Origin of the sequence: Tenacibaculum gallaicum (assembly GCF_003387615.1) — a bacterium.
GTDB classification, from domain to species: Bacteria; Bacteroidota; Bacteroidia; order Flavobacteriales; family Flavobacteriaceae; genus Polaribacter; species Polaribacter gallaicus.
Window position 1 is genome coordinate 864754 of sequence record NZ_QUNS01000001.1, and the last position, 57671, is coordinate 922424.

The 57671-nt window shown below is 31.3% G+C and carries 53 protein-coding genes (1 of these 53 running past the window's edge); 23 read left to right on the plus strand and 30 right to left on the minus strand.

The window, feature by feature from the left end:
* Window positions 1-710: 710 nt before the first annotated feature.
* The 8 genes from C7448_RS04015 (at window position 711) to C7448_RS04055 (ending at window position 9985) form a co-directional block, all read left to right on the plus strand.
* Window positions 711-1157, plus strand: a complete 447-nt coding sequence (locus C7448_RS04015; protein WP_170137000.1) for a protein-disulfide reductase DsbD domain-containing protein — start codon at window positions 711-713, stop codon at window positions 1155-1157.
* 18 nt (window positions 1158-1175) lie between these two features.
* The gene (locus C7448_RS04020) at window positions 1176-3176 is read left to right on the plus strand and encodes a protein-disulfide reductase DsbD family protein (RefSeq protein WP_115900137.1); all 2001 of its coding nucleotides are present in this window, start codon (window positions 1176-1178) and stop codon (window positions 3174-3176) included.
* 540 nt (window positions 3177-3716) lie between these two features.
* Window positions 3717-4154 (plus strand): GNAT family N-acetyltransferase, encoded by a 438-nt coding sequence (locus tag C7448_RS04025; RefSeq protein WP_115900044.1) that lies wholly within the window; start codon window positions 3717-3719, stop codon window positions 4152-4154.
* Between the two features lies 1 nt (window position 4155).
* Complete coding sequence (locus tag C7448_RS04030) at window positions 4156-5019, plus strand: sigma-70 family RNA polymerase sigma factor (protein WP_115900045.1); 864 nt, start codon at window positions 4156-4158, stop codon at window positions 5017-5019.
* A gap of 145 nt (window positions 5020-5164) precedes the next feature.
* On the plus strand, window positions 5165-6598 hold the full coding sequence (locus C7448_RS04040) for a sodium:solute symporter family protein (protein ID WP_245939426.1): 1434 nt from the start codon (window positions 5165-5167) through the stop codon (window positions 6596-6598).
* On the plus strand, window positions 6586-7719 hold the full coding sequence (locus C7448_RS04045) for an amidohydrolase (protein ID WP_115900046.1): 1134 nt from the start codon (window positions 6586-6588) through the stop codon (window positions 7717-7719). Before C7448_RS04040 ends, C7448_RS04045 begins: the two co-directional genes overlap by 13 nt.
* 2 nt (window positions 7720-7721) lie before the next feature.
* Window positions 7722-8876: an alanine racemase gene (alr, locus tag C7448_RS04050; RefSeq protein WP_115900047.1), complete on the plus strand. Its 1155-nt coding sequence runs from the start codon at window positions 7722-7724 to the stop codon at window positions 8874-8876.
* A 2-nt stretch (window positions 8877-8878) separates the two neighbouring features.
* Window positions 8879-9985: an alanine racemase gene (locus C7448_RS04055; RefSeq protein ID WP_115900048.1), complete on the plus strand. Its 1107-nt coding sequence runs from the start codon at window positions 8879-8881 to the stop codon at window positions 9983-9985.
* Window positions 9986-10055: 70 nt separating this feature from the next.
* Here C7448_RS04055 and C7448_RS04060 read toward each other — a convergent pair whose 3' ends face one another.
* The 4 genes from C7448_RS04060 to C7448_RS04080 form a co-directional block, all read right to left on the minus strand.
* Window positions 10056-11303, minus strand: coding sequence for an NAD(P)/FAD-dependent oxidoreductase (locus C7448_RS04060; protein ID WP_115900049.1), 1248 nt, complete (start codon window positions 11301-11303; stop codon window positions 10056-10058).
* Between the two features lie 51 nt (window positions 11304-11354).
* Window positions 11355-12362: a 4-hydroxyproline epimerase gene (locus C7448_RS04065; RefSeq protein WP_115900050.1), complete on the minus strand. Its 1008-nt coding sequence runs from the start codon at window positions 12360-12362 to the stop codon at window positions 11355-11357.
* Window positions 12363-12518: 156 nt separating this feature from the next.
* Window positions 12519-14105, minus strand: coding sequence for an aldehyde dehydrogenase (NADP(+)) (locus C7448_RS04075; protein WP_115900052.1), 1587 nt, complete (start codon window positions 14103-14105; stop codon window positions 12519-12521).
* A gap of 32 nt (window positions 14106-14137) precedes the next feature.
* Entirely contained in the window at window positions 14138-15058 is a 921-nt protein-coding gene (locus tag C7448_RS04080; RefSeq protein ID WP_115900053.1) for a dihydrodipicolinate synthase family protein, read from the minus strand.
* 156 nt (window positions 15059-15214) lie between these two features.
* Between C7448_RS04080 and C7448_RS04085 the strand changes: the two genes are divergently transcribed.
* Together C7448_RS04085 and C7448_RS04090 are read left to right on the plus strand one after the other, a co-directional pair.
* Window positions 15215-16066, plus strand: a complete 852-nt coding sequence (locus C7448_RS04085; protein WP_115900054.1) for an AraC family transcriptional regulator — start codon at window positions 15215-15217, stop codon at window positions 16064-16066.
* Between the two features lie 97 nt (window positions 16067-16163).
* Window positions 16164-17144 (plus strand): PorP/SprF family type IX secretion system membrane protein, encoded by a 981-nt coding sequence (locus C7448_RS04090; protein ID WP_115900055.1) that lies wholly within the window; start codon window positions 16164-16166, stop codon window positions 17142-17144.
* On the opposite strand, the gene murI is transcribed toward C7448_RS04090, so the two are convergent.
* From murI to C7448_RS04130, 8 genes are all read right to left on the minus strand, one after another.
* Window positions 17141-17938 (minus strand): glutamate racemase, encoded by a 798-nt coding sequence (gene murI / locus C7448_RS04095; protein WP_115900056.1) that lies wholly within the window; start codon window positions 17936-17938, stop codon window positions 17141-17143. The genes C7448_RS04090 and murI overlap by 4 nt on opposite strands.
* Window positions 17939-18006: 68 nt before the next feature.
* Window positions 18007-18516, minus strand: coding sequence for an OmpH family outer membrane protein (locus C7448_RS04100; protein WP_115900057.1), 510 nt, complete (start codon window positions 18514-18516; stop codon window positions 18007-18009).
* Window positions 18517-18552: 36 nt separating this feature from the next.
* The gene (locus C7448_RS04105) at window positions 18553-19356 is read right to left on the minus strand and encodes an OmpH family outer membrane protein (RefSeq protein ID WP_115900058.1); all 804 of its coding nucleotides are present in this window, start codon (window positions 19354-19356) and stop codon (window positions 18553-18555) included.
* Between the two features lie 61 nt (window positions 19357-19417).
* Window positions 19418-21961, minus strand: coding sequence for an outer membrane protein assembly factor BamA (gene bamA / locus C7448_RS04110; RefSeq protein ID WP_115900059.1), 2544 nt, complete (start codon window positions 21959-21961; stop codon window positions 19418-19420).
* Window positions 21954-22706 carry an isoprenyl transferase gene (locus C7448_RS04115; protein ID WP_115900060.1) on the minus strand — a complete coding sequence of 251 codons (753 nt, stop codon included), beginning with the start codon at window positions 22704-22706 and terminating at the stop codon, window positions 21954-21956. The genes bamA and C7448_RS04115 overlap by 8 nt, the downstream gene beginning before the upstream one ends.
* Window positions 22707-22709: 3 nt before the next feature.
* Window positions 22710-23390, minus strand: a complete 681-nt coding sequence (gene porG, locus C7448_RS04120) for a type IX secretion system protein PorG (RefSeq protein ID WP_115900061.1) — start codon at window positions 23388-23390, stop codon at window positions 22710-22712.
* A gap of 104 nt (window positions 23391-23494) precedes the next feature.
* Entirely contained in the window at window positions 23495-24391 is an 897-nt protein-coding gene (locus tag C7448_RS04125) for an NAD kinase (RefSeq protein ID WP_115900062.1), read from the minus strand.
* A gap of 31 nt (window positions 24392-24422) precedes the next feature.
* On the minus strand, window positions 24423-25082 hold the full coding sequence (locus C7448_RS04130; RefSeq protein WP_115900063.1) for a CBS domain-containing protein: 660 nt from the start codon (window positions 25080-25082) through the stop codon (window positions 24423-24425).
* Window positions 25083-25141: 59 nt separating this feature from the next.
* On the opposite strand from C7448_RS04130, the gene C7448_RS04135 reads away from it, so the two are divergent.
* Both C7448_RS04135 and C7448_RS04140 read left to right on the plus strand, forming a co-directional pair.
* Window positions 25142-25855, plus strand: coding sequence for a pyridoxine 5'-phosphate synthase (locus C7448_RS04135; RefSeq protein ID WP_115900064.1), 714 nt, complete (start codon window positions 25142-25144; stop codon window positions 25853-25855).
* A gap of 2 nt (window positions 25856-25857) precedes the next feature.
* Window positions 25858-26628 carry an alpha/beta fold hydrolase gene (locus C7448_RS04140; RefSeq protein ID WP_115900065.1) on the plus strand — a complete coding sequence of 257 codons (771 nt, stop codon included), beginning with the start codon at window positions 25858-25860 and terminating at the stop codon, window positions 26626-26628.
* Between the two features lie 83 nt (window positions 26629-26711).
* Here the strand turns inward: C7448_RS04140 and C7448_RS04145 are convergent, their stop codons facing one another.
* Window positions 26712-26969, minus strand: coding sequence for a hypothetical protein (locus C7448_RS04145; RefSeq protein ID WP_115900066.1), 258 nt, complete (start codon window positions 26967-26969; stop codon window positions 26712-26714).
* A 146-nt stretch (window positions 26970-27115) separates the two neighbouring features.
* Here C7448_RS04145 and C7448_RS04150 point away from each other — a divergent pair, with 146 nt between their 5' ends.
* Window positions 27116-27502 (plus strand): hypothetical protein, encoded by a 387-nt coding sequence (locus C7448_RS04150; RefSeq protein ID WP_115900067.1) that lies wholly within the window; start codon window positions 27116-27118, stop codon window positions 27500-27502.
* Window positions 27503-27526: 24 nt separating this feature from the next.
* Here the strand turns inward: C7448_RS04150 and C7448_RS04155 are convergent, their stop codons facing one another.
* The 4 genes from C7448_RS04155 to C7448_RS04170 form a co-directional block, all read right to left on the minus strand.
* Window positions 27527-27976 carry a TlpA family protein disulfide reductase gene (locus tag C7448_RS04155; protein ID WP_115900068.1) on the minus strand — a complete coding sequence of 150 codons (450 nt, stop codon included), beginning with the start codon at window positions 27974-27976 and terminating at the stop codon, window positions 27527-27529.
* A 101-nt stretch (window positions 27977-28077) separates the two neighbouring features.
* Window positions 28078-28656, minus strand: coding sequence for an NAD(P)H-dependent oxidoreductase (locus C7448_RS04160; protein ID WP_115900069.1), 579 nt, complete (start codon window positions 28654-28656; stop codon window positions 28078-28080).
* Window positions 28657-28718: 62 nt separating this feature from the next.
* Entirely contained in the window at window positions 28719-29285 is a 567-nt protein-coding gene (locus C7448_RS04165) for a Crp/Fnr family transcriptional regulator (protein WP_115900070.1), read from the minus strand.
* Window positions 29286-29834, minus strand: coding sequence for a hypothetical protein (locus tag C7448_RS04170; RefSeq protein WP_115900071.1), 549 nt, complete (start codon window positions 29832-29834; stop codon window positions 29286-29288). It abuts the gene before it with no gap.
* A 196-nt stretch (window positions 29835-30030) separates the two neighbouring features.
* Between C7448_RS04170 and C7448_RS04175 the strand changes: the two genes are divergently transcribed.
* The 4 genes from C7448_RS04175 to clpX all read left to right on the plus strand — a co-directional run bounded on the left by C7448_RS04175 (window position 30031) and on the right by clpX (window position 33903).
* On the plus strand, window positions 30031-30378 hold the full coding sequence (locus tag C7448_RS04175; RefSeq protein ID WP_115900072.1) for a phage holin family protein: 348 nt from the start codon (window positions 30031-30033) through the stop codon (window positions 30376-30378).
* A gap of 131 nt (window positions 30379-30509) precedes the next feature.
* Window positions 30510-31832, plus strand: coding sequence for a trigger factor (gene tig, locus C7448_RS04180; RefSeq protein ID WP_115900073.1), 1323 nt, complete (start codon window positions 30510-30512; stop codon window positions 31830-31832).
* 129 nt (window positions 31833-31961) lie between these two features.
* The gene (clpP, locus tag C7448_RS04185; RefSeq protein ID WP_115900074.1) at window positions 31962-32621 is read left to right on the plus strand and encodes an ATP-dependent Clp endopeptidase proteolytic subunit ClpP; all 660 of its coding nucleotides are present in this window, start codon (window positions 31962-31964) and stop codon (window positions 32619-32621) included.
* A gap of 43 nt (window positions 32622-32664) precedes the next feature.
* The gene (gene clpX / locus C7448_RS04190) at window positions 32665-33903 is read left to right on the plus strand and encodes an ATP-dependent Clp protease ATP-binding subunit ClpX (RefSeq protein WP_115900075.1); all 1239 of its coding nucleotides are present in this window, start codon (window positions 32665-32667) and stop codon (window positions 33901-33903) included.
* Between the two features lie 73 nt (window positions 33904-33976).
* Here clpX and C7448_RS04195 read toward each other — a convergent pair whose 3' ends face one another.
* Window positions 33977-34894: a leucine-rich repeat domain-containing protein gene (locus C7448_RS04195; RefSeq protein ID WP_147300494.1), complete on the minus strand. Its 918-nt coding sequence runs from the start codon at window positions 34892-34894 to the stop codon at window positions 33977-33979.
* A gap of 127 nt (window positions 34895-35021) precedes the next feature.
* Here C7448_RS04195 and dnaG point away from each other — a divergent pair, with 127 nt between their 5' ends.
* Entirely contained in the window at window positions 35022-37025 is a 2004-nt protein-coding gene (gene dnaG, locus C7448_RS04200) for a DNA primase (protein ID WP_115900077.1), read from the plus strand.
* A 215-nt stretch (window positions 37026-37240) separates the two neighbouring features.
* Here the strand turns inward: dnaG and nadE are convergent, their stop codons facing one another.
* Complete coding sequence (nadE, locus tag C7448_RS04205) at window positions 37241-38029, minus strand: NAD(+) synthase (RefSeq protein WP_115900078.1); 789 nt, start codon at window positions 38027-38029, stop codon at window positions 37241-37243.
* Between the two features lie 92 nt (window positions 38030-38121).
* Between nadE and gldB the strand changes: the two genes are divergently transcribed.
* On the plus strand, window positions 38122-39084 hold the full coding sequence (gene gldB / locus C7448_RS04210) for a gliding motility lipoprotein GldB (RefSeq protein WP_115900079.1): 963 nt from the start codon (window positions 38122-38124) through the stop codon (window positions 39082-39084).
* Window positions 39084-39422 (plus strand): gliding motility protein GldC, encoded by a 339-nt coding sequence (gldC, locus tag C7448_RS04215; protein WP_115900080.1) that lies wholly within the window; start codon window positions 39084-39086, stop codon window positions 39420-39422. The genes gldB and gldC overlap by 1 nt, the downstream gene beginning before the upstream one ends.
* A gap of 27 nt (window positions 39423-39449) precedes the next feature.
* Here the strand turns inward: gldC and folK are convergent, their stop codons facing one another.
* The 6 genes from folK to tamL form a co-directional block, all read right to left on the minus strand.
* Complete coding sequence (folK, locus tag C7448_RS04220) at window positions 39450-40580, minus strand: 2-amino-4-hydroxy-6-hydroxymethyldihydropteridine diphosphokinase (protein WP_115900081.1); 1131 nt, start codon at window positions 40578-40580, stop codon at window positions 39450-39452.
* 289 nt (window positions 40581-40869) lie between these two features.
* The gene (locus C7448_RS04225; RefSeq protein ID WP_115900139.1) at window positions 40870-43092 is read right to left on the minus strand and encodes a polyribonucleotide nucleotidyltransferase; all 2223 of its coding nucleotides are present in this window, start codon (window positions 43090-43092) and stop codon (window positions 40870-40872) included.
* 182 nt (window positions 43093-43274) lie between these two features.
* Window positions 43275-43544, minus strand: coding sequence for a 30S ribosomal protein S15 (gene rpsO, locus C7448_RS04230; protein ID WP_047788611.1), 270 nt, complete (start codon window positions 43542-43544; stop codon window positions 43275-43277).
* Window positions 43545-43674: 130 nt separating this feature from the next.
* A complete protein-coding gene (gene accD / locus C7448_RS04235) occupies window positions 43675-44532 on the minus strand; it encodes an acetyl-CoA carboxylase, carboxyltransferase subunit beta (RefSeq protein WP_115900082.1) in 858 nt (285 codons plus the stop codon).
* Window positions 44533-44581: 49 nt separating this feature from the next.
* A complete protein-coding gene (gene fbaA / locus C7448_RS04240) occupies window positions 44582-45640 on the minus strand; it encodes a class II fructose-bisphosphate aldolase (RefSeq protein ID WP_115900083.1) in 1059 nt (352 codons plus the stop codon).
* Between the two features lie 94 nt (window positions 45641-45734).
* Window positions 45735-48197 carry a translocation and assembly module lipoprotein TamL gene (gene tamL, locus C7448_RS04245; RefSeq protein WP_115900084.1) on the minus strand — a complete coding sequence of 821 codons (2463 nt, stop codon included), beginning with the start codon at window positions 48195-48197 and terminating at the stop codon, window positions 45735-45737.
* A gap of 71 nt (window positions 48198-48268) precedes the next feature.
* On the opposite strand from tamL, the gene C7448_RS04250 reads away from it, so the two are divergent.
* Complete coding sequence (locus tag C7448_RS04250; RefSeq protein WP_115900085.1) at window positions 48269-49003, plus strand: TrmH family RNA methyltransferase; 735 nt, start codon at window positions 48269-48271, stop codon at window positions 49001-49003.
* Between the two features lie 9 nt (window positions 49004-49012).
* Here C7448_RS04250 and C7448_RS04255 read toward each other — a convergent pair whose 3' ends face one another.
* The 5 genes from C7448_RS04255 to C7448_RS04275 all read right to left on the minus strand — a co-directional run bounded on the left by C7448_RS04255 (window position 49013) and on the right by C7448_RS04275 (window position 53948).
* The gene (locus C7448_RS04255) at window positions 49013-50248 is read right to left on the minus strand and encodes a radical SAM protein (protein WP_115900086.1); all 1236 of its coding nucleotides are present in this window, start codon (window positions 50246-50248) and stop codon (window positions 49013-49015) included.
* A 76-nt stretch (window positions 50249-50324) separates the two neighbouring features.
* On the minus strand, window positions 50325-50558 hold the full coding sequence (locus C7448_RS04260; RefSeq protein ID WP_115900087.1) for a hypothetical protein: 234 nt from the start codon (window positions 50556-50558) through the stop codon (window positions 50325-50327).
* A 418-nt stretch (window positions 50559-50976) separates the two neighbouring features.
* The gene (locus C7448_RS04265; protein ID WP_115900140.1) at window positions 50977-51591 is read right to left on the minus strand and encodes a deoxynucleoside kinase; all 615 of its coding nucleotides are present in this window, start codon (window positions 51589-51591) and stop codon (window positions 50977-50979) included.
* 91 nt (window positions 51592-51682) lie between these two features.
* Window positions 51683-52363, minus strand: a complete 681-nt coding sequence (locus tag C7448_RS04270; protein WP_115900088.1) for a response regulator transcription factor — start codon at window positions 52361-52363, stop codon at window positions 51683-51685.
* Window positions 52356-53948 carry a sensor histidine kinase gene (locus C7448_RS04275; RefSeq protein ID WP_115900089.1) on the minus strand — a complete coding sequence of 531 codons (1593 nt, stop codon included), beginning with the start codon at window positions 53946-53948 and terminating at the stop codon, window positions 52356-52358. Before C7448_RS04275 ends, C7448_RS04270 begins: the two co-directional genes overlap by 8 nt.
* A gap of 120 nt (window positions 53949-54068) precedes the next feature.
* On the opposite strand from C7448_RS04275, the gene C7448_RS04280 reads away from it, so the two are divergent.
* Complete coding sequence (locus C7448_RS04280) at window positions 54069-54902, plus strand: GLPGLI family protein (protein WP_115900141.1); 834 nt, start codon at window positions 54069-54071, stop codon at window positions 54900-54902.
* A gap of 88 nt (window positions 54903-54990) precedes the next feature.
* Window positions 54991-57671, plus strand: partial view of a carboxypeptidase-like regulatory domain-containing protein gene (locus C7448_RS04285; RefSeq protein ID WP_115900090.1) — the 5' portion only. 106 nt of this gene lie beyond the right edge of the window; only the first 2681 of its 2787 coding nucleotides appear in the window; it begins with the start codon at window positions 54991-54993; the stop codon falls past the right edge of the window.

Consider the following 57671-nt stretch of genomic DNA (forward strand, 5'->3'; position numbering starts at 1 on the left):
CTTTTTTAAAAGTAGAGGTTTGAGTTTTACATAGAAGAATGCTAAAATCTAACGTAAACCTTACGTTAAACTTTTGAGAATAAAAGTGTTTCATGCTGGGAGACTTGGGTTTAGTTTATACTTATAATACTGTTATTTCATCTATAATTTCATTTAATGAGACAATTTAAGGGGAGCTATTGCTAAAAAAATATTTTTAAAAATTCAGTATAAATATATAAAAAATATTTTAACATTTTTTTATGTTTTTTATTTTTTCTTATATGAGATTTGTTTACTAATAGAAAAAGGATAGGGTGTGAGGATAAAATGTTAATTATTCTTATATAAAGGTGAAACACGTTATTTTTATGAGCATAATAAAGATTTTCTAAGTGTTTATTATTTATAATCCTATTTCATGGCAGTTGGTAGTATTTCGTTTACTGAAGTCTATGGTCTAGTAAAAGGCAGACTAATATTTACTTTTGAGGGATGCTTTTACTATCATCACTGTAGAGATTATGTGAGCATATAACCTTATAGATAAAGAATAAAACGTAAGCTAAAGACGTTTTAAATAATCATGAAAAAGTAAGGAAGTTTATTACATATGATGTTAAAAATACATGTGCTCAATTGTTAATGTTAAACTTTTTTTAATCTTTTGTATTTTAGCTAATAAAGGCGTTACATTTACGGATTGAAGATAATGCAACTAAATAAAGACAATGAGAAAATTATTTTTAATCCTATTACTGGCTATTGGTAGTGTTACATTTGCTCAAGTTCATAAGCCAGTAAAATGGAGTACTTCAGTAAAAAAAATATCCGATAAAGAGGCTGAGTTAGTAGCAACAGCAACAATTCAAAAAGATTGGCATTTATATTCGCAAAATATTCCAAAAGGCGGGCCAATTCCAACGCTGTTCACTTTTGAAGGAGATACTCGATATCTAAAAAAAGGAAATACTAAAGAGGAAGAAGGACACGTTGTGGATGATCCAATTTTTGAAATGAAAATTAAATATTTTGACACTAAAGCAACCTTTACTCAAAAAATTCGTTTAAAAACTACAGAAAAACTTACTGTTAAAGGGACGGTAGAATACATGGTATGTACAGGAATGAACTGTTTACCACCAAAAGAAGTAGAGTTGACTTTCAACGTAAATTAATCTCCTTACCTCAACATGATGAAAAAAATATTAGCATTTTTGCTTTGTTTTACCATTGGATTTTCGGCAATGAGCCAAATTCATAATCCAATAGAGTGGAAAACGAGTGTAGAGAAAGTTTCAAAAACAACATATAATTTAGTAAGTACAGCAACGATTCAGGGAGATTGGCATTTGTATGCTCAAGAAGTCCCGAGTGGTGGTCCAATTCCAACAACTTTTACGTATGATGATGAAGGAGGGAAAATTAAAATTGTAGGAAACACTTTAGAACCAGAAGGAAAAATTAAATTTACAACACTTTTTGGTGAAGAAGGAATGAATATTAAATCCTTTGCTAACAAAGCGGTTTTTAAGCAAAAAATAGAATTGGTTGATGCTAGCATAACTCAACTAAATGCTTTTGTAGAGTTTATTGCTTGTACCGATGAAACGTGTTTACCTCCAAAAGAAGTAGACTTAGCATTTGGTTTATCTAAAGCTATAGCTGTTAAAAATTCTACAGAGGAAACAAAAGATACAAAGATAACAACAGAAGTAGCAGCTTCAAAAGATTCTAAAAAAGAAGAAAAGAAAGGCCTTTTAGGAATTTTCTTCATTGCTTTTTTATCAGGGTTTGCAGCACTATTAACTCCGTGTGTATTTCCAATGATACCGATGACGGTAAGTTTTTTTACGAAACAAAGTAAAAGTAAATCACAAGGAATAAGAAATGCGATTATCTATGGATTATGTATTGTTGTCATCTATGTGTTGTTAGGGTCAGTAGTAACTGCAGCCTTTGGAGCAGATGCTCTAAATGCACTATCAACGAACGTATGGTTTAATATAATCTTCTTTTTAATCTTGGTGATTTTCGCAGTATCTTTCTTAGGTGCTTTTGAAATTACGTTACCTAGTTCATGGGCAACTAAAGTAGATTCGCAAGCAGATAAAGGAGGTTTAGTGGGAATCTTTTTCATGGCTTTGGCCTTAGCAATTGTTTCTTTTTCATGTACTGGGCCTATTGTAGGAACTTTGTTAGTGGAAGCAGCTTCAAAAGGAGGAGTAGCACCAATTGTAGGAATGTTAGGATTCTCTTCTGCTATTGCTTTACCATTTGCGTTATTTGCAGCCTTCCCAGGGTGGTTAAATTCTTTACCAAAATCAGGAGGGTGGTTAAACACCGTAAAAGTGGTACTAGGATTTTTAGAACTAGCATTGGCATTTAAATTTTTATCAAATGCAGATTTAGTATTGCAATTACACTTGTTAGAAAGAGAAGTATTTATTGCTATTTGGATTGCTATTTTTGGAGCGTTAGCATTTTATTTATTCGGAAAAATACAATTACCACACGATAGCCCAATCAGTCATATATCTGTAGGAAGATTAAGTTTAGGACTAATAGTGTTATCATTTACTATTTATATGGTTCCAGGATTATGGGGCGCGCCATTAAACTTAATAAGTGCTTTTCCACCGCCACAACATTATAGTGAATCACCTTATGGAGTAGGATTTACCAAACAAGGAAAGGGAAGTTTAGGTAGTCAAGAAAATGGACATGAGAATTTACCAGAGGGAGCACATTTAATACCTCCTCATGATATTATGTCGTTTCATGATTATGATAAAGGATTGGCCTATGCTAAAAAAGTAGGAAAACCAGTAATGTTAGATTTTACAGGGCATGCTTGTGTAAACTGTAGAAAAATGGAACAAAATGTTTGGGTAAAACCAAAAGTTTTAGACGTGTTAAAAAGCAAAGTGATCTTAATTTCTTTATATGTGGATGATAAACGACCATTAGAAGAAGATGAAGTGGTTGAGTCTAAGTTAAACCCAGGAAAGAAATTAAAGTATATTGGTCAAAAATGGAGTGAAATGCAAACAATAAAGTACAAAGCAAACTCACAACCATTTTATGTGTTAATGAACCATGATGAATCAAATATAATTGATCCGATAGCTTATACGCCAGATGTAGATGAATACTATAATTGGCTTGAGAATGGGGTTGTTAATTTTAAAAAATAATTAAAAATTACCGTATAAATAAAAAGCACTTTAGATTAATCTAAAGTGCTTTTTTGTTGAAGTGAGTTTTTATTCAAATTATATAAGCTACTGTAAAAGGTTCTTTTACAGTAGCTGTTTTGAAACTATCTATAAAATTCGTACCTTTGTAAGATATGGTAGATACTACACACGAGAAAAAAAATCAACGAGTTTTTACATTCAACTACCTTGTGTTCCGTAATCAATCGGACAAATTTATCCCACCAGGGTTCTAAATTAAATTTATAATAGCTTCTCTTTTTTATGAGAAGACTCTCTAATATATAAAACACTTTGTAGAGCTATTTACCAATTAAAATAGATTTATAAAATGTTTTTTTTGACCTTACGAATATCGATTTTAGATAATCGTACACTTTTCGAAAAAGTATTCTGCATTAAAAAACAAACACCAAATAAAATAGGTTTTGTACTTACTGCTATTTAAGCTTCAATAAAAAAATAACTAAAGAAGCTTATAATTATTACATACCTATTCTTTTTTATAAAATAAAAATTATGACAATAAAAACTTACGATGCATTTAATCGTATAACCCCCTTAGAAATAGAAAGAGTAACCAACTTTTTATACAAACACCTTGAAAAATATGGAGACGAAAAAACAGCGATTCGCAAAGCAATCGACTATGCTGCTAAGGAGCGAACAGGACTAGGAGGATATGTTTTTACAATAGAGGATAAAGATGATATTGTGGGAGCAGTTATAATAAATAAAACAGGAATGGATGAATATATTCCAGAAAATATTTTAGTGTATATAGCAACTCACAATGAGTATAGAGGAAAAGGAATTGGAAGAAAAATAATGACACACGCTATTGAAAATTGTAAAGGGGATATTGCTTTACATGTTGAAAAAGATAATCCAGCTAAGTTTTTGTACGAAAAGCTAGGGTTTACTACTCCGTATTTAGAAATGAGACTAAAGAGATAATATGAGACAGTTAAAAATAATAAAACAAGTTACTAATAGAGAGTCAAAATCTATTGAGAAGTACTTACAAGAAATTGGTAAGATTGATTTGATTACTGCAGATGAAGAGGTTGAATTAGCTCAAAAAATCAAAACAGGAGACCAACGAGCATTGGAAACCTTGGTAAATGCTAACTTACGTTTTGTTGTATCTGTAGCAAAGCAATATCAAAATCAAGGGTTACGGCTTTCTGATTTAATTAATGAAGGGAATATAGGTTTGGTAAAAGCAGCAAAACGTTTTGATGAAACACGTGGATTTAAGTTTATATCGTACGCAGTTTGGTGGATACGTCAGTCTATTTTACAGGCTTTAGCAGAACAATCTCGTGTAGTTCGTTTGCCATTGAATAAAATAGGAAGTATTAGTAAAATTAACAAGGCAGTTTCTAAGTTAGAGCAAAGCAATGAACGCATGCCTACACCAGAAGAAATTGCAAAAGTTTTAGATATGACAGTTTCTGATGTAAAACAGTCTATGAAAAACTCAGGAAGGCACGTTTCTATGGACGCACCTTTAAAAGAAGGAGAAACATCAAATTTATATGATGTTATGAGAGCTTCAGAAGCTCCTAAGCCAGACAAAGACTTAATACAAGAGTCATTACGATTAGAAATTAGCAGAAGTTTAGAAACGCTTTCTCCAAGAGAATCGGACATTATAAAATTATTTTATGGTCTAGGAAACTACCGACCTATGAGCCTAACTGAAATAGGAGAAACATTTGATTTAACAAGAGAGCGAGTGCGTCAAATTAAAGAAAAAGGAATTAGAAGATTGAAACAAAGATCAAGAACTAAAGTATTACAAACTTATTTAGGTTAGCTTCAGTTTTATACAATTGACTCAAAATATGAGTTAAGTAGTAATTAAAAAAAAAGAATACACAAAACCATCTGTAAGCAGAAGGGAGCAATTAAAAAAGGCTCAATACAAAGAGCAATTTTTAGTAGAGAAGGAAAAATAAGATATGGACATACACATTATTGATCTATTAATTTTTATAGTATATTTAGTTTTTATGCTTGGAGTAGGAGTATATTTCATGAATAAAAACAAATCAAAAGACGATTACTATGTAGGAGGAAGGAACATGTCAGCAGGTCATATAGGATTATCTGTTGTTGCGACTGATGTAGGAGGAGGATTTTCTATAGGATTAGGAGGCCTGGGTTTTTTAATGGGACTCTCCGGTAGTTGGATGCTTTTTACAGGATTATTAGGTGCTTGGATTAGCGCCGTTTTTTTAATTCCAAAAGTATACCCTATAGCTAAAAAACATCATTTTTTAACATTTCCAGAATCTTTAGCCTTTCACTACAATGCTAAAGTAGCATTAATGGCGGGAATTATTTCGTTAATAGGTTACATTGGTTTTACCAGTTCACAAATTTTGGCAGGAGCAAAATTAGCATCTGCTACATTTCCATCAATATCCATAACAAAAGCAGTTTTAATTATGGGAGTAATAGCTGTTGTATATACAGTTATTGGAGGAATAAAAGCAGTGATTTACACAGATACTATTCAGTGGATAATTCTTATGGTAGGTTTGATAGGTATTGGAATTCCTATTGGTTATATGGAAATAGGAGGATGGAACGGGATTCAAGAAATATTACCTGCTAGTTTTTTATCATTAACAAATGTTACGTTTATTGATATGTTTAACTGGATAATAACCATAGTACCCATTTGGTTTGTTGGAATGACTTTATATCAACGAATTTATGCCTGTAAAGATGAAAAAACAGCAAAAAAAGCTTGGAGAATAGCAGGATTGTTTGAATATCCAATAATGGCATTTATGGGAGTTGCCTTAGGATTATTTTCAAGAGTAGCCTACGAACAAGGAATGTTTGCAAGTATAGGATATGCACCAGGAGTAGAATTGGATGCAGAACTAGGTCTTCCGTTATTATTAAGAAGTATTTTACCAGTAGGATTAATGGGGTTAATGATGTCGGCTTACTTTTCGGCAATCATGTCTACAGCTGATAGTTGTTTAATGGCAGCTTCAGGAAACTTAACTACAGATATTTTTGGATATTTTAAGAAAAGTATCAGTATAAAAAATTCACAATTAATAACCTTTTTAATAGGAGGTTTAGCGATTGTATTGGCAACAAAAATGCAAAATGTATTAGAGCTGATGTTGTATTCATATGCTTTTATGGTATCAGGTTTGTTAGTTCCTGTTTTAGGAACTTTATTACTAAAAAAGCCATCACCACTTGCCGCTTTTTATGCTATGATTTCAGGAGGGCTTACCACTTTATTATTAATTATCTTAGAGGTAAAATTACCTTTTGGTTTGGATGCAAATTTCTTTGGAATTACATTATCAGCCATTGTGTTTTCAACAATTCAGTTAATTAACAGCCAAAAAAAATGGAAAGCCTAAAGGAAGCTTTAGAGAAGATAAGAAAAGAATTACATACCTTTCCTGAAGTTTCTGAAGAAGAATATGAAACTAAGAAAAGAATACAAACTTTTTTAGAAGAGGATACTTCTTGTGAGATACTACCAGTGGCTAATACAGGTTTATTAGCAATCTTCAATGGAAATAAAGAGGGTAAAACAGTTCTGTTAAGAGCAGATATTGATGCGTTACCTATTCAAGAAGTAAACACTTTTAAACATAAATCTGTAAATAAAGGAGTTTCGCATAAATGCGGACATGATGGGCATACAACAATTTTACTTGGAGTAGCAAAACTACTTACGGAAAAACCTTTGTCTAAAGGAAAAGTACTATTGCTTTTCCAACCTTCAGAAGAAAATGGAAGAGGGGCACAGTCGGTTTTAAAAGATTTTTATTTTCAGCAATTTAATATTGATTATGCTTTCGCGCTACACAATTTACCAGGTTTTACCAAACAAGAAATCGTTGTAAAAGAAAATGAATTTACAAGTAATGTTAAAAGTGTTGTAATTAGTTTAGAAGGAAGAACAGCGCATGCAGCAGAGCCAGAAAAAGGATTTAATCCAGCTAATGCAATCGCTGAAATTCTTCATTTTGTAAAACATGAAACTAAAAATGTACCTGAAGATTCTGATTTTTTCTTGGCTACCCCCGTGCATATAACTATGGGAGAAAAAGCCTACGGCGTATCAGCAGGATATGGAGAGGTACATCTTACTTTACGCAGTTGGAGTACAAGTTTAATGAGAGAGAAACAAAAAAAGCTTGAACAACTACTTCAAAAACTTGAAGAAAGAGAAACTCTTGGTATCAATACTTCTTGGTTTGAAGAATTTTACGCAAATAAAAACAACAAAGAAGCTGTTGAATATATAAAATCGGCAGCAGTACAACTAAACTTATCAATTAAAGAAATAAATACACCTTTTAAATGGGGAGAAGATTTTGGGTTGTTTACGCAGCAATACAAAGGAGCTATGTTTGGTCTGGGAGCAGGAAAGAATACCCCAGCGCTGCATAATCCAGATTATGATTTTCCTGATGAAATAACAGTTACAGGAGCACAACTATTTTATAATATCTTAAAAGAAGTTCAATAATAATGACGCATACATCGTATTTAGAATTATCTGAATCAGCAATAAAAAATAATATTAACTTTATACGTGGAATAATAGGAGATACTACTGTTTTTTCATCTGTAGTAAAAGGAAATGCTTACGGTCATGGAATAAAAACCTACTGTATGTTGGCATATAAGTATGGTGTAAGACATTTTAGTGTTTCTGACGCAAATGAGGCTTTTGATGTAAAAAAAACACTACCTTTTGAAGATGTAACGATTATGATAATGGGAATGATTGAAAACAGTCAGTTACCATGGGCTATAGAAAATGAAATAGAGTTTTTTGTTTTTGAACTAGACAGACTAGAAAAAGCAATTGAAGCGGCAAAAAAAGTAAAAAGAAAAGCCAAAGTTCATATAGAAATTGAAACGGGAATGAATAGAACAGGGTTTGTTCCTAAGGAAGTTATAAAAATTCTTAATTATGTTGAAAAACAAAAAGAATTTGTTGATGTAAAAGGAATTTGTTCTCATTTAGCAGGAGCAGAAAGCATTTCAAACTATAAAAGAATAACTGATCAAAAGAAAAAATTTAAAAACGTAAGAAAGAGAGTAAAAGATCTTGATTTGTTTAATCCAACATACCATTTAGCAAGTTCAGCAGCTACAATCCGCTACCCAACAACAAGGTTAGATTTGGTAAGAGTAGGTATTTTACAGTTTGGGTTTTTTCCTACAAAAGAAATATTGGTGCACTATTTAACCAAAGAAAAAATAGTAGAAAATCCACTAAAAAGAATTATATCTTGGAAAACAGAAGTAATGGATGTTAAAACCATAAAAGCAGGTCAGTTTATTGGTTATGGTACATCGTATTTTACAAACCAAGAAACTAAGATAGCAATTATTCCTGTGGGATATTCTTCAGGGTATAGCCGCTCTTTAAGTAATAAAGGAAAAGTTTTAATAAGAGGACAAAGACATAAAATAGTAGGAACGATTAACATGAATATGATGGCGGTAGATATAACACATGCCGATATTATAGAAAAAGGTGATGAAGTTGTATTAATAGGAAGTCAAGGAGATGTTGAACTAACAGTTTCATCATTCAACGATTCAATACAAATCATTAATTATGAATTATTAACAAGACTTCCTGAAAATTTACCAAGAATAATAACAAAATAATTATGGCAGAATTAATTATATATTCTGAAAGAATAAAAGATAATATAAAAAAGTTAAGTAGCTTTTTTGAAAAAAATCATATTGAATGGAGTTTGGTAACAAAAGTATTTTCAGGTGATAAAACATTCTTAAAAGCAATTCTAACACCTGATGTAACAGAAAAAATTAACTCGATAGGAGACTCTAGGTTAACAAGTTTACGAAACTTAAGAGAAGTAAATCCAGATTTACGAACGATATATATCAAACCTCCTGCAAATATCTATGCTGATGATGTAGTAGAGTATGCAGATATTTCTTTGAATAGTTCCTTATCTACTATAGAGTCACTAAATGAAGCAGCTAAGAAGAAAAATAAAATTCATAAAATCATTATTATGATTGAAATGGGTGAGCTAAGAGAAGGGGTAAAAAGAGATGATATTTTAAGTTTTTATGAAAAAGTATTTAACTTATCTAATATTGAAGTAATAGGTATAGGGTCGAATTTAGGATGTATGTATGGCGTAGAGCCTACATATGATAAATTATTACAGTTATCTTTATACAAAGAGCTCATTTCAGTAAAATTCAATAAAGATTTAAAATATGTTTCTGGCGGAACATCAATTACGTTGCCATTGGTAGAAAATAAAGTTGTTCCAAAAGACATAAACCACTTTAGAATAGGAGAAGCAGCGTTTTTTGGGGTAAGCCCGCTAGAAAACAAACGATTTAAGAATCTACATACTGAAACATTTGAGTTTTATGCTAATGTAATAGAGTTAGAAAAGAAGAAAATAGTGCCTGATGGTATTATTAGTGAAGCAAGTATAGGTCATACCTCAGAATATGATGAAAGTGATATACAAGAAACATCTTATAAAGCTATTTTAGATTTTGGATTATTAGATGTTGATAAAGACGATATTGAAGTAGAAGATAAAGATATTTCTTTTGTGGGTATTACTTCAGATATGATGGTGATTGATGTAGGGCTTAATAAAAGTAAATCAGGAAAAACAAAATATAAAGTAGGAGATAAAGTAAAATTTAGACTTAGTTATATGGGAGTTGCTAGACTTTTGATTTCTAAGTTTATAGATAAAGTTTACGTAAAAGAGATTTAAAAGTCTGTTTTTTTATTGTTTGTTTTAAAAAAACTCAAGAGCTATTATTTTAGTTTCTTGAGTTTTTAATTTAGTTAAAACGTTCAACATTAAAAGGAGTAATATCTAGGCTTGTTTTTTTATTAGCAATAATTTCAGACACTAATTTTCCAGTAGCAGGCCCTAAACTCCACCCCATCATAGCGTGTCCAGCAGCTATAGTTACATTTTTTATTTTTGAAACTCTACCAATGTATGGTAATCCATCAGGAGAGCATGGGCGTAAACCACTCTCAACCTTATCTATTTCTTTTTGACTGATGTTTAAATTGCTGTAATAACTATTACTAGCATTAACTATAGCATGTACTCTCTTCTTATTTATTTTGTTATTGATACCAGCAATTTCCATCATACCTCCAAAACGTGTAAAGCCATTCATTGGAGTTACTGCAACTTTAGCCTCTGTTAAAATAGCAGGAATAGTAATACCTGTATTGTTTTTTACATTAATTCGATAACCTTTACCAGCCTGAACAGGAATATTGATCCCTAATTTTTTAGCTAGCTTTTGTGTCCAAGAGCCTGTTGTTAAAATAAATTCATCTGCGGTAATGGTATTATTCTTTGTATTTATATATTGTACTTTACTGTTAGAAACGTGAAAGTTTGTAACTTCTTCATTAGATAAAAAAGTAACATTATTTTGTTCTAAATACATTTTCAATTGTTTCATGTATTCACTAGGAGTCATATGAGCATCAGAATGGTAGTACACAGCTCCTTTAATATTCAGTTGAATATTAGGCTCTAATTTTTGAGTTTCTTCTTGGGTTAAATGTTCAACCTTTAATCCTTCTTTTATACCAAGTTTTCCAACATTCCATTCTTCTTCCCCCATTTTATCAGTTTTATAATACATCATCAATCCTTTATGTTGATAGTGGAAGTCAAAATCTTTTGAAGCTTTAATTTCTTCATATAGTTCTCTGCTGAACAAATTAATGTCTTTAATAACAGGAATAGAAGCAGCGACTTTTTTACGTGTTGCTGATTTTTTAAAAAACCAAGCCCATTGTAAGAAGTCATAATCTAAACGAGGTTTAATAGATAATGGACTGGTAGAACTGAGCATCAATTTTAATCCCTTTGTAATCATTCCTGGAGCAGCCAAAGAAACGATATGGCTAGGAGTAATAATACCTGCATTAGCAAATGAAGCTCCTGATGAAAAATTTGATTTTTCAATTACAGTTACTTTGTGTCCTTCTTTTTGAAGGTAATATGCGGAACTTAAACCTATAATTCCACCACCGATAATGATAATTTCTTTATTCATAAAAGAATCTCCCGATTATGCTCGAGATGGCATGTTGTTGATTATATAATATTAAATAACTTGAAAGCCATGGGCATAAGGATCATCTTCATTATCAATAATAATAGTGTTGTACCCATATACTTTTGCCCATCCCTGTATACTTGGAATAATAGCTAACTTACCATTTAAGGTAGTTTCTTTTTCTACTCTACCAATAAACTTACTCCCAATAAAACTTTCATGAATAAATTCTTCTCCAAGTTGTAGTTTTCCTTTAGCGTATAACTGTGCTAAACGAGCTGAGGTTCCTGTACCACATGGACTTCTATCTATCGCTTTATCACCATAAAAAACGGCATTTCTTCCAGAGGAACTAGGATCAATAGGGTTACCTGTCCATAACATATGAGTTACATCTCTAATAGTTTCATTTTCTGGATGAATAAATTGATTAGGATATTTTTCATTGATTCGTTTTCTAACTACTTGTGAGTATTGAATAATTTTAGAAGCAGTAAAATCGTGAACTCCTGAAAAGTTTTTTTGAGGATCTACAATTGCATAATAATTTCCGCCATAAGCAACATCAAAAGTAATTTCTCCTAATTCAGGGGAGTCTATTGTTAAACCTTCAGCAGCTAAATAACTTTTTACATTAGTTAACCGAACCCAGTCTACTTTTTTGCCCGTTTGTTGGTATTCAATTTCAACCAATCCGGCTGGTGCTTCCATTTTAATTTTTCCTGGAACTTTAGGAGTTACTAAACCTTCTTCAATAGCAATTGTAATGGTTCCAATAGTTCCATGACCACACATAGGTAAACACCCAGAGGTTTCAATAAATAAAATAGCAAAATCATTTTCAGGGTTGTGAGGCGGAAATAAGATAGAGCCACTCATCATATCATGACCACGAGGTTCAAACATTAGCCCTTTTCGAACCCAATCGTATTCTTTTAGGAAGTGTTGACGTTTTTCACTCATGTTGGCACCTACTAAGTTTGGACCGCCACCAGTAACTACCCTAACAGGGTTTCCACAAGTATGTGCATCAACACAAAAAAAAGTTTTTTTCATCTTAAATTGAATGGCCAGCTTGTATTCTGTAGTAGAAAAAACCCTTCAAATTTTTCTATTTTGGAAAGACGAAGCTGGCTTTATTTCAATTTCTTTAGATGCACCAAAAGTAAGACTTTGTACTCAGAGATTTTCTAAAGAAATTATTAAATTTTGTTATATTATTTCTTCTTTTGTTAGTGTACCGTTAACAGAACGTAAAATATAGAAAGGGTTTTCATTTTTCAGTTCTTCAGGTAATATATTGTTAGGCCAATCTTGATAACTGAAAGGGCGTACCCAACGTTTAATGGAGTTAGTTCCTACAGCTGTAAATCGACTATCTGTTGAGGCAGGATAAGGACCTCCATGTACCATAGAAAGACAAACTTCTACTCCAGTAGGTACTCCATTAAAAATAATTCTTCCAACTCTGTTTTGTAAGGCAGCAATTACAGTTGGATAGTTTGCGACTTCATTAGTATCAGAAATTACTGTTCCAGTAAGTTGTCCTTCCAAACTTGAAATGACTTCTTCTAATTGTTTTTCATTTTCACATTGAACAATTATAGAGTATGGTCCAAATACTTCTTGATGTAAGATTGGGTTCTCTAAAAATGTTTTTCCTTCAACAGTTGTAATTATTTGTGAAGCATAGTTAGGTAGTATTTTTTTTTCATAATTGGCAGCTATCGTTAATCCTTCTTGATTCATAGCTTTGGTTTTATTACTCTCATAAGCTCCAACAATATTAGGATGTAGCATACAAGTAGGATTGATTTCTACAATTTTATGTGCTAGTGAATTGATGAAACTTGTTAAGTTTTCTCCTTTTAACCCTAGAATTAAACCAGGATTTGTACAAAATTGTCCTGTACCTAATGTAATAGAGCCAGCATAAGTAGTAGCTAAACTATCTGCTTTGTTTTTTAATGCTTCAGGGAGCATAATTACTGGATTAATACTTCCCATTTCAGCAAATACAGGAATTGGTTCTTCACGTTTTGCAGCTAAGTCTAACAAAGCTCTACCACCACGAATACTTCCTGTAAATCCAACTGCCTTCACCTTTGGATGCACAACTAACTGTTGTCCTACTTCAATACCACTGGAGTTTAAGTTAGAAAAAACACCATTAGGCATTCCTGTTTTCTCAGCAGCTTTACTAATTGCTGAAGCTATAAGTTCACCTGTACCTGCATGCATTGGATGCGACTTTACTATTACAGGGCAGCCAGCGGCTAATGCAGCAGCAGTATCTCCACCTGCTGTAGAATAGGCAAGAGGAAAATTACTTGCACCAAAAACGACTATAGGGCCTAATGGAATATTCATTTTACGTAGGTCAGATTTTGGATTTGGTTCTCTATCAGGAATAGCAGTATCAATAGTAGCTTCTACCCATGAACCCTCTTCAACTAAATCGGCGAAAGAGCGCAATTGAAATACTGTTCTTCCTCGTTCTCCTTTTGCACGTCCTTCTGGTAACCCAGATTCTGAACAATACGTTTGTATTAATTCCTCGTCTAAGGCTAAAATTTCATCAGCAATAGCGTTTAAAAATTCAGATTTTCTCTTGCCAGAAATTGTTCTATACTCTTTAAATGCTTTTGAAGCTAAATTGACAGCTTTATTTATTTCTTCTTGAGTTGCTTCAGTAAAAACGTGTTTATTTTCCTGATTTAATTCAGGGTTGAATGTTTTATACGTTTTATTTCCTGATGCGATTAATTGACTTCCTATATAATTTTTTCCTGTAATCATGTTCAATAAATTAATGAGTAAATGATGAAATTTTAAATAGCTAACAATTTATAATCAGGTAGCGTTGGTCTGTTTTTTAAACCAGTTTCTATTACGTTTAAAACATGTTTACGCTCTTCACCAATTAAAGGTAATCTAGGAGCTCGTACGTTTTCAGTACCAATACCTGTAGCTACTTCTGCTAGTTTAATATTTTGTACTAATTTAGGGTTTATATCTAACTCTAACAACGGTAAAAACCAACGGTAAATCTCTAAAGCTTCTTGTATGCGACCTGCTTTTTGTAACTCGTAAATAGCAACTGTTTCTTTAGGAAAAGCACAAACTAAACCAGCAATCCACCCATCAGCTCCCATTAATAAGCTTTCTAAAGCTAACGTATCAACACCAGTCATTATTTTTAATCGGTCACCAAAACGATTTTTAATTCTTGTAACGTTAGAGATATCTCTAGTAGATTCTTTTACTGCTTCAATATTATCACATTTTAATAATTCGTTAAACATGTCTAGCGTAACCTCAATTTTATAATCAACAGGATTATTATAGACCATAATTGGAAGTGAAGTATTGTTTGCTACTGCTTTAAAGTATTCAACGGTTTCTCTATCTCCAGATTTATAACGCATAGGAGGTAACATCATTAATCCTTTAGCTCCGTCTTCTTCAGCTTTTTGAGCTGCATCAATAGCTCCTTTAGTGGTTTGTTCTGCTATATTCATTAATACAGGGACCTGATTGTTCACAAGATTGACTGTAGTTTTTGTCAATGTTCTTTTTTCTTCATCACTTAGTGTACTGGCTTCACCTAAAGTACCACCTAACACTATTCCGTGAACGCCAGCATCAAGCTGTGCTTTTATATTTACTTCAAACATGTTTAAGTCTAAAGCATCATCATTTGTAAACTTTGTAGTTACTGCAGGCATTACACCTTTCCAATTTATACTCATTGTAATACTATTTTTTATTGCAAAGTTATAGGGAAGAGAGCGTGAGCTTTAACTTCAAATTATCATATAGTAATACTATATTAACTTTTATTGTGTATTTGTAGTTATATGTTAATAGTATTTGCATATTTTTGAAATAGAATAGTAGTTTTACCAATGAAAGTTTTACCTTTTAAAATACCAAAAACTCAAAATATCGGATTGATTTATCAGGAAGATAAAGAGCAATATTTCTATGATAAATTTCATCAGCATGAAGAAATACAGTTATGCGTGATAGTTAAAGGTGAGGGAACATTAGTTGTGGGTGATACTATTAATAAATATTCATCTGGAGATGTTTTAGTTATAGGAAGTAACCTACCACATGTTTTTAAAAGTGACGCTTCTGTTATTAAAAAGTCTTTTATGATTTCATTATTTTTTACAAGAGGTTCTTTTGGAAAGGACTTTTTTTTACTGGATGATTTTAAAGAGTTAATTCCTTTTTTTGAAAAATCAACATCAGGATTTAAACTCATTGAAAATAAAGATAAAGTGATGGAAATATTTTTAGATTTACAAAAATCAAACAATCTTAATCGCTTTATCGGACTACTTCAAGTTTTAAAAATAGTAGTAAACTCAAAAACAGTTGAGCTGGCGAATTTTGTTTATCCGAAGAGGTATACAGATAACGAAGGAAAGAGGATGCGTAATGTAATGGATTTTACAATGAATAACTTTGAGAAGAGTATAGATTTATATAAAATAGCAGAAAAAGCGAACATGACACCTAATGCTTTTTGTAGGTATTTTAAACAGCGAACCAATAAGACGTACTTTACCTTTTTAAATGAACTACGTATTGAAAATGCGTGTAAGTTATTAAACTCAGGAAATACATTATCGATAAGTGAGATAGCTTACCAATGCGGTTTTAATAACCTATCTAATTTTAATCGAAAATTTAAAGAAATTAAAGCAATTAGTCCATCAAAATATAGAAAAAATTCGGGTTTTAAGTAGTTAGCTTGTTGTATTATAGTAAGAAAACATATATATTTTCAAAATATATAAAAACTGTTGATTATATTTGGAGGGGCTATTTATTTACTTAAACTTAATGGGGGAAAGAATTACGTATTTATTATTTTTAGTATTATCAATCATTACTAAACTATCTGCACAAGAAACATTACCAATTTATGCTGATTATCTGTCAGACAATGTATATTTATTACATCCAGCTGCTGCAGGTATAGGCGATTGTGGAAAAATACGATTAACAGCACGCCAACAATGGCTTGGGGTGGATAATGCTCCAGCTTTACAAACGGCGAGTTTTCATACAAAATTAGGAGAGTATTCTAATACAGGATTAGGAGTAATTCTTTTTAATGATAAAAATGGGTATCATTCTCAAAAAGGTGTTCAAGGTACCTATGCATATCACATTGATATGGGGAATGAAAATCTTTTTAATCAATTATCTTTTGGATTGTCTTTTTCTGTGGTTCAGAATGAAAGAGACCAACGAAATTTTGTGAATGATCCTACTGTTAGCCAAGTTATAGAAAGTGATTTTTATTTTAATGCTGATTTTGGTATGGCATATCATAAAAATGGATTATCGTCTTATTTTACAGTGAAAAACATCTTTTTATCAGCAAAAAACAATTTAAACCCCGATTTTGAATCGTATAATCTTAGAAATTATATTTTAGGAGGAGGGTATTTTTTTGGAGATAAAGAAAAACTACAGTTTGAACCATCCTTCATGTTTCAATATAAAGAACAAACTGAAGAAAAAATAGCAGATATAAACTTTAAAGTCTACAAGACATTAAATGAAACTCAATTATGGGCGGCGTTATCTTATAGAAGAAGTTTTGGAGGAAATGTTTTTGGAGATTCTCAATATATAACGCCTATAGTAGGGGTTAATTATAAAAAATGGATGTTTGCGTATACTTATACACAACAAACGGGTGATGTAGTTTTTTCAAATGGAGGGTTTCATCAATTATCTTTAGGAGTAAACTTGTTTTGTAGAAAAAGAAGAGCTGCTGCTTGTCCTAATATAAATGGTAGTTTTACGTATTAAAAATCTAAGAAGCTAATTTTACTGTTTTCATAGTCTTTAAGCATAGTTTCTAAAACACTTGTATCTTTATTGATATAAAATGTATTATCAGTCAGCTCATGATTATTAGAATTAAGAAGGTTTTGTTGTAATAAAATACTTTTAACTTGTTTAGCAACAGCTTCACCAGAATCTATGATTTTTATTTTGTCTCCAGTTATTTTTTGTATTTGAGGGAGTAGGTAAGGGTAATGTGTGCATCCTAAAACAATATAATCACACTTTTGTTCAAGCATAGGTTTTATATACTTTTTTAATAAAAAAGTCATTTCTTCGGAGTGAATCTTACCATTTTCTATTAGTTCAACTAAACCTTCTCCAACTTGTTCTATGATGTTGATTTCATCGTTTAAGCTAGAAGTAGTTTTTTCAAACAAAATACTATTTAAAGTACCCTTTGTTGCAAGTATGCCAATTGTGCCTGTTTTGGTATTTAATGATGCTGGTTTAATAGCTGGCTCTATTCCAATAAAAGAAATATTATAGTTACGTCTTAAATATTGAATAGCGTTAGTAGTAGCTGTATTACAAGCAACAACAATGACTTTAGCTCCATTATTAATTAAAAACTCTGTGTTTTTAATTGATAAATCAACTATTTCTTGTGTTGGTTTTTGACCATATGGGGCATTCTTACTATCAGATAAATAAATAGTATTTTCTTTTGGTAATAGTTGATGAATTTCTTTCCAAATAGAAGTACCACCAATACCAGAATCAAATATACCAATAGGTTGTTGTGCAATAGTTTTCATACGTTATAACAAAAATAAAAATCCTGCTGTTTAAACAGCAGGATTTTATAAAATATATGTATTCTTTTTTAGAACCCTAATTTAGCTCTTACTGCATCGTAAATATTTTCTCCTTTGTCATAAACGATTAAACCTTTACCTGGAGCAGCATCAAAAACATAGATAATTCCTTTTTCAGCAGCAACGGCTTTAATAGCATCTTCAGCTTTCTTTAAAATAGGAATAGTTTTTTCTTGATATTTTTTCTGCATATCTTTACCAGCAGCTTGTTCAGCTTGAGCTATTCTTTGTCTTTCTTGTTGAACTTCAATAGCTCTTTTTTGATTTACTTCTTGTGTTTGACTTTTACCTTCAGCTTCATATTTTTTCATTTTAGCCTCTAGCTTTTTATACATTGTCTCAATGTCGTCACGGTATGTTTTGTTCAGTTTTTCTAATTCTGATTTCATAGCTTTTGTAGCAGGCATTTCAGCTAATAATTTATCAGTGTTAATATGTGCAGTTTTTTGTGCATTTGCCACACCACCTAATCCAATCGTAAAAATTGCAACTAATAATAACGTTTTTAAATGTTTCATCTTTGTTTAATTTAATTAATCTATTTTATTCTTGATTTATTTGTTCTCTTTTGTTTCTTCTCCTTTTTTCTTTCTAGCCTCTTCTTGAGCTTTTATTAAGGCTTTTCTTTTTTCTTGTAAAAGCTTTCTTTTATCAGCTCTTTCTTTTAAACGCTGTTTTCTTTTTTCTTCAATTTGCTTAATCTTAGCAAGCCTATCAGCTTCCTTTTTCTTTTTTAATTCAGTTCTTTTAGCTATTTTTTCTTTTTGTTCATCACTTAAATTATCGTTTTTAAGTAATGACTTTTTAGCTTCAATTTTATCTTTTTTAGCTTGTCTTCTTTGGTCGATATTAATCATTTGTACAACAAGGTCGCTAATATCGTGTTTTTTGTTTGAATATAGCATAACTAAATCGCCAGATTTGTCGAAAACAAAATCGTACTTTTTTCTAGATGCAATTGTTTGTACAGCGTTGTATACTTGGTCTTGTACAGGTTTTACTAATCGCTTTCTTAAGTTATACATATCACCATTTGGTCCAAAATATAAAGACTCTAACCTTCGTAAAGATTCTTGTTTTATACTAATATCTTCTTCACGTTCTTCGATTAAATCCTTAGTCAAAATGGCTTTTTCGTTAGTCAAATCTGTTTTTAAAACTTCAATAGCACGAGCTTCTTTGTCTAATTTAGTTTTCCATTTTTCAACTTTGGCATCTAAGGAGTTTTGTGCTTCTAAGTATGCAGGGATACTTTGAAGAATGTACTCCATATCAATATAAGCGATACGTTGATTTCTTTGTGCAACGGTTATACTTGTTATGAGTAAAAGAACGATTAATAAAATATTTTTTTTCATCTTGTATAATGTGTTTAGAAAAAACCGTGCCAAAACCTAGACGCATTATAAATGCATGATTTTAGAACTGTCTTCCAATTATAAAATGCGTTTGCCAACCTGATTTTTCAGTTAAACCTGGTAAGGAATCGAAACCATGTGCGAAATCGATACCTAATAATCCAAATGCAGGCATAAATATACGAACACCTACTCCAGCTGAACGTTTTAATTTAAACGGATTAAACTCGCTAAAATTGTCATAAGAGTTACCTGCCTCTAAAAACCCTACTGTGTAAATAGATGCAGATGGTTTATCTGTAATGGAGTAACGTAGTTCTAATTGAAATTTGTTGTAAATAGCCCCACCATCAAGAGAAGAAATACGATTATTCTCATAACCTCTCAAACCTATTGTTTCACGTCCATCTAATTGTCCTTGAGCAATACCATCTCCTCCAACAAAATACCTTTCAACAGGAGTTAACCCTAATTCATCATTATAAGAACCTAAGTAACCCATCTCAAAATTAGACATTAATACTAATTTATTAGCTAGAGATGTGTACCATTTACCTTTTGCAGAGATTTTGTAATATTCTAGCCATTTGTACTTATCAGCTAAGTAAGCTTGACGCTCATCGGGTGTTGGATTTGTGGGTTCTGTATAATCTTTTCCGTTAACTAGTGAATAAGGGAAAGTAGCTTTAGCTTTTATTGTAAACTCAGAACCGTACGTAGGGAAAATTAAACTAGGACCAGCAGAGTTACGACTTAACGCAAATGTATAAGCTAAGTTGTTTAAATCTCCTTGACTAAGAATATTATTAGAAGAACCTACTCGGTATCCATAATTTTGTAGTTCAATTCTTTGATAACTTATGTTTTGAGAAAGTGTAAAGTAGTCATCAGGCCACTTTAAACGCTTTCCTAGTCCAATAGAGGCACCAATAATACTTAAGCTCTCTTTTTTATTTACCTTGTAGGTTGTGTAATCAAAACGATACTGATTTGATAAGTATACAGAGAAAGATAGTGATTGTGGTGTTTTACCTCCTAACCATGGTTCTGTAAAAGAGAAACTATAAGTGTTATATGTTCTACTGGCTTGTAAACGCAGAGATAGCTTTTGTCCGTCTCCCATAGGAAGTGGTTTGTAGGCTTCTTTGTTGAAAATATTTCTAACAGAGAAATTATTAAAAGATAAACCTAGAGTACCAATGAAAGAACCTCCACCATAACCACCTTGTAGTTCAATTTGACTTCCTCCTTTTTCAACAACAGAAAAATCAATATCTGCTGTTTTATTTTGATAATTAGGCTTAACATCAGGAGTTACATTGGTATCAAAGAAACCTAATTGTCCTATTTCACGAATAGATCGAATAATGTTTTGACGACTAAATAAATCTCCAGGCTTAACACGTAATTCTCTATAGATTACATGGTCGTTTGTTTTGTCGTTTCCACTAACTGTAACTTTCTTTATAGTTGCAGGTTCATCTTCTCTGATACGAACTTCAACAGTAATAGAGTCATTTTTTACTTTTGTTTCTACAGCATTTATTTGAGAAAATAAGAAACCATTATTATGATATAATGTTTGAATGTCTTGAGAGTTAGGAGTACCATCACCAGAAATTCTTTCTTTTAAAACTTTTCCGTTATAAATATCTCCTTTGTCAATTCGTAAGATGTTACTTAAGAATTCATCTGTATATTCTTTGTTTCCAATAAAAACTATTTCATCAAAACGGTATTGACGACCTTCTTCAACCTCTATTTCAAGGTTTATGGTGTTGTCATCATTCCAAACAACATTGTCAGATAAAATTCTAGCATCACGGTATCCGTTTTCGCTATATTTTTCAAGAATACTTTTTAAGTCCTCTTTATAATCATCTAGAATATACTTTGAAGCCTTCCAAAAACGACCAAAAACCTTACGCTTAGTGTTTTTCATGGCACCTCGTAAAGAAGCATCAGACATAGCTTTGTTACCGGTAAAGTTAATGTCTTTAATTTTTATACGATTACCTCTGTCAATAAAAATAGCCATACTAACGGTATTAACATCAGTAGTGTCTTTTTTTGTGTCTAATGTTACTTTTGTTTTTAAGAAACCTTTATCAGTATATTTCTTTTTAATAAAGTTACGTGTAGTTACAATAAGGTTGTCTGTAACCATGGCCCCTTTTTTTAATTCAGTTTCTTTTTTTATCTCTTTAATTTGTGATTTTTTTACTCCAGAAATAGTAACATTAGTTAATTGAGGTAATTCAGTTACATCAAATTGTAGGTATACAGTTTCACCATCACGTTTAGATAAATATACATCTACTTCACTAAACTGTTTACTTTCGTATAGTTTTTTAATAGCACTTGTAAGTTTGTCTCCAGGTAACTTAATTGGTTGTCCATCAACTAAACCAGTATATATTCTTACCGTTTGTTCGCTAAATTTTTGTAAGCCAGTTACAGTTATACCTCCAAGAAAGTATTCTTTTCCTTTTTCGTAGGAAATAATATTTGTGACAGTACTGTCTTTAGGAGTTGTGTCTTGTGCTTGAGTACTCACCGTAAATAAGGTGATAAAAAATACTAGTAAATACGAATATTTATTCATTGGTTTCAATCTGTTCGCTGGTTTTTCCAAATCTTCTTTCTCTGTTTTGATAATCAATTATTGCATCGTAAAGATGTTCTTTTCTGTAGTCAGGCCATAATACATCTGTAAAATACAACTCAGCATATGCCATTTGCCAAAGTAAATAATTGCTTATTCTTTGTTCCCCACTTGTACGTATCATTAAATCAACGTCGGGCAAATTAAACGTATATAAATGATTATTTATAATTTTCTCGTTAATTTTTTCAATTTCTATCTCGTTATTAACAACTTTTTTTGAAATGTTTTTGATTGCATTAACAATTTCTTCTCTTGAACCGTAGCTTAAAGCAAAGGTTAAAGTGATTTTAGTGTTGTTTTTAGTTGCATCAATAACTTTGTTCAACACTTTTTGGGCATTACTTGGCAAATTTACTAAGTTACCAATAGCATTGACCTTTACATTTTTACGTTGAAATTCGGGGAGTTCTTTTTTAAGGGTGGTTACTAGTAAGCTCATTAAAGCATCTACTTCTAACTTTGGACGGTTCCAGTTTTCGGTAGAAAAAGCATATAAGGTTAAAAATTTTACGCCTAGTTCAGAAGCTGTGTCTGCTGTTTCTCTTATGGCTGTTAAAGCATTTCTATGCCCAAAAACACGCTGCATTCCTTTACCTTTTGCCCATCTACCATTACCATCCATAATAATAGCAATGTGGTTTGGTACGTTTTGTAAATCAATGCGCTGTAGTTTTTCTTCCATAGTTTATTCTGCTATTCCACCAAAACAAGGTGGTCTTCCAAAGGTATACACAATGGAAACCCCTGAGAATACATACCAGTCGTTTCCGTTACCTCCAAAGTCTAATGAGTTTATTTTGTCTGTTGTAAAGTCTATATCGTCAACAAATGTAAATCGCACACCTGTTTCAAATGCAATAGCTAAATTATCTGCTAATCTTCCTTTAAGTCCTATACCTACGGGTATGGTATAAGAAAATTTGTTTTTTAAAAGTATTGTATTACTAGAAGAGGTTGGTTCAGGGCTTTTGTAATTAAAAGCGGCAACTTCAGCTAAAATATAAGGCGTAAATGTAGTGCTGTAATTATTAATATTATAATCAAAGAAATTAAATTCTACCCCAGCAGCAAATTCATGTATGGTGTTAGAAAAGCTTGTTCCTCTGTTTTGACGAAAAGTATTATCAGCATCTCTGTCATTACCAGATACAGGTATATATGTGTAAGTTCCTCTTAAAGCAATTCTAGGATTTAGGTTGTATTTATATACAAGCCCACCTGAAAACTCGTTAGGATATATGTAGTTTGTGCTACCTATGTCACCAACATAGTTAGAGCCACCGGCAAAGAAACCAATTTCGTGTGTTTGTGATTGTAATGGTGTTACTACACAAGCCAATAATATTAATAAAATAAGTCCTCTCATTGTAAAATAGCGTGCAAATATAGGGAATTGAATTTGCTTTAAAAAGTTAATAATCCGTCTTTTTGATTAACTTTTTTTTTACGGTTTTATTGTAATTACTATCATTATAACGATTCATTTCGTATATCTTCTCCCCATAAAAGTTTTCCTCGCAAGGTATTTAAATAAGATTGATTTTTGGGTAAAATACTTTTTATGGTAAATGGCGCTTTCTGTATTTTGATCTCAGTTCCTAAGGGAACAGTGGTAATACGTGAGTCTAGAGATATTAAAAAATCTTTTTCTCTAGCACTAACTTCCAAAAGAATATTTGTATCATCAGGAATTACCATTGGCCGTGCATTTAAATTGTGTGGTGCAATAGGAGTAATAACAAAACTCTTTGAATCTGGTAAAATTACGGGGCCGTCACAACTAAGTGAATACCCTGTAGATCCCGTTGGTGTTGCTATAATTAGCCCATCAGCCCAATAATTAGTTAAATATTCGGTATTTAATGAGGTTTTAATGCCAATCATAGAGGTTGTATTCCTTCGGGCAATGGTAACTTCATTAAGTGCAAAGTTAAGTTCAGAAAAACCTTCTGTAGCAGGAGATGTTTTTATTTGTAATAAAGATCGTTCTTGAAGTGTATATTCTTTTTTTAACATTAAATTAATTGCCTCTTCAATTTGATCTTTTTGAATTGTAGCTAAAAAACCTAAGCGTCCAGTGTTTATTCCCATTATAGGAATATCTAAATTTCGAATATAGGTCACAGCTCTTAAAATAGTACCATCTCCACCTATGGTAAACATCACATCAAAGGTGTCTGATAAATCATTAAAATGTGCGTAGGTAGGGTATTTTTTATTTAATGAATTATTTTCAACAAATAAATTATAGAATTGTTGTTCAAAAAAAACAACAATATTATTTTTTTCTAAAACAGTTAAAAGAATTTTTACTTCTCTTTCTGCTAGTGTAGTATAAGCTTGTCCGTAAATAGCGACTTTTTTCACTTTTGAAATGTTTGTTTGGTTATTGAAAAAATTACATATCTAAGTACTTCCTTAAATAGGCGGCTCTATCTTTAAGTTCTTCTAAATAAAAATCATCTTCATGTTGCGTAATAACGTTGTAACCGTATCTACGAAATGTTTGAATGATTTCATTTATTTCTTCAGAAACAATTTTGAGTGTAACCTCAACGCTATTTATGTTTTCAGAAGAAATATATGCGCCTAGTAATTTGCCATTACTAGCCTCAACTATTTGCGCTACTTGCCCCATAGAATAATCTGTTTTATTCTTGTCAATAATTAAAGTATCACTTTCATTATGTAAAAAAGGACTATTAGCAAAAGCGTCTAAAATATCACTCAATTCATAATAGCCTACATAATGTAGGTTTTTATCGATAACAGGAATTAAATTTGAGTCGTTATCAGCAAATAAGGCAATTAAATCGAGTAGTGTAGCATTTTCATTTGTGTAAAAATGATCTAATAAGTAAGAGTACTCTCTAAGTATACGTTTTTTGTTTTCAATAGTCTGAATATCACTTTCAGGTAAACAACCTACTAATCTGTTGTTTTCAACAATAGGAATATGAGTTATAGGCAAATCGTTACACAGCTTTTGGGCACTTTTTACAGTGCTGTTTAGCGTGAGAGCTTTAATTTCTTTTAATATAAAATCGTTGATTTTCATTACTACGAATATAGTTTAAAATGTTGGAATGCGTTACCTTTGTAGTCTAATTTTACAACATGACAAAGTTAAGTGTTAATATTAATAAAATAGCTACACTTCGTAATTCTAGAGGTGGAAACGTGCCTAATTTACTAAAAGTAGCAACCGATATACAAGATTTTGGAGCGGAAGGAATTACCATCCATCCAAGACCAGATGAACGTCATATTCGTTACCAAGATGCTTATGATTTAAAATCTATTGTAACGACTGAATACAATATTGAAGGTAACCCTATTGATAAGTTTAAACAAATGGTGTTAGAAATTAAGCCAACGCAAGTAACATTGGTTCCTGATAGTGTAGATCAGCTTACTTCAAATGCAGGTTGGGATACCATAACACACCAGTCGTATTTGCAAGAAGTGATTGCTGAATTTAAAAATGCAGGAATTAGAACGTCAATTTTTATTGATACTGATTTAAAGCTGATAGAAGCTGCTGCAAAAACAGGAGCTGACCGAGTTGAGTTGTATACTGAGGAGTTTGCTACGCAGTACGAAAAAGGGAACAAAGAAGCAGTAAAGCCGTACGTAGAGGCTGCTGTTTTAGCAAATGAAGTTGGTTTAGGAGTTAACGCTGGTCATGATTTAAGTTTAGATAATATTCAATTTTTTAAACAAAACATTCCTCATTTGGCTGAAGTGTCAATAGGGCATGCGTTAATATCAGAAAGTTTGTATTTGGGCTTAGAAAATGTTGTGAATATGTATTTACATCGTTTACAATAATTATGGAGGAAGTACTACATTCAAAAATAACTGGAGAAGGACAGCCGTTACTTATTTTACATGGGTATTTTGGTATGGGTGATAACTGGAAATCGCATGCTAATAAAATTGCTGAAGATGGTTTTGAAGTGCATTTAATAGATCAACGTAATCACGGACGAAGCTTTCATGCAGATGCTTTTGATTACGAGCTGTTGGTTGGAGATTTGTATAATTATATTCAACACCATAATCTTGAAAAAGTTGATTTGTTAGGACATTCCATGGGAGGAAAAACAGCAATGTTGTTTGCAACTGAGTACCCTGAATTGGTAAACAAATTAATTGTAGCTGATATTTCTCCAAGAATGTATCCACCCCATCATCACGAAATTTTAGCAGCGTTGAGCTCTGTAGATTTTTCGGTGCAAACGTCACGTAAGTTAGTCGATGAAAAACTGGCTGAGCTAATTCCAGAAAAAGGGATACGTCAATTTTTAGCAAAAAACGTTTATAGAAAAACAAAAGACGAATTGGCATTTCGGTTCAACTTAAAATCGTTAACAGAAAATAATAGTGAAGTAGGGGTAGCATTGCCGTCTTTTACAGTTTTTGAAGGTGAAACGTTGTTTTTACGCGGAGCAAATTCAGGCTATATCTCAAAAGAAGATGAGCCATTAATTCAAGCGCACTTTCCAAAAGCTGTGGTAAAAACTATAGCCAATGCTGGGCACTGGCTACATGCTGAAAATCCAAAGGATTTCTATGAAGAAGCTATAGTTTTTCTAAAGTAAAATAAGTTAAAAGCGAGGAGGAATTTGTTAATCCCTAGTCCCTCGCTTAAAATACTCGCCCCCCGGCGAAAAACAAAAAATTATTAAGGGAAATCTCTGTTTATTTTATTTATCAAATTAGTTATATTACTATCAGTTGTTTGTTGATCTTTTAAGTGATTATAAAAAACTACTACAATAGCTTCTTCAATAGTTAAATTTTTTCTCTTACCCGAATATACTTTTTGTATAGTTTCTAAAGAAAAATCATGACCATTTTTACTCAGGTAGTTTTTTACCTTCTCGCGGTATTTTGGTGGTTTAATTTTTTCTAATTCTTTTCGTTGTGTAGCAGTTATCATAAAAACTCAAGTTGTTTTTTAGAAGGTGATAGCACTTTTTAATTTATATTTGTACGTATCGTGTACTTATTACGAAGTAAAAATACAAACAAAAATCTAAACACGAAAACAAAATTAAATAAAATTTAGAAAAAAGTTATTTTTCAATGAGCGATTTTGTAGATGAAACATATAAACGAGTAGAAGAAGTGATTAGTTATAAAAGGCTTAATATTAGGTCTTTTGAGGAGGTTATTGATGTGTCTAACAATTCAGTTGGTACAGCAATAAGAAGAAAGTCGTCATTTAAAAGTAATGTGTTAAACAAAATTCTACATTCTTTTCCAGAAATTAATCCAACATGGTTGCTAACAGGTAAAGGAAAAATGCTTTTAACAAACAATAGTGTAACAAATGCCAACGAGCCAGCTTCCAAATACAATTTATTAGACATAAAAGGCAAGGTAAAAGATAACTTAATACACTTGTTGTTAGAAGATGAAGAAGTAAAAGAGGCAATAGCAACGCAAGTATCAGAAGTTTTGAAAAAATAATTGCAAAATATTTTACTCTAAAACCTAACCTACATTTCTGGTTAAACTCTCTAAAGCATAGTACAGCCTGTTTTGTGCGTTATATTGAGAGCCAAAAATAGAACGAAACACTTCACCATCAGGAGTTAATAATATCCATAGTGGTGTTCCTTCTGAATTAAAAAAATCATACATTTTGTGGTCGTTATCTATATAAATAGGAAATGGAAGCTCGTTAACGGTAAAAATACTTAGAATGTCTTCCTTAGAAACAGTGTTGGTGTTAAAATTACTATGAATACCAATAACCTCAATATTCTTATAGGTTTGCTTAAATTTATAAGCAAGAGGAATAGCTCTACCTGTACAGCCTAAACAAGCATTGTTGTAAAATAAAAGCAATAGAATTTTGTTAGCATACTTTTCAAGTAAATCAACTTCTTTTTGGTTAAAATCGGTGACTTTTACAGATGTTATAATGTTGCTAGTATTCATTTTATGCTTTTAATTGAAGTTCTAGCAAAGTTATTCAAAAAGAAGAAGGCTTTGAATCTCTACAAGCCAAAAACATTCTTTAGCTTGTAGAGTAGAGTTTGTTATTGTAGGTTCTTGCCTAATGTGTACACTTTATTTAGCCACAAATTTCTTTGTTTAAGGGTTGAATCTTTCATTACTGATAAGAACGTAGTTTTAACAGGTTTAATACCGCAAAATTCCAATGTAGCTATTTTAAACTGTCGAATAGCAGGCCTTTTTAAGAAAAAGTAATCATACCAACTAGGAGTGTCAGAAGTTATGATGAGTCGAGAGGTTTTGCCTTTTAAAAGTTTTTCAGGAAATGGTTTCCCTTTAACAGGTTGAAAAGTGATGCCTGGTAAAAAAGCTCTGTCGATAAAACCTTTCATCATTGCAGGGTAGCCTGCCCACCAAACAGGAAAGATCCAAACAATATGATCCGCTTTTTTAATTTTAGCCAAAGACTCTACTAAATCTGGTTCAAGCTCGGTTCTTTTTCGGTAACCATACTTAAGAATTGGGTTAAAGTTTAAGTCAGTTATGGTAATTTCTTCAATTGTAGCGTTAGTTTCCAAAGCACCTTTTTTGTAGGAAGCTGCTAGTGCATGGTTAAAACTTTCTTTATCAGGATGTCCGTTTATTAATAAAATATTCTTCATAATATAGTTAAGATTATGAAGCAAAGTACGGGCGGTTTTACAAGCCTAAAAAGGACAATTGTCTAATAAAAAACTGATTTTCTAATTCGGCTCAAATGTCGTTGCGTAATGCCTAAATAAGAAGCAAGATATTGTAGTGGGATTGTTTGTAAATAGTTAGGATGTGTTTCTAGTAGTTTTTTATAACGGTTTTCAGCACTTTCATTTTGTAACACAAAAACCCTATTTTCAAGATTTATATATTCTTGTTCTGCAAATATTTTAAAAAGACGTAACCAATTGGTGCTTGAGTTTTCTAGTGATACAAGTTGTTCTTTGGTAATGCTGTATAGTTCAACATCGGTTAACGCTTGAATGTTTTCGTTGGTTTTTGTTTGAGAAATAAATGATGAGTAAGCGGTAACAAATGAATTTTCTGATAAAAAACAATAGGTAGCTTCTTTTTCATCTGAGGAATGGTAAAACGATCTAAAAATACCCGAACTAATAAAAGCAACTTCTTTACAAGTGTTTCCTTCTTGAATAAAAAAATCTCCTTTGTTAAGTTTTTTATACCTAACTAAACTTACAAAGTTGTCTATTTCTTCTTTGGTGAGAATGTTATATGATTCTAGGTGCTTTTTGAGCATTTAAAAGTTTGTATAATCAATTTTTATGTTATTAAGGTGTTGTGTTTTAATCTTGTGCCTGTGGAATAGAAAAAATCCTATTCCAAAAACTCCAGCTAAAAATGTAATTAAAAAACCAATTATTGAGCGACTTTTTGCTTGGTGAAAACTAAATAAAACTTTATCCTTATCGTCAGATATACCAAAGACTTCTGGTTTATATTTGTTTTGATCAGTTTTTTTTATCCGGATTTTAGCTTTCTTGGTTGCTATTAATTGTCTTTTTATATCTTCAAAAATTTTATTATCTCTCTCTTGACCTATGTTTTCCATAAGATAATAAGTTTTAAAATTATTTTTGAGAGTTATTTTTAATTCAGATTTGGTGCTTTTGTGACCTCTAGATGATGATACCCTATGATAAAAGGTTTCGACATTGTTAATGTCACCGCTCTCAATAACAAGAGAGCTTTTTAAAGTAAATAAAGTAGGAGCAAAAAAATAGATTCCGCAAATTAAATTCATTATTCCAAAAACCAGGAATTTTTCTGCAACGTGTTTTTTATTCATTTAAATAAGATGGGCTTAAGTTTAGCTAAATTAAAAGAAAACACTCAAAAACTAAAACAAAGTTTTTAAACCTGCCAAAACAGCAGGTTTCTGTTTTTGGTATGGTTGTGGTAAAGTATATGAAGTGTTACGAATTACTAGTTTCAGTGAAAAAGAGTAAATTTATAATTCATAACCAATTAAATAAAAAAGAAAAATGAAAACATTTTTAAAAGTATTATTAACTGCATTGGCAGTAATTGTTTTGGCAAATATTTTACCAGGGGTAGCGGTAGCAAGTTATACAACCGCAGTAATTGTAGCGGTAGTAATTGCTTTGTTAAACCTATTTGTACGTCCGTTGCTAGTGTTTTTTACACTACCAGCAACCATCGTTACACTAGGGTTATTCTTATTTGTGATTAATGCAGTAATTATATTATTGGCAGATAAATTAGTGTCAGGATTTGCAGTTAGCGGATTTTTCACAGCGCTCTTGTTCAGTGTATTGCTGTCAATTTTCAGATCAATAATGTTTTCACTATTAAAAGAAGGAGACGAATAAGTAACCTAAAATATTAAAAACTAGAAAATAAGGGAAGTAAAAAAGATAACATTCTTGTAGCTAAAAGTCTTGGTTATCAATAAATAAAGTAGTAATTTTGCACCCGATTTTTTAAGAAACAGATTTTTAAGATGAATATAACAAAAGAAAACGTAGACGCATTAAATGCAGTTGTAAAAGTTGATATTGTTGCAGAAGATTATCAAGATAAAGTAACAAAGGTATTAAACGATTACCGTAAAACAGCAAACATTCCAGGGTTTAGAAAAGGTAATGTACCAATGGGAATGGTAAAGAAACAATACGGAAAATCAATAATGATTGATGAGGTAAATAAGCTTTTACAAGAATCGTTAAACAAATTCTTAGTTGAAGAGAAATTAGATATTTTAGGTAATCCGTTACCAAGAGTACAAGAAGATTTCAATTGGGATGCTGATAAATTCTCTTTTGAGTTTGAATTAGGATTAGCGCCTGAGTTTGAAGTAAACTTAAAGCCAAAAAATAAAGTAACTCAATATAACATTGTTGCTACTGACGAGTTAATCGAGAAAGAAATTGAAAACATTCAATCTCGTTACGGTAAAATGTCTACTAAAGACGAAGCTGCCGAAGAAACTAATGTAACAGGTACTTTCGTAAGCGAAGAGAAAGAAATCAACAAAAAATCTACAATTTCTGTAAAAGATATTAAAGGAAAAACAAACTTAAAAAAGTTTGTAGGTGCTAAAGTAGGAGATGTTTTAGAATTAAAAACTAAAAACTTATTCGAAGATGAGCACAAGTTACAAGGAGCTATAGGAGTATCTCACGATGAGGTTCACGACTTAGACATTCCTGTAACATTTACTATTGAAGAAATTACTGAAATAGAACCAGCAGAATTAGATCAAGAGTTATTTGATAAATTATTTTCTGACGGAAGTGTAAAAACTGTAACTGAATTAAAAGAAAAAATTAAAGAAGATGCAGAAAAGCAATTCCAACAACAAGCAGATCAACAATTGTTAAACGCAATTACTGAGAACTTAGTTGATAACACAAAATTTGATTTACCTGCTGAATTCTTACAAAAGTGGTTACAAACTGCTGGAGAAAAAGAATTAACTTTTGAAGAAGCTGTTGAAGAATATAATAAGTCTGAAAAAGGATTACGTTACCAATTAATCGAAGGAAAGGTTATGAAGGATAACGATATCAAATTAGACTATGCAGAGTTAGTAGACTATGCAAAAGGATTTATTAGAACTCAAATGGCTCAGTTCGGAAACATGAACCCAGAGGAAAAAGAGTTAGATGATATCGCTGGAAGAATCTTACAAAACCAAGATGAAGCTCAAAAATTACAATCTCAATTAATAAGCCAAAAATTATTAGCTTTTTATAAAGAAAACATGAGCTTTGATACTAAAGAAGTTTCTTACGAAGATTTCATTAAAGAAGTATACAAATAACAGTTAATTACTGATGTTATAAATAAAAACCTGAATGTATATTCAGGTTTTTTTAGCCATTAACTGTAACAAAATACTAACGAAATAGTTCTTATATTTACATCTTTATAACCCAAAAACATTTTAAAAATGGATTACGGAAAAGAGTTCGAAAAATACGCAACAAAGCACCACGGAATAAATAGTAGTTACTTAGGAAAGATAACAAGTAGTTTAACTCCATATATTATGGAAGAGCGCCAAATGAACATTACTCAAATGGACGTTTTTTCTCGTTTAATGATGGATAGAATTATCTTTTTAGGTACAGGAATTAATGACCAAGTAGCTAATGTAATTCAAGCACAATTATTATTCTTAGAGAGTGTAGACGCTAATAAAGATATTTCAATCTATATCAACTCGCCAGGTGGTGGAGTATATGCTGGTTTAGGTATTTATGACACCATGCAGTTTATAAAACCTGATGTAGCAACCATTTGTACAGGTATGGCAGCATCTATGGGAGCTGTGTTAATGTGTGCGGGAGAAAAAGGAAAACGCTCAGCGTTGCCACATTCTCGTATTATGATTCACCAACCATTAGGTGGAGCACAAGGACAAGCATCTGATATTGAAATTACAGCTCGTGAAATTTTAAAATTAAAAGATGAGTTGTACGAAATCATCGCTAAGCACTCAGGTCAAACAGTAGAAAAAGTAAACAAAGATTCTGATAGAGATTATTGGATGAAGGCCGACGAAGCGAAAGCTTACGGAATGGTAGATGAAATTTTAACTAGAAAATAATAAACAGCTAATAGCAGTGAGCTGTTGGCAATAAGCTGATAAGATGTCGAAAGAAGAAAATTTACAATGTTCCTTTTGTGGGCGTAAAAAACCAGAAACCGATTTATTAATCGCAGGTTTAGATGCACATATATGTGATAAATGTATTGAGCAAGCTCATGGAATTGTAGAAGAGGAAATAGCTGAAGCAAAAACAAGTGATTTATCAAAAGACCTTACCTTAAAAAAGCCAAGAGAAATTAAAGCTTTTTTAGATGAATATATCATAGGGCAAGATCAAACCAAAAGAGCTATGTCTGTAGCAGTCTATAATCACTATAAAAGATTGTTACAAACTAGGGATGATGAAGATGAAGTTGAGATTGAAAAATCAAACATCGTTTTAGTAGGAGAAACAGGAACAGGAAAAACCTTAGTAGCTCGTACAATTGCTAGAATGTTAAACGTGCCATTTTCTATTGTAGATGCCACCGTGTTAACGCAAGCTGGTTATGTAGGAGAAGATGTAGAAAGTATTTTAAGCCGTTTGTTACAAGCTGCTGATTACGATGTTGAAAAAGCAGAAAGAGGTATTGTATTTATTGATGAAATAGATAAAATTGCTCGTAAAGGTGATAATCCGTCAATTACACGTGATGTTTCTGGAGAAGGAGTGCAACAAGCATTGTTGAAGTTATTAGAAGGATCAGTTGTAAATGTGGCTCCTAAAGGAGGAAGAAAACATCCAGAGCAAAAGTTTATTGAAGTAAATACCAAAGATATTTTATTTATTGCTGGAGGAGCTTTTTCTGGTATAGATAGAATCATTAGTAAGCGTTTAAATATGCAAGCGGTAGGGTATAGTGCTTCAGTAGAAGAAGATAAAATTGATCACGATAACTTATTACAATACATTACGCCTTTAGATTTAAAGTCGTTTGGTTTAATACCAGAAATTATAGGTCGTTTACCAGTATTGAGTTATATGAATCCGTTAGATGAAAAAACGCTTAGAGCTATTTTAACAGAGCCTAAAAACTCAATTATAAAACAGTATACTAAGTTGTTTGCAATGGACGACGTAATGTTTGAAATGACTGAGGAAGCATTACAGTTTATTGTTAGCAAAGCGGTAGAATACAAATTGGGTGCTCGTGGATTACGTTCGTTATGCGAAGCTATTTTAACCGATGCAATGTTCGATATGCCAAGTTCTGATGAAAAAGAGTTTAAGGTAACGAAAGAATATGCAGAGTCTAAGTTAACGAAGTCTGCATTAAAGAAACTAAGAGCAGCTTCTTAAATATTCTGAAGAAATAAAAAAAGCCATCAAAAATTAATTCTTTGATGGCTTTTTTATTGTCTAAATAAAGCTATTATTCTGTTGTACGTAGTTTACTGTATTGTTGAATCCATTTGGTAATTTCTTCATCTTTAATGTCGTACTTATGCATAAGATCTTCTCTTATTTGCTTTAAATATGTTTCATTTAATACACTTTTTTCATATTCGGAAACAACTAACTGTATAAAGCTTTCAGCGTACTTTTGTACAGGCTTTTTAACTTCTTTAGGCTTGTCTATTGTCGTTTCTACTATCTTTTTTTCCTGTTCCACAACAATTTCTTCTGTAACTTTGTTATCGGCTACAGCACCGTTACTTGTTGTATACGTAGTTTTTTCGTCTTTATACCATCCTTGGGGAATGTTAGCTAATTGCTCTTCGCTAACAATAATAGTTTTAATCTTGTTTCCAGTAACATCCATACTTTCTAATTTAGGACAGTTTGAAACATCTAACGTAGTAAGTTGATTGTAACTAGCATATAAACTTTGAATATTAGGGTTTTTACCAAGTACTAATGAGGTTAATTTGTTATAATCACAACTTATATAGGTTAAGTTATGGTTTTTACTTACATCTAAACGCTCAATTTTATTTTCGCTACAGTTTAAGAAACTTATAGAGGAACTTTGCGATAAATCAATTTTTTTAATTTCATTACCAAAACAATCCAAACGTTTTAAATTAGGAAAACTCTCTAAACCAGTTAAATCTTTAATTTTTGAATATACATTAGGTAAATCTTTGTTTGTAACAGGGTCGTTAACATTTAAGTTGGTAACATATTCTGCATCACTAATTGTTATACTACCGTTTAAACCGTTAGAATCAATTTTTAAATTAATCAAGCATTCCTCTAAACCAATATCAGGAATTCGAATTGTTTCTTGAGAATAAACGTTAAATGCAAGTAATGTCGCAAAACAAAAAGGGGTAATTGTTTTCATCATAAGGGGAATTTTTTGCCAAAATTATGTAATTAAATGTTTTTAACAAATTAATTTTGCCTAGAGTTTTGTTATAGTAAGATAACTTTTAAAACTAGTAGTATATTTGTTTGCTGTATTTGTATAGTATATGATAACCCAACAAACCATAGATAGAGTTTTTGAGAGCGCTCGAGTAGAGGAAGTGATAGGAGAATTCGTACAGTTAAAAAAATCAGGAAGTAACTTTAAAGGGTTAAGTCCGTTTACTGACGAACGTACCCCTTCGTTTATGGTATCGCCGGTAAAACAAATCTGGAAAGATTTTAGTACAGGGAAAGGAGGGAATGCGATTTCTTTTTTAATGGAACACGAGCATTACACTTACCCTGAAGCAATACGTTGGTTAGCAAAAAAATACAATATTGAAATAGAAGAAACTGAACAGTCTGATGAGGAAAAGCAACAGATGAATGAACGCGAAAGCATGTTTTTGGTTTCTAAGTTTGCCAAAGATTACTTTCACGATGTGTTGTTAAATACTCAAAATGGAAGAGCAATTGGGTTGTCTTATTTTAAAGAAAGAGGGTTTAGAGAAGATACTATTGAAAAGTTTGATTTAGGATACTGTAAAGACGAATGGGACAATTTTACCAAAGCAGCACTGGCTAAAGGTTATGATTTAAAATATCTAAAATCTACTGGTTTAACCATTGTAAAAGAAGGAGGAGCAGAAGATAGAAAGTTCGACAGATTTAAAGGGCGTGTGATGTTTCCTATCCATAGTATGTCGGGACGTATTTTAGGTTTTGGAGGAAGAATACTTACCAACGATAAAAAAGCCGCAAAATATCTAAATTCGCCTGAGAGTGATATCTACCATAAAAGCAAAATTCTTTATGGGTTATATCAAGCAAAAAAAGAAATAGCTAAAGAAGATAATTGTTTTTTAGTAGAAGGATATACTGATGTGATTTCGTTTCACCAATCTGGTATTGAAAACGTGGTAGCATCTTCAGGTACTGCATTAACACCGGATCAAATTCGTTTGGTGAATAGATTAACACAAAACATAACCGTGCTTTTTGATGGTGATGCAGCAGGTGTTAGAGCTTCACTTCGTGGAATTGATTTAATTCTTGAACAAGGAATGAATGTTAGGGTAGTAGCCTTTCCTGAAGGGGAAGATCCTGACAGTTTTGCCAAAGCGCATTCGAATGCTGAATTAAAACAATATTTAGAAGAAAAATCGCAAGATTTTATTGAATTCAAAGTTTCTTTATTAATGAAAGAAGCGGCGAATGATCCTGTAAAAAAAGCAGGATTAATTAGAGATATTGTTACAAGTATATCTAAAATTCCTGATGGTATTCAACGAGAAGTGTATGTGCAAGAGTGCGCACGTATTATGGATATTTCAGAGAGAGTACTATTTAGCGAGCTTGCACAATTACTAAAAAAAGGAGCGGCATCAGTAAGAAAAAGTAGTGTAGGACAAGATCCTAATCAACTACCTCCAGATCATTTCCAAGAACAAACTTCTATGGAAGCTATAAAAGGAGGTAAGGGAAAGTTACAGCAAAGTATTAATCAATTAAATATTCTAGAGAAAGAAATTATTAGAATATTGTTGTTATATGGTAACGAAATTGTTGATTTTGTGAACTGGGTAGATGCAGTTGACGAAAGAGGGCGTCCTTTTTTAGAAAAAGAAGAGTACCAAAATACGGTTTCAAACGAGTTATACTTAAATTTACAAGAAGACGAAATAGAGTTTACCAATGAAATATTTCGATTGACCTATTATGAATTAATTCATCAATTAAATCAAGAAGAAAAAATTAAAGTAGATCATTTGGTAATGCATGAAAACCCTCAAATATCTAGTTTAGTAACTAATATTTTGATGGATGAAGAAAAATATAATTTGAGTGATTGGGAGCGTAAGGAAGTTTTTGTAACAGAAACAGTTAAAATTCTTCCGAAGTTGGTAACAGATGCTATTTTAAACTTGCGTAGAGTTTTAATTGAAGAAAAAATCAAAGAAATTATGCAAGAAAGTCAAGAACAAAAAACAATACCTAATCTAGAAGAAATAGGGAACTATACAGGGTTGAAAAAGCGTCTTTTCGAAAAACTGAACCGCGTAATTTAAGGCTGATAAATTGCTGAATGTTTAGGATTTTAAGGGGCTTAACATTTTTTTTGTAACTTTACTCGCGAAAAGAACAAGAAACCAAAGAAAAAATGAGAAAGTTGCTGCAAATTCTAGAGTTGCTTAGATTACTAGTTATATTACCTTTTAATATATCTAACGGGCAAAAAAAGAGTGCTTACCAAAGGATTAAACGACAAATGATGTCGGTTAACTTACTTTAATTCTTTAGGAATTTCACATATAGGTATAGGAATCATTTTATGCTGGTTAACTCGGTTTAGACGCGCGTATATTTTATACACTTCTAACTCTCTACCAGAAAAATCATCCACAGTTTTTCCCGAGTCTTGCATTTGCATAGCCCATTCTAACTCATCGTAAGAAGCTCCGATTTGGTCTTCGTCTGTTCTGCTATCTCCAAATAAACCATCAGTAGGTTGTGCTTTTTGAATAGAAGTAGGAACATCTAAATGAGTTGCTAATTCATAAACTTCAGACTTTACTAAATCGGCAATTGGACTTAGATCTACACCACCATCACCATATTTAGTATAAAAACCTACACCAAAATCTTCTACTTTATTTCCAGTTCCTGCAACTAGTAAACCATGTAATCCAGCAAAATAGTATAAGGTTGTCATGCGTAAACGTGCTCTAGTGTTGGCTAAAGCTAAGTCAACTTTAGCAGAAGGTTTAACTTGCGGTACAATAGTTTTAAAATCTTCAAAAGTAGAAGTTAAATCTACTTCAGCTTCACTGACATTACTAAAACGCTCTTTTAATAGTTTAATGTGTTCATTCGCTCTACTTACTTGGCTTTTAGCTTGATGAATTGGTAACTCAACACACAACGTAGGTAAACCAGTTTTAGCACATAATGTTGAGGTAACTGCACTATCAATTCCACCAGAAATTCCTACAACAAAACCATTTACTTTTGCATTAGTAGCATAATCTTTTAACCAATTTACAATATATTCAGTGACTTTAGGAGTATTCATTTTTGTGATATTTTAAGAGTTTATCATTAAGCGATAAAAACTAATTTAGTAATTTCGACGTTGTAATTTTGAATGTAAATATACTAAAGTTCATGGGAAAAATTTTAGCACTAGTTGTCTTAGTTCTTGTAAGTCTTTCATGTAAAAATGATGAAAGTAATAAGTTAGATGTTGATGTATCAAATATTAATGTAAATGTTGATTTAGAACGTTTTGATGTTGATTTTTATAATACTAAACCAGAGGAACTTACTAAGACAAAAGAAAAGTATCCAATGTTTTTTCCTTCACAACCAGATAGTGTTTGGATAAATAAAATTCATAACAAAGATGAGCAGGAGTTGTTTGTTGAGACGCAAAAAGTTTTTCCTGATGTTGTAGAAGAAAAAGAGCAATTAAAATCATTATTTAAGCATGTAAAATACTATAATCCAAGATTTGTAAGTCCAAAGGTAATTACAATGCTAACGAATATTGATTACAACAATAGAATTGTATATACTGATGGTTTATTGTTGATTTCTTTAGATGCTTATTTAGGTGAGAAACATGAATTTTATAATGACTACCCAGCCTATGTAAAACAAAATAATACCAAAGAACACATTGTTGTAGATGTTGCTAAAGCCATTGTTGGTAAACAAATGTTACCAAGTATGGCAAGAAGTTTTATTGATAAAATGATTTATCGTGGAAAAAAAATGTATTTACTAGATGCTTATCTACCTAGCACACCTGATGCTGTAAAAATTGGATATTCGGAAGAAAAATTAGATTGGGCAAAAAGTAACGAAGAACAAATATGGATGTATTTTATAGAAAAAGATTTGTTGTACAGTACAAGCAAAAATGTTGATAAACGTTTTTTAGATTTAGCCCCTTTTTCTAAGTTTTATATGGAACAAGATAGTCAATCACCAGGTAGAATAGGAGAGTGGATTGGTTGGCAAATTGTACGTTCGTACATGCAAAAGAATGATGTATCTTTGCATCAATTATTACAAACAAGTGAAGAGGAAATCTTCAAAAACTCAAGATATAAACCAAAAAGATAATGGCGGTAGAGCATACATCAAAAATAACATTTAAAGTAGGATTAGACGAAAACAAAGTTCCTGAAGAAATTACTTGGAATGCAGAAGACGGAGGTATAAAAGATGAAGCATCAAAAGCAATTATGCTATCTGTTTGGGATCATAAACAAAAAGATACCTTACGTATGGATTTATGGACAAAAGACATGCCTGTGGATGAAATGAAGCAGTTTTTTCATCAAACCTTGGTGTCTATGGCAAATTCTTTTGAAAGAGCAACAAACGACGAAAAAATGAGCGCAACCATGCGTGATTTTTGTGATTACTTTGCTGAAAAGCTAGAGTTAATTCAGAAATAAAAAAAAGCAGCTTTTAAAGCTGCTTTTTTATGTATTGTAGTTTTTTATCTTATTAATGATAGTTTCATAATCATCTGGGTTGTTTACAAAATCTAAATCAGAAACATCAACAATTAGAATGTTTAAATCAGGTTGAGTTTTGATAAAATTGCTATACCCATCGTGAATCTTTTGTAAATAACTAGCTTCTATATTTTGCTCGTAATCACGTCCACGTTTTTTAATGTTTTCTAACAAGCGTTCTGTATTTTGATATAAATACACATACAAATCAGGTTTAGTGATTTCTTTGTACATTAAATCAAACATTTTTCTGTATAACTTATATTCATCACTGTGCAAAGTAATTTGCGCAAAAATGAGCGATTTAAAAATGTAGTAATCAGAAACAATAAAGTTTTTAAATAAATCGAATTGCGCTAAATCATCAGAAAGTTGTTGATAACGATCAGCCAAAAAACTCATTTCTAATGGAAAGGCATAACGTTCATTATCATTATAAAACTTCGGTAAAAATGGATTGTCAGCAAAACGTTCTAACACAATTTTTGCGTTAAACTCGTCAGACATCATATTGGCTAATGAAGTTTTTCCAGCACCAATATTACCTTCAATAGCGATGTAATTATACTTTTCAGTAATAGGCATAGGTCGTGCTAATTTTTCATTGAGCTTGGTGATTCCTGAAGTATCATTACAATTCTCTAAGCAAATATATAAATGCTTTTTCTCTATAGGGTGGATAACATTACGAGCAATATCAACCAAAGGAACCAGTGCAAACTTACGTTCTAACATTCGTGGATGTGGTACGATTAAGGTTTTAGAAAAGATAATTTCATCATCAAATAATAAAATATCTAAATCAATTAACCTATCAGAATATCCTTCGGTATTTTTTCGAGTTCTTCCAAGTTCTTTTTCTATAGAAAGTAGTCTAAGTATTAATTGTTCAGGAGGTAAATATGTTGAAACTTTAATACAAGTATTGAAAAAGTTATTGCTATCAAACCCCCATGAAGCCGTTTCGTATACAGATGCTACTTTTAATACAGCGCCTACCTTATCAGCAATTGAGTTGATTGCTTGCTGAATGTTTGCAAGCTTATCTCCTTGGTTGGTTCCTATAGAAATATATGTAATTCGTTGTATTTTCATGAATGGGATGCAAAGAAAACTAAAACTAAAAAAAGAAAAGCTAAAAAAAGATTTTTTATTTAAATATATTTTTAAAAATAGGGTAGGGTATTTTATTTTTCAACTGTTATAGTGTTGGATTTCTTTATAGAGTAAGATTTTCATATGATTATTGGGGAATGATCTGAAACAACTCTAAGTAAAAGACTGCTAGTTTTAGTAGTCTTTTTTCTTTATTAAAAAGTATATAAAACAAAAAAAGCAACCAAATTTAAATTTGGTTGCTTTTTTATATATCTAAAAAGAATTTTTATGATTCCTTTTTCTCTTGTCTAGGTTTTCTATCGTCACGGCGATTATCGCGGTTACGATTATCACGACCTTTATTGTCTCTAGGTGGCCTAGCTACATAACCTTCAGGTTTAGGTAATAAAGCCTTTCTTGAAACTTTCTCTTTACGAGTTTTAGGGTCAGTTCCGAAATATTTTACATCTAAAACATCTCCTAAATTAACAACATCTGTAACATTGTTAGTGCGTTCCCAAGCTAACTCGCTAACGTGTAATAAAACTTCATTTCCTGGAGCCTCAATATATTCTACAACGGCACCAAAATCTAATAACTTTATTACTTTTACTTCGTAAACAGAACCTTTTTCAGGTTTAAACATCATCGACTCGATACGCGCAAGAACTTTTTCAATTCCTTCAGGACTTGTTCCTAATATCTCAACGATTCCTTCTTCAGTAACAGGGTCTTCGTTGATAACAATAGTAGTTTCTGTTTCTTTTTGTAACTCTTGAATGTGTTTTCCACCAGGTCCAATAAATGCTCCAATCATATCGTTAGGAATCACTCTAGTAACCATTTTAGGTGCATGAGCTTTTACTTCTGTATTAGGAGTAGCAATGGTATCTGTTAGTTTTTCTAAAATGTGTAAACGACCATCACGAGCTTGTTTTAATGCACTTACTAAAATTTCGTAACTTAACCCTTTTACTTTAATATCCATCTGACAAGCTGTAATACCGTCAGAGGTTCCTGTTACTTTAAAGTCCATATCTCCTAAGTGATCTTCATCACCTAAAATATCAGATAAAACTGCATAACGATCACCATCAGAAATTAATCCCATTGCGATACCAGAAACAGGTTTCTTTAATTGCACACCAGCATCCATTAATGCCATAGTACCAGAACAAACGGTTGCCATAGAAGAAGAACCGTTAGACTCCAACACTTCAGATACAACTCTCACGGTATATGGGCAATCAGCAGGAATCATTCCTTTTAAGGCTCTTTGCGCTAAATTACCATGACCAACTTCTCTACGTGAAGTTCCTCTTAAAGGACGTGCCTCTCCAGTACAAAAAGGAGGGAAATTATAATGTAAGTAAAAAGTTTCTTCACCTTCGTAAGACGGCATGTCTATTTGGTTAGCCTCTCTAGAAGTCCCTAAGGTTACAGTTGCTAACGCTTGTGTTTCTCCACGTGTAAAGATAGAAGAACCGTGTGTAGAAGGTAAGTAATCAACCTCACACCAAATAGGTCTAATATCTGTAGTTGTACGCCCGTCTAAACGCAATCCTTCAGCTAATGTTAACTCTCTAACAGCGTTTTTTTGTGCTTTGTTAAAGTATTTTCCAATTAAATTACCGTAGTCTTCAATTTCTTCTTCAGAAAAAGTAGCTATAATTTCTTCTTTTACTTCAGAAAAAGCTAAACCTCTTTCTGCTTTTGAAGTTCCTTTTTTAGCTATGTCATAACATTTAGCATAGGCTAAATCGTTAATTTTTTGAGCTAACTCTTCATCTTCTCTTTCTGCCTCGTATTCACGAGTTTCTTTTTTGCCAAAAGCTTCTGCTAAACGAACTTGAGCTGCACATTGTACTTTAATAGCTTCGTGTGCGAATTTAATAGCATCTGCCATTTCTTCTTCAGAAATCTCATCCATTTCACCTTCAACCATCATTACAGAATCTGCTGAAGCTCCAATCATCATGTCGATATCAGATTCGGCTAATTGTGCTCTGTTTGGATTGATTACAAACTCTCCATTTACTCTAGCAACACGTGCTTCAGAAATTGGAGTTTCGAAAGGAATATCTGATAATTGAATTGCAGCGGAAGCAGCTAAACCAGCTAAAGCATCTGGCATTACCTCTTCGTCATGAGACATTAACTGAACCATTACTTGTGTTTCAGCGTGATAGTCTTTTGGAAATAAAGGACGTAAAACACGGTCTACTAAACGCATTGTTAATACTTCTCCATCACTTGGTCTTGCTTCTCTTTTAAAGAAACCTCCAGGGTAACGTCCTGCAGCTGCAAACTTTTCTCTGTAATCTACTGTTAATGGTAAAAAGTCAACATCAGATTGCTTGTAGTTAGATACTACAGTACATAATAACATTGCTTTTCCCATCTGAACAACAACTGAACCGTGTGCTTGTTTTGCTAATTTACCGGTTTCTAACGAGATGGTTCTTCCATCTCCAAGGTCTATGACCTCTCTAAATACTTTTGGAATCATAAATTTTAATTCTAATGTTTTTGTTTTGTTTGTTGTTGTGTTGTTGTTGCTCCAATGGAAAATCAAAATTATTGTTAGTAATTTTGAGCTTTTTATATATAAATTTCTGTTTGTTAGTCAGAAATAAATTTCATGTAAAAATAAAAAAGAGGCACGTTTGTAGAGCCTCTTTTTTTGTAGAATTATTTTCTAATTCCTAATTCTTTAATAATCGCACGATATCTGTTAATCTCTTTTTTCTTTAGATAATCTAATAAGCTTCTACGCTTACCTACCATACGTACTAACGAGCGCTCTGTGTTAAAATCTTTACGATTTTTCTTTAAGTGCTCAGTTAAGTGGTTAATTCTGTGCGTGAATAACGCGATTTGACCTTCTGCAGTACCAGTATCATTTGCTCCTTTACCGTGTTTTGCGAAGATTTGTTCTTTAACTTCTTTTGTTAAATACATGCCAATATTATTTAAATGATTATTATGTACTCAATGCATTCACATTGAAGTTGCAAATGTACGATTATTTTTTGGAAAGGAAACGGAAAAAATTAGAAAGCAAAAAAGCTAGCAAACGCCAGCTTTTTTGTTATGCTCTTACAGATTGATTTTGTGTTAAATCTATATATAAGTTGATTTGTTTTTTTAAGTCTTTTCGCTCAAAAATTGCATCTAAGAAGCCATGCTCTAATAAAAACTCTGAACGTTGAAACCCTTCTGGTAAATCTTTACCAGTAGTATCTTTTACAATACGAGGACCAGCAAAACCTATTAACGCATTTGGTTCTGCAATATTAATGTCTCCCAACATAGCAAAAGAAGCTGTGGTTCCTCCTGTTGTAGGATCGGTACATAAAGATATGTATGGAATTTTGGCATCTGCTAATTGTGCAAGTTTAGCAGAAGTTTTAGCTAACTGCATTAAAGAAAGCGAAGCTTCTTGCATACGAGCTCCTCCTGATTTAGAAATCATTAAAAAAGGAATGTTGTTTTTGATTGAATAATCAATAGCTCGTGCTATTTTTTCTCCAACTACACTACCCATAGAACCTCCGATGAATGCAAAATCCATAGAAGCAACTACTAAGTCTTTTCCCATTGATTTACCAACGGCAGTACGTACAGCATCTTTTAATCCTGTTTTTTTCTGAGCTGCTTTTAATTTCTCAGGGTACTTTTTAGTGTCTTCAAACCTTAAAGGATCTTTAGCTGATAACTTTGGATCTAATTCTTTGAATTTATTATCATCAAAAAAGATTTCAAAATACTCTTTACTACCTATACGCACGTGGTATCCGTCTTCTGGACTTACGTATAAATTCTTTTTTAACTCGTCGGTGTCAATTATTTTTCCACTTGGGGTTTTATACCACAAGCCTTTTGGTGTGTCTTTCTTTTCTTCTGTTGGGGTTTGAATCCCTTTGTCTGTACGTTTAAACCAAGCCATAATTTAGTTTTTTATTCTTTAGTTGTTTGGTTTTCTTTTTCAAAGAATACTATAATGTATTTACATTATTTAGGTCTTCAAAAGCTTTCTTTAATCGAGCCTTGAAGGTTTGTTCTCCTTCACGTAACCATTTACGAGGGTCATAATACTTCTTATTAGGAACATCACCTCCTTCAGGGTTACCAATTTGAGATTGCAAATATGCAGATTTTTCTTTCATATAATCACGAACACCTTCGGTAAATGCATATTGTAAATCAGTATCGATATTCATTTTAATAACTCCGTAGCTAATTGCTTCGCGAATTTCTTCTAAAGTAGAACCTGATCCTCCGTGGAATACAAAGTGAATTGTATTGTGAGGAACGTTATATTTTTCTGAAATATACTCTTGAGAATTCTTTAAAATTTTTGGAGTTAATTTTACATTTCCAGGTTTGTATACTCCGTGGACATTTCCAAAAGCAGCAGCGATTGTAAATTGTGGGCTAACTTTCATTAACTCTTCATAGGCATAAGCTACTTCTTCTGGTTGTGTATATAACTTAGATACATCTACATCAGAATTATCAACACCGTCTTCTTCACCACCAGTAATTCCTAATTCAATTTCTAAAGTCATTCCCATTTTACTCATACGAGCAAGGTATTCTTTACAAATTTCAATGTTTTCTTCTATTGGTTCTTCACTTAAATCAATCATGTGAGAACTGTATAAAGGTTTTCCTGTTTCTTTATAAAATTGCTCACTAGCATCTAATAAACCATCAATCCAAGGTAATAATTTTTTAGCTGCGTGATCGGTATGTAAAATAACAGGAACCCCATAAGCTTCTGCTAATAAATGTATGTGTTTTGCACCTGCTACTGCACCAGCAATAGCAGCTTTTTCGTTGTCGTTTGATAAGCCTTTACCTGCATTGAATTGAGCACCGCCATTAGAAAATTGGATTATTACAGGCGAGTTAAGTTCTTTAGCTGTTTCCAAAACACTATTAATAGTGTTTGATCCAACAACATTAACAGCTGGTAAAGCAAAGCCTTTTTGTTTTGCTAATTCAAAAATTTCTTGAACTTCTTTTCCGGTGGCAACTCCAGGTTTAATCATTTTTTATTTGTTTAGTAGTGTGTTACATAATTTATAGAACAAATCTACACTTTTTTATACAAGTTGCGATAAATTTTTAACAGAAAGTACTTTGTTAGAAGGGGTAGTTTATACCGATATTTAGTACTGAGTTAGAGAAATTGAAGTTTTGAAACCACCTATTATTTGTTAAGTAAGGCTCGTGTGCTTTGAAACCTAAATCTAGTCTTGCAATTAAAAACTTAAAGTCATAGCGAAGCCCAAAACCAGCACCAACAGCTATATCTTGTAAAGATTTGAATCCGTTAAACTTAGAAGGGGCATCAGCAAATTCTGAACTGGTAATATCCCAAATATTTCCAGCATCTATAAATAAAGCAGATTTTAAAGAACCAAAAACGTCAAAACGGTATTCGAAACTGGTTAAAAACTTTAAACTACCTATATTATACTCTAAAACAGGAGTTCGTGTACCAGGTCCTAAGTCGTAGGTTCTCCATGCCCTAATGTCATTTGACCCCCCAGCAAAATAGCTACGAGAAAAAGGAATAAAAGGAATGTCTGAGTCATCGTATGTTAAAATCGCTCCTAGAAAAGTTCTATGAGCTAACACATTATTGTCACCTAAATCCCAATATTTTTTATACTCAATATCAGTTTTGAAATATTGGGCAATAGGAATTTTAAACACTGTTTTTTGCCCTAAACTGTTAGTATTATTAGATAAAAGCCCCATAATATTCCCTGAGTTAGCTATTCTAAACTTAAAAAAAGAAAAACTAGCATCTTTAATATTTTCTTGGTTGTTGTAAGTGTAGCTGTAAGCGATTTCAGGAATTAAAAAATCAGAAGTTACAATATTATATCTGTTAGCAAGGTTTAAAACATTTTGAAACTCAGTAGGATTAGAAGCTGCAAAATTAGCATCAGTAATAATATCAGTAACAAACCTAATTATTTCATTAGAATTACTCGGTGTGTTATTTGGAAAAGTGTAAGAAGGATCATAAATTTCAGCAACTTCAGCTAATTTTCGATATTCAGAATTATAAACAGAAAAATAATTATCAATATTTAAGTTTCTTATGTACTGTGTGTTTAATAGTTCTAATTGGATTGATTTTTTTTCATTGTAGTCCCACTTATAATCTATTCCTACTGATATATTTTGCTTGTCTAAACCAATATTTTTTTGAATTCCAATCCCTGAATAAAATTTAGTTCTAGGAAACATTCTTTTGGGTACTAACTTATGCAATCCAAAAGGAGCCATAAAACGAGGTATTTCTAATGAAATATCAGAACCAACTTCCCAACCAGGTCCATTATTTGAGTTAAAATAAGACGTAAAAGCTGAAAGTTTAAAAAGCTCAGCACCTTTAAATGTATTTCTATTGGTTAATGAAAACTTTAAAGAAACATCAAAGTTACGAATGTTAGAGCGAGACAATTCAGTTTCAAAACCTAAAGTGTATTTTTCAATAGGGGTTAAAAATACATTTGCTTCTAATTCATTTTCGCTTAATTCGTTATATCGAATAGAAGTTGCTTTAAAATTTTTTAGCCCTCTTAAATGAGTACGAGTTAAACTTCTAAGAGAATCACTATAAACAGTATTTGGTTTTATAAATAGAGATTGAGATAAATACTTAGGATTGTATTTTAATTTTCGAAGAGCATAAAAGTTTATCCCTTTATAACTAGTAGTATCTTTATGTTGAGAGTTTCTTGTACTATAAGTATAATCAGTGAAAACATTTACCTTCTTTATTCTCTGAATTTGAAAAGGAACAGTTTTATCAGAGATATTAATGTCTACATCAGTTTTTTTATAGTTTTTTAAAGTGTCATTTTCAAATGAAATATAATTCTCGTTAAAATGATAGACTCCTTTGTTTCTAAAAAGCTTTACAAGTCGATTAGCTTCATTTATGAAATTGTCATTTTTATAATGATCTCCAGATTTTAAATGACTTTTGTCTTTTGTTAGCTGATATAAAGAGTCTAAAACTGGTGATGTAATAAAGGTTTTTATGGTATCTAAATAAGAAGGATTTCCTTTTGTAATATGATAACTAATTTCACCTTTCTTCTTACCTATAGTATCCTTTTTAGAAGAAACTTTGGCTCTAAAATATCCTTCAGTTTGATAGTAAGCTTTTAAATTATCTACAGTCCTATTAGTTTTTTTGTCATCAATTATAATTGGAGCTTGTCCGCTTGTTAAAAACCAATTATTAAACCCAATAAATGTTTTAGCTACAGCAATACTTTGCTTTTCAGAAAAAATATTTTTGTAAAAATTATAGGTTTTTGGATGTTTTTTAGCCCATTCACTTGGTGTTTTAGGTGCTTCAGGATTCCCTAAATTATAAAAATGCAATGATAAAGGCATACCTAGAGCCTTAGCGTTAGGACGTTGCATTAGTAGTTCAGTAATATTACCACTTGAGTTTTTTACACTGTCAATATATACCGTGTTTTTGGCTAGCAATAACTCGTTTTCTTTAACATATTTAATCGTGCTACATGAGCTGAATAAGACTACTAATAAAAAGAAGAAAGAAAGTTTTTTCATTAACTTTACACCTCGTATTAAGAATCAAAAATACTATTTTTTAGTGGTTTTAGAGTGTTAAAAACAATTTAATGAGTTTATCTAAAAACAATATAAAGTTAATAACTAGTTTACAACAAAAAAAGTATAGACAGAAGCATCAATTATTTGTAGCAGAAGGAGTGAAGGTGGTTAATGAATTACTTGCATCTTCTTTAAAAGTAGAACAATTATATACTACTGATGAGTCATTTATGACTTTAAAAGAAGTAGAGGTTGTTTTGATTTCTGAAAATGAGTTGAAAAAAGTAAGTACTCTAAAAAAACCAAATAAGGTATTAGGTCTGTTTAAGATTCCGAAAGATGAAGAAATTAATAAAAACAGTTTTATTGTTGCTTTAGATGGAGTTAACGACCCAGGGAATTTAGGAACAATTATCCGTCTATGCGATTGGTTTGGGATTTCTGAGTTGGTATGTTCTAAAAATACGGTTGATTGTTATAATCAAAAGGTGGTACAATCTACTATGGGGTCGTTAACAAGAGTTCAGGTTTCATATGTTGACCTACCTGAATTTTTAAAGAGTACTTCATTGCCTATTTATACAGCAGATATGGATGGTGAAAATGTATACACTACATCATTACCTAAACAAGCAGTTTTAGTAATGGGAAATGAGGCAAATGGAATTTCACCTGAGATTACTGATGTTGTAAAAGATATTATAACCATTCCAAGGTTTGGTGATTTGCAACAAACTGAAAGTTTAAATGTAGCTACAGCAACAGCTATATTACTAAGTGAGTTTAAAAGAGATTTAATTTAACTGATAAAACTAAATCGCAACTACTTGATTTTTTTCAGAAAAAGCTTCTAATTCTTCTTTATAAAGTGCGTCATTACTTTCGGCAATAGTAGAAAGATAATTTGTGATTTCAATTGGTTTTATAAGTTCTATATTTTCTTTTTCGTGTAATTCAGGATAACATGATATAAAGAATTTTTGTATGTGAGCTATCAGTTTAATTAGGTCATTACAGTAAACAGAAGGATTGTTGAAACCGTTTTTTTTGTTATAACGATGAACCAACCTGCCACCTTTGCAAATTTCATTTAATGGGCACTCTAAACATTGTTTACAAAGCTTTGTGTTAAAATCATTAAAATATAATTTACCTAAAGAGGTGTGTTGTATATCTTGAAAACTATTTTCTTTAATATTTAGTCCAGTTTTTGTAAAACCATGACCACAAGCTTTTAGAGAATCTATAGCTTCAATTTCTCCATTGGTTTCGATAACTAAAACAGTTGATTCATTTTTTGCAATTTCATTAACTCTCATAAAAGAGTTTAATAATCCTAAAAATAGTGGAACCTTAAATCGTTTGGGATCGCTAATCCAAATGTCAAATAAATTAATTAGCCAATCAGCCATTAAGGTTTGGTTTTTATCGAAAGGAAAATTATCATGTGTATAGTCAGGAATTAAAAAGTTTACATAGCTGACATTCATTTTTTTAAAGCTATCGTAAATTTCTTTTGGGCTTTCTTCAATATTAATAACACAAGCTATGTCAGCAAAATTCATTTCATTTTTTAATAGTTTAACACTTTCAAAAACTGTATCGTAGCTGCCATTCCCTTTATGATCTACTCTATACATATCGTGTGCCTTTTTAGTTCCATCAACGCTTATACTAGGATAAATGTTTAAGTTTTTAAATAATTGTATCCAACTTTTATCTAAAAGAACACCGTTTGTTTGTAAGTCAAAAGAGAAAGATACATCAGTTAGCTCTTGTTGTATTTTTTGTACCTTACTTATGAAATCAATATAAAAATCTTTGGAAGCGAGTAGAGGTTCGCCTCCATGGAAAATAAAAGAAAATTCTTTTTTGTTATACTTTTTTATATAGTTTTTAGTCTTTTCAATAATATTATCAACTACTTCTGAAGACATGAATTTAGGTTGATTTTTATAGGTAGTATCTCCAAGGTTGTACATGAAGCAATATGAGCAATTAAGGTTACACCTGCTAGCAATTTTTATGGCTAAAGAATTAAAGTTCATAATTTGAAAAGATGTTGATTAAAACAAGGAAATTATACAGTGCACAATTTCCTTGAAAAGATTTTAAGATGCTGTATTATAATCTGAAATGTTTTTTTTCAACTTCAGCATCAACCTCTAAAAATCTTACACATTTTTGTAGCTTATCACTCCAAACTAATCCGTCAGGACATACTCTACCTCCACCACTAGTAGGGTAATAAATTTCTTCTTCCACATAGATAGCACCTCCTTTAATAAGGTCTAAATTGTCAGTTTGTAAGTTTGTGAATTTCTCTAATCCCTTTGGTAAAAAAAATGTTTTCTTCATAATTATTAATTTTAAGTTAATTGCTTACTCTATTTCTTTTTTTTAAGTTTAAAGATTACATTTTCAGCTACCTGCAAATCATTAAACTAATAGAAGTTAATAGACTTGTTTTTTTAACAAGTTTCTTAAAATGAGTTGTCACAAATATTAGCTATTTGATAATAAAAAGTAAGGTGACTACGTGACTATTTATAAAAAAGGGAGGTACAATTTTAAAATTATACCCCTCTTTGAAGGAGTAATAATTAACTTGTTTTTAAAGAAGAAAGATTTGAGAATAAGACTTCTATTTGAAGGAGAGTTTTTATTTTTTAGGACGGCGCATACTTTATAAAAGCATGAACTGATAAAAGAAAACCCTTTGTTCTTTAGTAAAGAACAAAGGGTTTTCTTTTATAGTTTTTAAGCTCTTTAAAACTTAAAATAATCCATTTATTTGAGCATCTATTCTATCAATAACATAACCTAAGTCTTCTTGATTATCAACAAAATCTAAATTATCTACATCAATAATTAATAACTTTCCTTTAGTATACTGGCTAATCCAAGCTTCATAGCGTTCATTTAATCGACTTAAATAATCGATACTAATAGAGTTTTCATACTCTCTACCTCGTTTATGAATTTGACCTACTAATGTAGAAATATCTGCACGTAAATAAATTAATAAATCAGGTGGAGTTACCAAGTTTTCCATTAATTCAAATAGAGAAGAATAGTTGCTGTAATCTCTATTTGTCATTAACCCCATTGCATGTAAGTTGGGTGCGAAAATATGGGCGTCTTCGTAAATAGTTCGATCTTGAATTATTTTTTTACCAGATTTACGTAGCTCTAGTACCTGACGAAAACGACTATTTAAAAAGTAAACTTGTAAATTAAAAGACCAACGTTCCATTTCGGCATAAAAGTCATCTAAATACGGGTTTTCATCAACCGATTCAAAATGAGCTTCCCAATTGTAGTGCTTTGCTAATAATTTTGTTAAAGTGGTTTTACCCGCGCCAATGTTCCCGGCAATTGCTACGTGCATAATTATTTGTTGTAAAGTGTTTTTTAATATTGCTGGCACTGCCAGATTAGGGGACGGTAAAATTACATAAAAAAAGGAACTCATAAACAATTTAACAGATCAATTTATAACCATAGCCTCTTATGTTTATAATTTGAATATTCTCATCGTGTTTTAGCTTCTTTCGTAACTTGGAAATAAAAACATCCATACTTCGAGCATTAAAAAAATCGTCATCTCCCCATAACTTTTTTAAAATAAAAGACCTGTCTAAAACTTCATTTTTCTTTTGTGATAGGTGGAATAGCAACTCTGACTCTCGATGTGTTAACTTCTTACAATCATTATTAAAAGACAAAACTTGCTTGGTGTAGTTAAAAGTATAATTACCAATGTTAATTGCGTCGTAGTTCTTTTTTAATTCAACTCTGTTTAACAATGAGTGAATACGAACAATTAATTCTTCCATTGAAAAAGGTTTTTTAAGATAGTCATTTCCACCGTGCTCAAAACCTTCAACAACATCTTTAGCTTGCGATTTTGCAGTTAAAAAAATAATAGGAAGATGTTTGTTCTCTTGTCGAATCTCTTTAGCTAGTGTAAAACCATCTTTTTTAGGCATCATTACGTCTAAAACTAAAATATCAGGAGGGTTTACTTGATAAATTTCATAAGCTTCTTCTCCATTAAGAGCATGAAACACTTCAAAATTTCTAGTTTCCAAACTTTCTTTTACAATTTGTCCTAAACTAGGTTCGTCTTCTGCCAACAACACTTTAATAGTTTTACTCATTATTTAAAACAATTTTAAAAAGGGTATTATTCGGTTTTGAAATTAAGGATATAACACCTTTATGTTTTTCAATAATCTTTTTAGTATAATATAAGCCTATCCCAAAACCTTTTACATCATGGGTGTTTCCTTTTGGAATACGGTAAAACTGATCGAATATTTTTTCTTGTTGATTTTTGTCAATTCCCTTACCGTTGTCTGCTACAGTTATTTCAATGGCATTTAATACCTGATTAATATGTATTTCTATAATTTCGCCACCATATTTAATAGCATTGTCAAGTAGGTTAGAAATAGCATTTTCAAAATGAAACACATCAATATTTGTGATTATTTCGGATTTGTTTGATGAGAATTGAATTGTTTTTTCTGAGTTAGTAAACTGATGTTTTTTAGCGTTATTTTCTATCAATTCAACTAAATTGATAGGTTCTTTCTTTAAAAGTAATTTTTCACTATCAAGTGTAGCTGTTTCTAATAATTTTTCCACCATTAAATGAAGTTTTTCTATCTGTACAGATGAAATAGAAATATATTTTTTAGTTTTTTCCTTATCATTTATAGCATTAAAATTATTAATAGCTTCTAGTGCAGTTGAAACGGTAGTTATAGGTGTTTTGAATTCGTGAGTAATGTTGCTAATTAAATCATTTTTAATTTCAGCAAGTTCTTTTTGTTGATTGATAACTTTTAATAAGTAAAATAGACTTGTAACAACAGCCAATGAAAGTAAAAGAGATAGTATAATTCCTGTCGAACTTCTTTTAAGAATTTCACTTGATGGGTTCTCATACAATAGGGTTAGCTTTTCATTACTTTTAACATAAGTAGACTTAGCATCGCTTTGTAGGTTTAGTGTAGGTACTCCTTCTTTTTTTGATGAATAAAATAAAGTATCATGTTTAAAATGATTTAAGTAAAAAGGAGTTGAAATGCCTTTAGTCGTTAATTGTTTTTTTATAATAGAATCCAGTTTCACATGATCCAAAGAATCATTTTGAACAGAAATAAAAATGGTTTGTAATCCTTTTATTAATTTTAAGCTATCTGTAGCCCTCTTACCTTTAAAAACTTTTACTTCTTTAATTCCTGAAGAATCAAGATGAATACCAGATGTATGATCTTTATTAAATTGAGTAATCTGGGTGATTTTAGAATACTTTTTAGGAGTAGAGTCGTTAATCTCATGCTTCATATCATTAAGAAGTGAGTCAACAAAATAAGAGTTCATTTTTTTAAACTCTTTCGGGTTGTCAGTTCTAATATCAAAAGAAGAAATTTTAAACTGTATACTGTCCTTTTTTTTCTCTATTTGAGAAGAAAAAACTTCTTTCCAAATGTTTTTGTCGTTAAGGTTGTTTTTTGAAGTTGCTTTTCTAGATTCTACTATTGCAAAAAAGTTTTGCTTAGTTAAAGCAGCGTAATATTCTTCAACAGCATTATCTAAACTTAATTGAATTTCATTTATAACACGTTGCTTGTTTTGTTGATAGTTTTTGTAGTTCCAATAAAACTGTATCAGAATTGTAGCAATAATTGTAGCGCTAATTAAATATAATATCCAACGATGTTTTCTTGTATTCATGTTTCAAAGATAAAGTGTTAAAGTGAATAAAAAACATGGTTAACACTCGTTAACACTCATTAACTCAAAAAGATAATATAGCTAAGCATATTTGTAGTATTGAATTTAAAAACTAAAGAAATGAGAAATATCACACTATTAATATTGTTGTTAAGCGCATCAATGTTTTCGCAAAATTTTCAAGGAAAAGCTATCTATAAGACACATCGAAAAATTGATCTTAAAATAGATAATAAAAAAGGAGCGCCAAACTCTGAAATGCAAAAAAAATTGCAAACACAATTAATGAAGCAGTTTCAGCAAACATATACGTTAAACTTTGATAAGTCAATATCTACATACAAACAAAATAAAAAGCTTTCTTCACCACAAGCTCAAGTAGGAGGAGTGCAAATTCAAGTGATGGGTAGTGGAGGAGGAACTGATGTTTTGTATAAAAACATAAAGGATAAAAGCTATATAAACAAAACTGAGATTAGTGGTAAACGTTTTTTAATAAAAGACAAGTTAGAGAACTTTGATTGGAAAATGACCGGAGAAACTAAGAATATCGGAAATTATACTTGCTATAAGGCTACTAAAACGAGAAAAGAAACCAGAACTTCAATGTCTATGACAGATGGAGAAACAGAAGAAAAGAAAGAAGAGATAACTATTGAAACTGTAGTATGGTATACTCCTGAAATTCCCATAAGCAATGGTCCAGGACAGTTTTGGGGATTACCAGGGTTAATTTTAGAAGTACAAGATGGAAAACAAACGATTGCGTGTACAGAAATCGTTTTAAATCCGTCAGAAAAAATAGAAATAAAAGAGCCAAAAAAAGGGAAGAAGGTTACTCAAAAAGAATTTGATAATATAATAGATGAACATACGAAGGATATGATGGAGCGTTTCAAAAACAAAAGAAAAAGTAAAGACGGAAACTCTTTTCAAATAGAAATACAAGGGTAGTCTTATTGTATTGAATTTAAACTCTAGTTCTTACTCACAGTAAGGTTATAGTTTTAAAGGAGAGTCTACTTAATAATAAAATCATGTAATGAAAAAAATATTATTCATAGCTATTTGCATAGCTACCTGGACTGCTAATGCCCAAATTACACTAAAAGGAGTAGTGAAAGATAGTATTGGAGCCCCACTAGAAATGGCAAATGTAATTGCTATAAACAAAACAACTAAAAAACTAGATTCTTATGGTTTCACGGATGCTAAAGGGAATTATAAATTAAATCTAACTAAAAATGCTGCCTATAGTATAAAGGTAAGTTATATAGGTTTGAAAACGGTAGAAGTTGATGTAGAAACAAAAGATAGTAACTTATTTAAAGATCTTGTTTTACAGGTAGATGATAGTTTAGATGAAGTAAATATTACTTATACAATGCCTGTAACTGTTAAAGGTGATACAATAGTGTATGATGCAGATAGTTTTAAAAGCGGAACTGAAAAAAAGCTAGGAGATGTGCTTCAAAAACTACCAGGAGTTGAAGTAAATGATGATGGTGAAATTGAAGTTGAAGGGAAGATTGTAAAAAAGGTGATGGTTGAAGGAAAGGATTTTTTTGATGGAGATTCTAAATTAGCGACTAAAAATATCCCTGCAAATGCAATAAATAAAGTTCAGGTACTTAAAAATCATAGTGAAGTAGGGCAAATGAGTCGTGTTACTGATAATGAGGATAACGTTGTTATAAATATTAAATTAAAAGAAGGAAAAAAGAACTTTTGGTTTGGAGAAGTTGCTGCTGGTTTAGGATTAGGTATGGAAGATAGTCGGTATATAGCACATCCAAAGTTATTTTATTATAGCCCTAAGTATAGTTTAAACATTATAACTGATGTAAACAATATTGGAGAAGTGCCTTTTACAATGAGAGATTATTTTAAGTTTACAGGAGGCTTTAGACAGTTTGGAGATAATAACGGAACAAACTTTAATGTAGGATCTAACGATATTGCTTTCTTAACTTTAAGAAATAATAGAGCGAAAGAGATTGAATCAAAATTTGGTGCTTTAAACTTTAGTTATTCTCCAAAGAAAACTTGGGATATTAGTGGATTTGCTATCTATTCAGGAAATGAAACAGATATGGAGGAAACTACGCAACGTGTATATTCAAATGCTGGAGTTGATATAAATAACCTGCCTCCATATGATGAGAATAATCCGTCTTCAATAAAGTATATTGATACCGAACAAACACAAGATGTAACAAATCAAAAAAGTGATTTAGGTTTGTTTAAAATAAGTTCAAGTTATAAGCCAAATGTAAACAACCAATTTGATTATGATATTTTTGCTAAGGTTTCAAAGCAACAACAACTACAAACAACATTATCATCAAGAATATATTTAAATGCAGATGATGAGGTAGTGCCTATTCATCAAGTTTCAGAGCAAAGCCCGTTTTCAATTAATCAAAACTTAAATTATTATTATACCTTAAATGATAAAAATATTTTTGCTTTTGAGGCGCAACATTTATGGCAAAATGAAGATCCGTTTTACAATGCTGAACTGGAAAAGTTGTCTTTTTATAACTTGTTATCATTAACAAATGTTAATCCAAATCTAGGGGATCATAATTTATTTAATGTAAGTCAGAATAAAAGAATAAAAACAAACAAGTTAGATGCGAAATTAGATTACTATTATGTACTTAACTCTAAAAGTAATTTAAATATAACTTTGGGTGCTACCTTAAGTAATCAAGAATTTAACTCAACTATTTTTGAAGTTTTAGAAGGAAATAAAAATGAAATTACTGAATCCAATACAGTTAACGACGTAGATTTTTCTTTTGATGATTTGTATATGGGTTTGCATTATAAATTCATAACAGGTATTTTTACCTTTAATCAAGGTTTTACATCACATAACTACGTTTCTAAAAACACCCAATTAGGGTCAGTCTATGAAAATAGTTTTACTAAACTTTTACCAGATGCTTCGGTAAAAATTAACTTAAAAAAATCAGAGACACTACGTTTAAACTATGCCATGCAAACTAGTTTTACTGATGTAAATAAATTAGCAGAAGGTTATGTTTTTAATAACTACAATAGTTTATATTCAGGGAATAGAACTCTTGATAACTCATTATACCATAATATAAATTTGAATTATTTTAGTTTTAATATGTTTAATTATACCAATGTTTTTGGGGCAATCAACTATAGTAAACGTATTAGAGAAATTAAGAGTAATACAGAGTTTATTGATGTTAACCAAGTAAGAACTTCGGTAAACTCTGCTTTTCCTGATGAGTCTATTTCAGTAAGAGCAAATTTTCAAAAGAGTTTTAGAAAGTTTAAACTACGATTAGGAGGTAATGTATCTTATGGAAAATCGAATAGTTTAATAACTGATCGACAAACGAATGAAACAAGAAATAGGTTAGCGAAAACATTTTCTCAAACATATACCTCAAAATTTAGTACAAACTTTAAAGAAGCTCCGAATTTTGATGTAGGTTATAACGTGTCTATAAACAATTCAGATATTGGAGGAGTTGAAAACACTTTTACAACCCATAGTCCGTATATAAATTTTGATGCTTTTTTCTTAAAGGAATTTATTTTTACATCAAAGTATACCTATAATAGCGTACTTAATAATGGTAAAACAATTGATAGTTATGGTTTCTTAAGAGCAGATATTACGTATCAGAAAAAAGACAGTAAATGGGAATATAAAGTTGGAGTTACCAACTTATTAAA

Bases quoted from the DNA above. Each gene is read 5' to 3' on its own strand.
- C7448_RS04015 (WP_170137000.1), top strand. From the start codon at position 711: ATGAGAAAATTATTTTTAATCCTATTACTGGCTATTGGTAGTGTTACA.
- C7448_RS04020 (WP_115900137.1), top strand. From the start codon at position 1,176: ATGAAAAAAATATTAGCATTTTTGCTTTGTTTTACCATTGGATTTTCG.
- C7448_RS04025 (WP_115900044.1), top strand. From the start codon at position 3,717: ATGACAATAAAAACTTACGATGCATTTAATCGTATAACCCCCTTAGAA.
- C7448_RS04030 (WP_115900045.1), top strand. From the start codon at position 4,156: ATGAGACAGTTAAAAATAATAAAACAAGTTACTAATAGAGAGTCAAAA.
- C7448_RS04040 (WP_245939426.1), top strand. From the start codon at position 5,165: ATGGACATACACATTATTGATCTATTAATTTTTATAGTATATTTAGTT.
- C7448_RS04045 (WP_115900046.1), top strand. From the start codon at position 6,586: ATGGAAAGCCTAAAGGAAGCTTTAGAGAAGATAAGAAAAGAATTACAT.
- alr (WP_115900047.1), top strand. From the start codon at position 7,722: ATGACGCATACATCGTATTTAGAATTATCTGAATCAGCAATAAAAAAT.
- C7448_RS04055 (WP_115900048.1), top strand. From the start codon at position 8,879: ATGGCAGAATTAATTATATATTCTGAAAGAATAAAAGATAATATAAAA.
- C7448_RS04060 (WP_115900049.1), bottom strand. From the start codon at position 11,303: ATGAATAAAGAAATTATCATTATCGGTGGTGGAATTATAGGTTTAAGT.
- C7448_RS04065 (WP_115900050.1), bottom strand. From the start codon at position 12,362: ATGAAAAAAACTTTTTTTTGTGTTGATGCACATACTTGTGGAAACCCT.
- C7448_RS04075 (WP_115900052.1), bottom strand. From the start codon at position 14,105: ATGATTACAGGAAAAAATTATATAGGAAGTCAATTAATCGCATCAGGA.
- C7448_RS04080 (WP_115900053.1), bottom strand. From the start codon at position 15,058: ATGAGTATAAATTGGAAAGGTGTAATGCCTGCAGTAACTACAAAGTTT.
- C7448_RS04085 (WP_115900054.1), top strand. From the start codon at position 15,215: ATGAAAGTTTTACCTTTTAAAATACCAAAAACTCAAAATATCGGATTG.
- C7448_RS04090 (WP_115900055.1), top strand. From the start codon at position 16,164: ATGGGGGAAAGAATTACGTATTTATTATTTTTAGTATTATCAATCATT.
- murI (WP_115900056.1), bottom strand. From the start codon at position 17,938: ATGAAAACTATTGCACAACAACCTATTGGTATATTTGATTCTGGTATT.
- C7448_RS04100 (WP_115900057.1), bottom strand. From the start codon at position 18,516: ATGAAACATTTAAAAACGTTATTATTAGTTGCAATTTTTACGATTGGA.
- C7448_RS04105 (WP_115900058.1), bottom strand. From the start codon at position 19,356: ATGAAAAAAAATATTTTATTAATCGTTCTTTTACTCATAACAAGTATA.
- bamA (WP_115900059.1), bottom strand. From the start codon at position 21,961: ATGAATAAATATTCGTATTTACTAGTATTTTTTATCACCTTATTTACG.
- C7448_RS04115 (WP_115900060.1), bottom strand. From the start codon at position 22,706: ATGGAAGAAAAACTACAGCGCATTGATTTACAAAACGTACCAAACCAC.
- porG (WP_115900061.1), bottom strand. From the start codon at position 23,390: ATGAGAGGACTTATTTTATTAATATTATTGGCTTGTGTAGTAACACCA.
- C7448_RS04130 (WP_115900063.1), bottom strand. From the start codon at position 25,082: ATGAAAATCAACGATTTTATATTAAAAGAAATTAAAGCTCTCACGCTA.
- C7448_RS04135 (WP_115900064.1), top strand. From the start codon at position 25,142: ATGACAAAGTTAAGTGTTAATATTAATAAAATAGCTACACTTCGTAAT.
- C7448_RS04140 (WP_115900065.1), top strand. From the start codon at position 25,858: ATGGAGGAAGTACTACATTCAAAAATAACTGGAGAAGGACAGCCGTTA.
- C7448_RS04145 (WP_115900066.1), bottom strand. From the start codon at position 26,969: ATGATAACTGCTACACAACGAAAAGAATTAGAAAAAATTAAACCACCA.
- C7448_RS04150 (WP_115900067.1), top strand. From the start codon at position 27,116: ATGAGCGATTTTGTAGATGAAACATATAAACGAGTAGAAGAAGTGATT.
- C7448_RS04155 (WP_115900068.1), bottom strand. From the start codon at position 27,976: ATGAATACTAGCAACATTATAACATCTGTAAAAGTCACCGATTTTAAC.
- C7448_RS04160 (WP_115900069.1), bottom strand. From the start codon at position 28,656: ATGAAGAATATTTTATTAATAAACGGACATCCTGATAAAGAAAGTTTT.
- C7448_RS04165 (WP_115900070.1), bottom strand. From the start codon at position 29,285: ATGCTCAAAAAGCACCTAGAATCATATAACATTCTCACCAAAGAAGAA.
- C7448_RS04170 (WP_115900071.1), bottom strand. From the start codon at position 29,834: ATGAATAAAAAACACGTTGCAGAAAAATTCCTGGTTTTTGGAATAATG.
- C7448_RS04175 (WP_115900072.1), top strand. From the start codon at position 30,031: ATGAAAACATTTTTAAAAGTATTATTAACTGCATTGGCAGTAATTGTT.
- tig (WP_115900073.1), top strand. From the start codon at position 30,510: ATGAATATAACAAAAGAAAACGTAGACGCATTAAATGCAGTTGTAAAA.
- clpP (WP_115900074.1), top strand. From the start codon at position 31,962: ATGGATTACGGAAAAGAGTTCGAAAAATACGCAACAAAGCACCACGGA.
- clpX (WP_115900075.1), top strand. From the start codon at position 32,665: ATGTCGAAAGAAGAAAATTTACAATGTTCCTTTTGTGGGCGTAAAAAA.
- C7448_RS04195 (WP_147300494.1), bottom strand. From the start codon at position 34,894: ATGATGAAAACAATTACCCCTTTTTGTTTTGCGACATTACTTGCATTT.
- dnaG (WP_115900077.1), top strand. From the start codon at position 35,022: ATGATAACCCAACAAACCATAGATAGAGTTTTTGAGAGCGCTCGAGTA.
- nadE (WP_115900078.1), bottom strand. From the start codon at position 38,029: ATGAATACTCCTAAAGTCACTGAATATATTGTAAATTGGTTAAAAGAT.
- gldB (WP_115900079.1), top strand. From the start codon at position 38,122: ATGGGAAAAATTTTAGCACTAGTTGTCTTAGTTCTTGTAAGTCTTTCA.
- gldC (WP_115900080.1), top strand. From the start codon at position 39,084: ATGGCGGTAGAGCATACATCAAAAATAACATTTAAAGTAGGATTAGAC.
- folK (WP_115900081.1), bottom strand. From the start codon at position 40,580: ATGAAAATACAACGAATTACATATATTTCTATAGGAACCAACCAAGGA.
- C7448_RS04225 (WP_115900139.1), bottom strand. From the start codon at position 43,092: ATGATTCCAAAAGTATTTAGAGAGGTCATAGACCTTGGAGATGGAAGA.
- rpsO (WP_047788611.1), bottom strand. From the start codon at position 43,544: ATGTATTTAACAAAAGAAGTTAAAGAACAAATCTTCGCAAAACACGGT.
- accD (WP_115900082.1), bottom strand. From the start codon at position 44,532: ATGGCTTGGTTTAAACGTACAGACAAAGGGATTCAAACCCCAACAGAA.
- fbaA (WP_115900083.1), bottom strand. From the start codon at position 45,640: ATGATTAAACCTGGAGTTGCCACCGGAAAAGAAGTTCAAGAAATTTTT.
- tamL (WP_115900084.1), bottom strand. From the start codon at position 48,197: ATGAAAAAACTTTCTTTCTTCTTTTTATTAGTAGTCTTATTCAGCTCA.
- C7448_RS04250 (WP_115900085.1), top strand. From the start codon at position 48,269: ATGAGTTTATCTAAAAACAATATAAAGTTAATAACTAGTTTACAACAA.
- C7448_RS04255 (WP_115900086.1), bottom strand. From the start codon at position 50,248: ATGAACTTTAATTCTTTAGCCATAAAAATTGCTAGCAGGTGTAACCTT.
- C7448_RS04260 (WP_115900087.1), bottom strand. From the start codon at position 50,558: ATGAAGAAAACATTTTTTTTACCAAAGGGATTAGAGAAATTCACAAAC.
- C7448_RS04265 (WP_115900140.1), bottom strand. From the start codon at position 51,591: ATGCACGTAGCAATTGCCGGGAACATTGGCGCGGGTAAAACCACTTTA.
- C7448_RS04270 (WP_115900088.1), bottom strand. From the start codon at position 52,363: ATGAGTAAAACTATTAAAGTGTTGTTGGCAGAAGACGAACCTAGTTTA.
- C7448_RS04275 (WP_115900089.1), bottom strand. From the start codon at position 53,948: ATGAATACAAGAAAACATCGTTGGATATTATATTTAATTAGCGCTACA.
- C7448_RS04280 (WP_115900141.1), top strand. From the start codon at position 54,069: ATGAGAAATATCACACTATTAATATTGTTGTTAAGCGCATCAATGTTT.